A 52,758-nucleotide genomic window follows, 5' to 3' on the forward strand; every position below is an offset into this window, starting at 1 on the left:
TTCCGGATCTCCTCCTCCAGCTCGGTATCCCGGCCGGGGCTGTACTTCTCCCCCAGTGCCCGCAGTCCGGTGAGGATCTCTTCGGGGTCCTCCGCCACCCGGATGCGTCCGAAGGCAATGGCACTGCGGTAATGGGTGGTGAACTTCTCAGGGACGATCTTGTCCTGATCCACCACACAGAAGCTGGCCTTGGGACAGCGGGCAATGGCATCGATCTTGTGTCCGGTGCGGGCGGCATGGAAGTAGATCTTCCCCTCCCGGTAGGCATAGCTCATGGGCAGGGCATAGGGATAGCCCCCGTCTCCTGCCAGCGCCAGTACGCCGCAGGTTCCCCGCTCCAGGATCGCCCGGCTCTCGGACAGGCGCAGCTGCTGCCGGCTCCGGCGCATCTTCCGGAAGGCAAAGGGCGCCTCGGGCAGGATCTCCGCTCCGGTAAAGGCCGGGTCATCGGCTTCCAGCACAGTATAGCCATGCTTGATCGCCGGGAGAAGCTTGTCCACAAAGTCGGAGGTGGCAATGCGCACCAGCCGTCCGTCGGCATTGGGCGGGAAGCGTACAAACGGCCCGTCCAGCACGTCCCGGTCGATGAACAGTTCCAGTTTGCCCTCCATGTCATACATCAGTTCCATGGCGCCCACCGCTCCGGCATGGGTGTGCAGCAGATCTTCCAGCGCTGCCGCGTTCACCATCGAAAGCCGGGTGATGTTCCGGCTCTTTGCCAGGGCCTTGGCATCCAGGCGCTTTTCCCGGGGCAGCAGCAGGAACAGGGTCCGGGACCGGTTGCGGTTCTGGAAGATGAGGTTCTTGAGTCCCGGTACACCCAGGGCCTTGTCCACTTCTTCCGCCTCAGCGGTGGTCTCAGGCTGCCGGGAGAACTCCACCCATTCATAGGCGATTCCCAGCCGTTCCAGCAGTTCATAGCATTCCCGTTCCCGGTCACCGGTGAGGGCGGCGGGGCGTCCGGTCTGCCGTGCCGATACAGTAAATCCTTCGCTCATACAGATCTCCTCCTTGCCGGGACGGGAAAAAACGCCCGTCCCTCTCTGTAATCAGAATAGCACGGCAGCGGCCCGGGGTCAAGGAGGGTTCCGTTCCCCGGATATAAAAAACACCCGGCGGGGAATCCCGAATCCCGCCGGGTGCAAGGGAATATCAGAGGTTGTGAGGGTCGTCCGGGAAAGCCGCCCGGAACAGAGGGTCCTGTTCGGGGAAGTGGGTCACATAGCCCACCGGAATCCTGCCGCCGGTGGCTTCAATGACCTGCCGGGCTCCATCCGGACCAAAGGCGCCGCACAGTTCAATACAGCCGATCCCCTCTTCTGCCAGGGCTCTGGCTGCGGCACAGGCAGCGGGAAGGTCGGGCACACCGATCATCCGGGCGCTGCCGCCGCCAATGGAGGCGGTACGGTCCTGTTCCGGGGAGAAATCCCCGAGGATCAGAAAAGCAAAGGTCATGGAAAACACACTCCTGTCAGACTGAGGCTTACAGATTCTTCACAAAGAGAGCACGGATGGCGTTGAGTACTGCCAGGACCATGACGCCCACATCGGCGAAGATCGCCAGCCACATATTGGCAATGCCCAGAGCGCCCAGCAGCAGGCAGCCCAGCTTGACGCCGATGGCGAACCAGGTGTTCTGGTAGACGATGCGCAGGCATTTCCGGGAGATCTTGATGGCCTTGGCGATCTTGCGGGGGTCGTCGTCCATGAGGACCACATCAGCGGCCTCAATGGCGGCATCCGAGCCCATGGCGCCCATGGCGATGCCGATGTCCGCACGGGAGAGCACCGGAGCATCGTTGATGCCGTCGCCCACAAAGGCGAGCTTATCCCGGTCATTGGAACGCTCTGCCAGCAGTTCTTCCACCTTGGTGACCTTGTCCGCCGGGAGCAGTTCGCTGTAATACTCGTCGATTCCCAGTTCCTTTGCCACCTTTTCAGCTACCGAGCGATGGTCGCCGGTGAGCATGACCATCCGGCGCACACCGGCGCTCCGGAGCTGGGCAATGGCCTCGGCCGCACCGGGCTTGATGCGGTCGGCAATGAGAATCTGTCCGGCATAGACGCCGTCCACCGAGATGTGTACCACAGTACCGGGTTCATCGCTTTCCTGGAAAGCAACACCCAGCTGGTTCATCAGCTTGTCATTGCCCGCAGCCACCGATTTGCCGTCCACTTCAGCTACGACACCGGCGCCGCTGCGCTCCTCCACCTGACCCACACGGGAGCGGTCCAGTTCCTGTCCATAGGCCTTCTGGAGGCTCTTGCTGATGGGGTGGGAGGACGCGCTCTCTGCCAGGGCTGCCAGCTCCAGCAGGCGTCCTTCCTCAAAGCCCTCTGCCGGAGTGATGCGGGTCACTTCAAAGACGCCTTCGGTGAGGGTACCGGTCTTGTCAAAGACCAGGGTACGGGTCTGGGCGAGGGTTTCCAGGTAGTTGGAGCCCTTGACCAGCACACCCTGGTTGCTGGCGCCGCCGATGCCGGCGAAGAAGGAGAGCGGAATACTGATCACCAGCGCGCAGGGACAGCTGATAACCAGGAAGGTAAGGGCACGGTAGAACCAGTCAGCCCAGTCAGGGGTGAGCCCCATGAGGAACTGACGGGTCAGAGGCGGCAGCAGAGCCAGTGCCACGGCACTGTAACAGACTGCCGGGGTATAGACCTTGGCGAACTTGGAGATAAAGGCCTCCGACTTGGATTTGCGGGAGGAGGCATTCTCCACCAGGTCGAGGATCTTGGAAACGGTGGATTCGCCGAACTCCTTGGTGGTGCGGATCTTCAGCAGACCGGTGAGGTTGATGCAGCCGCTGATGATCTCGCCGCCTTCGGCCACTTCCCGGGGAACACTTTCGCCGGTGAGGGCAGCGGTGTTGAGGGTGGAACGGCCCTCTACGACAATGCCGTCGATGGGCACCTTTTCACCCGGCTGGACAATGATGATGGAGCCCACTTCCACTTCATCGGGGTCCACCTGTTCCAGCTGACCATCCACTTCGATGTTGGCATAGTCAGGACGGATGTCCATGAGTTCGCTGATGTTCTTGCGGCTCCGTCCCACGGCATAGCTCTGGAACAGTTCGCCGATCTGATAGAACAGCATAACGGCAATGGCTTCGGTATAGTCGCCGCTGTCGGTGAGGCCGATGACAATGGCACCCACGGTGGCAACAGCCATGAGGAAGTTCTCATCGAAGACCTGACGGTTCCAGATGCCCAGAACAGCCTTCCAGAGAATATCATAGCCCACGATGAAATAGGGCACCATGTAGAGGGCGAACCGGACAAGACCGGTGACCGGTACAAAGTGCAGCGCCACCATCAGCACGGCGGAAACAATGATCCGCCAGAGCATTTTTTTCTGCTTTTTGTTCATAGAGGAAATCCCTTCTTTGATCCGGTCGGAGCCGGGAGTTTTATAATTAAATAAATGCTTAATCGTTCATATATTACTGCTGCAAAAACACCCGGGCAATGCCGCAGGTGTTTTTTACCAGCAGTCGGAACCGGACGGACAAGCGTCCCGTGGGATCTTACAGGAAGATCTCGCAGTCGCTTTCCACCTTCTTGCAGTTCTTGAGAACCTCAGCCATGACGGCCTTGGGGTCCTGGCCCTCATCAAACTCCACAGCCATCTTCAGGGTCATGAAGTTCACAGTGGCGTCCTTGACGCCGGGGGTCTTGCGGGCGGCGTCCTCCATCTTGTTGGCGCAGTTGGCGCAGTCCACATCGATCTTATAGGTCTTTTTCATTGCTGTTTTCTCCTTTCCCGACAGAATTTCGGTTGTAAGATTAAATGCTTGTTTAATCTTTCATATCTATACTCTATGTCAAAGAGGGCCGGAAGTCAACGGGGGAACGGTGAATCGTTCCGTTTGGATTAAAAACAGTTCCGAATGGATTAAGCGAAAAAAGCCCAGACTCCGGATGCCCGCAAACCGCGTACAGATGCGATAAAATCGCCCTTGCGGGGAGCAGTTCTCTGGCGTCCCCGGAAAATTGGGTGGTATGCCTTTGTTTTTCGCCCTCGCCTGGCTTCGGGCGGAAAAAGAGAATAGTGAAGAGTGAATAGCGAATAGTTTTGGTGTGCCTGGCGGCACGGGGTCAGAAGAAATTTTCGTCCAACGGGTTTTGCTATGTGGGGGAAGAAAAACTTCCGCATGCCCTCCCAGCGGGCGGGGGACGCCAGGGAACCGCCCCACCGCAGGTGGCAAGGCCCCAGCGCCGCATTTTCCGCAGGTGGTTGACAGAGGGCGGGCGGGGATTTTACAATGGAGGAAACAAAGGCGAACAAAAGGAGAGTGGAGCCATGAAGCCGGAACAGACCGGACACGAACCCTGCGGCTGCGGCAGTGATCAGCTGCGGGAGAAACTCCCGTCCACCGGGGAGATCCAGTCGGTGGCGGATGCCATGCGGCAGCTGGGAGACAGCAGCCGGCTGCGGATCTTCTGGGTGCTGTGCCACTGTGAGGAATGCGTCATGGGGCTTTCGGCGCTGGTGGAGATGAGCAGTCCGGCGGTGAGCCATCATCTGCGGCTGCTCAAGAGTGCCGGACTGATCGTCAGCCGGCGGCAGGGCAAGGAGATGTACTACCGGGCAGCGGATACCGAAGCAGCCCGGGTGCTGCACCATACCATTGAACAGCTGGCAGCCCTCTCCTGTCCCGGAGAGGAGGAAGAGGCATGACCCTGTGGACCAAGGAGACAATCACCGGGGATCTCCGGAATCTGCCGGCAGGGGTACAGGAGATCCGTACCCCGGAGGGAGAACTCTGCCGGCTGCCGCTGCCTGAGAGCGGCGGACGGGGCCGGTCGGAGGAGATCCGGCTCTGTGACTGGGCGACCATGCGGCTGGAGTGGTATGAAGCCGAAGGATTTCATTCCCGGCATGGAGCCGAGCCGGGCTTTCTGGAGCTGAGCTTCTGTCTGAGCGGACGCATGGGCTGGCAGCTCCGGGACGGCAGCGGACTCTATCTCGGGCCGGGAGGGCTGGCCATCCGCCTGCGGGAGAGCTGCAGTGATTCCCGGCTCCAGTTCCCGCTGGGGTACTATGCGGGACTGGCCTTCTCGGTGGATACCCGGACACTGGATGCCCAGCTGCCTGTCCCCCTCGCACAGATGGGCGTCACTGGAGCGGGGCTGCTGGAGCGGTACTGTCCCGGCGGACGCAGCCTGGCTCTGGCGGCTCAGGCGGGAGTGGCGCCGCTGCTGGAACCGCTGGCTCGTCTGCCCCGGGAGGCCCGGCCTGCCTGGGGACTGCTGCGCATCCAGGAACTGCTGCTCCTGCTGGGGGCTCTGGAACAGCCCGAGCTGTCCTCTCCTGAGGGCTGGCCCCGGGATCAGCTGGCTGCGATCCAGGCAGTGCATGCCCGTCTGGTGGAGGATCTCTCCCGGCGGTATACCATTGAGGAGCTGTCCCGGGAGCACCTGCTCAATACCTCGGCGCTGAAAGCCGGGTTCAAGGCGGTGTACGGACAGCCGGTGGGCGCCTATATGCGGGAGCTGCGGATGCGGGAAGCCGCCCGTCTGCTCCGGGAGAGCGACCTGCCCATCGCCGGTGTGGCAGCCGCCGTGGGGTATGAGAACCAGGGCAAGTTCACCCGTGCCTTCAAGGAGGCCGTGGGACTGCTGCCCACCGAGTACCGCCGCCAGAACGGCCCCCTGCGGGGGAAGCAGTTCCCTGGCGTCCCCCGTCAGTAATGTAGAAATGCAAAACGCCCCTTCCAAATCCCGTGCCGCCAGGCACACCGAAACTCTTCGCTCTTCACTTTTCCCTATTCACTAAAAAACGCCGTCCCTGCAGTGAGCGAGGGCGGCGTTTTTTTATTGTTCTGAGGCAGAGGTTTCCGCTTCCTTGGCCTTTTCCGAGGCGAAGGTGCCGGTGAAGCTGTTCTCGGCGGTGATGACGCAGAGCCACAGGGGATTCTTCCGCTGGGCAGCTTCCTGCAGGGCATGCTTGAGTTCGGAGGTGCGGCTGTCCAGTTCCCGGGGCAGAACCAGATCGAAGATCACATTGGTATGGGTGGTGCCGGGCACCATGCGCAGGTCATGGATGGAGAGCCGGGGATCGAGCTTCTTTGCTTCGGCGGCAAAGAACTCCCGGGCCTCACCGGTTTCGGAATCATCGGTGACAATGGGGTCATAGTGGATCACCACATGCAGCCCCTCCTGCTCCAGGAAGTATTTCTCAATGCGGTCGATGGTGTCATGGCTTTCCAGCACATCGGCACCGGCAGCCATTTCGGCATGCAGACTGGCAAACTGCCGGCCCGGGCCATAGTCATGTACGATCATGTCATGGATGCCCAGTACACCGGGATAGGAAAGGGTCACATCGGCAATATGCCGTACCAGTTCGGGATCGGGGGTCTGTCCCAGCAGCGGGGCAATGGAATCCTTTACCAGACCCCAGCCGCTCCACAGGATAAAGGCAGCCACAGCCAGACCCATATAGCCATCCAGATTCCAGCCGAACTGCATCTGCAGCAGGGTGGCAATGAGGACAGCGCCGGTGCTGATGACATCGTTGCGGCTGTCAGCGGCGGTGGCTTCCAGGGTGGCGGAACGGATCAGCCGTCCCACATGGCGGTTGAAGGCCGCCATCCAGAACTTCACCAGAATGGAGGCCGCCAGGATCAGAATGGATACCATTCCGGTGGTGATGGGTTCCGGCGAGAGGATCTTCTGGATGCTGGTCTTTGCCAGTTCAGCGCCGATGAGCAGGATCATCACGCTCACAGCCAGTCCCGAGAGATATTCGGTGCGTCCGTGTCCATAGGGGTGTTCGTCATCGGCGGGACGGGCAGCCAGCCGGAATCCCAGCAGGGTGATGATGCTTGATGAGGCATCCGAGAGGTTGTTGACAGCGTCAGCGGAGATGGCAACGCTGCCGGTGAGCAGTCCTGCCAGGAATTTGCCGGCGGAGAGCAGAAGGTTGCAGCAGATGCCCACCAGACCGGCCAGATTGCCGCACCGGGCCCGGACCTGCGGGTCATTTACTTCGGGGTATCCTTTTACAAAACGCGAGAGCAGAAATTCAGTCATGCAGTAACACAGTCCTTTTTATCGAAATGGTTTCAGACAGGCTTGCGGGCCTTGACCAGCAGCATCATGGGACGGCGCATCTCATCCGCCATACCGGGCAGATCCAGCATGGACGGATCGGGCATAGCCTCTTCCACAGCCTCCAGTACAAAGCCGCACCGGATTAGACCCATCAGGATCTGGGTGAGGGTATGGTGCTGTTTTTTGACCTCCTGACCCAGGAAGAGAGTGGTGCGTTCCCCGGGATAATAGTAGTTGTCCACCGGCCAGCAGACCGGACGGCCCTCAGCGTCCCGGACCCAGTCCTCCCGTACACCGGCAGTAAAGACCGGGTGTTCGATATTGAACAGGAATACACCGCCGGCCCGGAGGGTGGAGAATACCTTCCGGTAGATGTCGTCCAGGTCGGCGAGGTAGTGCAGGGCCAGATTGGAAACCACCAGGTCATAGTATCCGGCGGGATAGCTGTATTCGGCAATGCCGCATACCTCATACCGGATGCGGGGGTCGGCATTGCGCGCCCGGGCTTCGGCGATCATCTTCTCACTGAGATCCAGTCCCAGGGCTTCCGCGGCGCCCTGTTCCACAGCGTATTTGCAGTGCCAGCCATAGCCGCAGCCCAGATCCAGTACCCGGCTGCCCTCCATGGCAGGGAACAGCGGCTGGAGCTGATGCCATTCCCCGGCAGCTTCCAGTCCGCCGGTGCTCCGGGCCATCCGGGAATAGGCGTCAAAAAATGCCTTGTCATCATAGATGTTGTTCATGGAAAAAATTCCTCCTTCTATGGATAAAAAAGGCGGTCAACTGCCATTTTATCACACCCGGTGCCGGCAGGCAACGGGGCAGAGGAAAGTTTTGGCTTCATCTGCAGTTTACACAGGGGACGAATCCCCGCAAAGCCGGGCCGGTATAATAAAACCGTACCGGAACAGCGGGAGGCAGTTCCTGCCGGCGGACGGCGGGAACCAAAACCCCCATGGCGCTTGCTGCCGCCTTGCCGCTGGAAGCAGCGGGCGCCTGAATGGAAAGGAGTGCCTGTCCATGCTTCCCTGTCAGAGCCGCTGTCCCCAGTATTATGAAGGCTGTCACAAGACCTGCGCCGCCTGGAAAAAGTACCGGGCTGCCAGTGCCGAGGATCACCGCCGCCGCCGTGCCTATCTTGACTATTACAGCCGGCTCTGTGCCGATGTGGAACGCCGGTGCTGGAAGGTGGACCCTCACTGGACTCTGCGGTAGCGGGCCCTGGATTCTGAACCGAGGTGGATTTTCTCATGGAACTTCTCCGGGCACTTTTCTGTGTGGGACTGGTCGCCGCCGGCTGGCGGGTCCTGGCGCCCCTCTGCCCCCGGCGCTGGCTCTGACCGGCTGTTTTCCCCCGAATAGAACCTGCTCCCTCTCCACGCCCGCAAGGGCGTTTTTTTCTGTTTGAATAGGTTGACAACTGTCTACCTTTCTGGTATGCTGATGTCAGGTAAACAACTGTCTACCATACGGAAGGAGGGAATGACGATGGCAAATATTCCGCTGTCGGACGGCGAATGGAAGCTGATGAACCAGCTCTGGGGCAAGTCCCCGGCGACCATTACCCAGCTCACCGAGCGGCTGGCGCCGGAGACGGGCTGGACCAAGCATACGATCATCACCATGCTCAGCCGTCTGGAGAAGAAGGGTGCGGTGGCTCACCGGGAAAACGGACGGGCCAAGGAATTCTGGCCGGTGCTGGATCAGGCGGATGCCTGCCGCCGGGAGACCCGGAGTTTTCTGGACCGGCTCTATGGCGGGAGCCTGGGGCTGATGGTGTCCACCCTGGTGGGGACAGAGGCCCTCACCCCGGACGATGTAGAGGAGCTGGAAGAACTGCTCCAGGGGGCAAAGGAGGCGAAACGCCATGATGAATCCCAGTGAACTGCTGCTCACCTCCTCGGTGCTGATCCTGGCGGTGCTGGCCCTGCGGCACTTCGGACGGGGACGGCTGAGCCGCCGGCTCTGCTATGGGCTGTGGCTGGTGGTGCTGCTCCGCTTGCTGGTGCCGGTGTCGCTGCCCTCGCCCACCAGTGTGCTGAATCTCCCGGCGGCCCAGTCGGCAGAGCGGTTCTTAGCCCAGCGGGTGGAGGTCATCACCCCCGATGGCGCCGCCTCTGCCCGACCGGAAACCGCTGAACCCGCCGCACCGGAGGAAACTGCCCCGGCGGCGGAGACCCTGCCGCAGTTTTCGCCCCTGGTTTTGATCTGGGCGGCGGGAGCGCTCGGTACCAGCGGGTGGTTTCTCTGGGTGAATGCCCGGTTTGCCCGGCAGCTCCGGCGCGCCCGGCGGGAACTCCCGGTTCCGGAGAGTCCGCTGCCGGTGTGGGTGGCGGAGGGGATTGGTTCCCCCTGCCTGTTCGGGCTGCTGCGTCCGGCGGTGTATCTCACCCCCGAGGCGGCGGCAGATCCGGTGCGCCGGCGGCATGTGCTCACCCATGAGCTCTGTCACTGGCGGCAGAAGGATCACATCTGGGCGGCAGCCCGGACCCTCTGCCTGATTCTCTACTGGTTCGATCCGCTGGTGTGGCTGGCGGCAGCGGCCTCCCGGGAGGACTGCGAGCTGGCCTGTGATGAGCGCACGGTGCGAACGCTGGGCGAAGAGGAAAACCTCGCCTATGGACAGACCCTGGTGGAACTGGTGCGCACCCGGCAGAATCCCGGGGAACTGGGCTCGCTGGCGACCACCATGTCGGTGGGACGCCGGGGCCTCAAGGAACGGGTACGGCTCATCATTGCCGCCCCGGTGACAAGGAAGTCGGCACTGGCAGGGCTGGTGCTGATGCTGGGCATTCTGGTGAGCTGTACCTTTACCGGCGGCATGAACCTCACCGGTACCGAGGCGCTGGAAGCCCTCACCGACAGCATTCAGTATGAGGACAGCAAGGTGTCCTTCACCATTCCCGAGGGGTATGCCCCGGCTTCCGACTGGGAGATCCGGGTCTATGGACGGGCTGCCATGGGCGACAGCTTCATGAGCGTTCATCTCTTTGAGGAGGAGAGCAGCGGTCATCTCTGGGAGGCGGGCAAGACCTATTCCATCGACCTTGCCGAAACCCAGTATGATGAGCTGTGGCTGGAGGCGACCCTCAAGGGCATCGACCAGGGGGTAGCCACCGATCTGCTGGAGGAAGCCGGCGGCGGCCCCACCGTGACAGCGCTGCCCGAGGGATACAAGCTGGTATCGGCAACCCTGCCCATGAGCCAGGCGGAGTATGCCCCGGCAGTGCCGGAATTTGAGCTGCGGCTGGCGGTTCCCGAGAGCTGGGAGGTGAGCACAGCCGGCACGGAGGACGGCCCCATCAACAACCTGGGCGCCGATCTGGTATTCCGGGACGGGGAGACCCTCATGGGCGTGCTGGGCTGCAGCGGGTACGAAGTCTACGACGGTGAGATCGCCCCGGAGGACGAGTACAAGAGCGTCTATTCCAGCCTGCGGCTTTCCAGTGCTGAGATCTGGGACCCCTACACCCCCATCCAGACCCTGGACTACGGTGAGACCGGACGCATGGAGGTGCAGTACAAGGACGCTGCCTGGGCGGAAGCCCATCCGGAGGTATCCAATGCCGGGGTGCCCTCCCTTGAGACCACCGGCCTGGTGAGCTTCAACCGGGAGCTGGGCGTGTATATTGCCCTGCGCTTCGAGCCGGGGGCGGAAATTTCCGATGATACCCTCGATACCATCGCCCGCACGGTGCGTCTCTCCCCGGCAGACGCCGACGAAGCTCAGTGGGACTATGGTCCCACCGGCAAGCGGTACCCGGGCAGTTTCTCCGACCGGTACGACTTTTCGGATACCGTGATCCTGGACGCCGATGGCAGCAATGTCACCGGGATTCTGCTGGATCTCTGGTACTGTGCCAGCGCCGCCTATGATGTGGACGACATGGTTCTGTTTCCATGGCAGGACACGACCACCTTTTCGGATGGCTCGGTGTATTATGACCTCCCCGACTATGACCGGGTGATCCGCAGCATCTTCACACCGGAGGCCATCGAAGCCTATGAGGCCAGCGATGTGGTGCGGATTCAGAAGACCGATGACGGCAGAGTCTGGCGGCTGGGCCCCTGGAAAACGGGCTATTCCTATGCCATGGCGCTGTCGGGGCTGCAGGCCGTGTCGGTGGAACCGGACCGCATGGTGATCCGGGCGGCCTATGAGACCATGGACGGCGGCATCGACCGGGACGAGGACCCCGCCTATGTACCCAGCTACCGCATCGTGGATTTCACCGTGGAAAAGACGGACGGCATCTGGTATGTGGCGGAGTATACCTATCCTGAGGAGGCATTCCGGCTTGAGCAGGAGGCTGCCGTTGCGGCGGTGGAAGCAGCGCTGGAGCGCCTGTATCCGGGAGCGTCGGTGGATACCATCGCCTATGAGAGCGACAGCACAGACGGCGTCGGTCAGACCATCCGGTTCCGGGTGGATTACTCGGTGGGGACTACCGGCTATCAGAATACCCTCTGGACAGCCACCTGTTCCGGTGAGGGCGAAGCCTGGCAGGTTGCCGAGACCCCGGCAGAGTGATCCTCCCCTTTCATTCCCTATTGCCGGAGAGCGGTACGGACTGTTCCTCCGCCCGCTTTCCCATAAAAACGCCCCGGAACTGCCACCCCCGGCAGCCCCGGGGCGTTCTGTTTTCCCCTTTCTCCCCGGGACGCTGTGGAAAACTCCCGGGCACAGATTCTGGTGCGTCCCTGCCCCGGAAACCCCATGGCTGTGTACCCGGACTCTGGACTGCTCCGGCTTTTCCACATTTTTCGCCGCCCTCTGTGGAAAACCCGGCGGTTTGATGCTACACTTATTATAAAAGGAGGGAGTACCATGAACCCAAAACTTCTGCTTCTGACCCTGCTGCTGTCCCTGACCCTGACGGCCTGCGCCCCGGCCCGCTCGGAGCCGGAGAGCGGCAGCGAGGCCTCTGCCCCTTCCTCCCAGGCGGAGGAACAGCCCTCTGAGCCGGCGTCGTCCGTGCAGGAGAGCAGCGCCGACCCCGCCGGGGAGGAGAGTTCCGCCCCGGAGAGCCAGCAGCCCCGGACCCTCCCGGACTGGGCCGATGAGTCGTTTTATACAGCGGTGGTGGACTGGGCCGGCGGCACCCGCACAGCCGATTCTCTTGTGGAGCGCTACGGGGATCTGATTGTCAGTGACCGGTATTTCCGGCTTGCCAATGAAGATGGGAGCCTGAGCGGCTGGATCGAACTGGGACGGGACGGAACTGTGCCCGAAACCGTGCCGGTGGAGGAGCTCTATCAGAACTCCGCCCGGCTGGAACAGTTCCGGGCGAACTGCAAGGCAGGCAAACCGGATCAGCTGGTATGGCTGAGCCGGGGCGATCCGCTTCTCTATGGGCTGCAGGTCTATACCTTTGACGGGGAAACCCTGTGGCGGGAGTTCCTCATGCCTGAGCGAAGCGACCTTCTCACCTCGGCGGATCTCAGCGAATCGGAGCTGGTGGAGGGGGACGGCTGGTGGCAGATCAATACAGTGGATGGCGTCCGGGGGATTCTTGTCCCGGAGGAGGCCCTGACCCGGTCGGTACTGGATCTGGAAGAAGTGCTCCGCCAGGCGGAGGAAGCCGGCTATACCATTGTGCAGGAGCCGGCAGACCGCAGCGGCATTCCCTGCACCTATTATCAGCTCTGGAACAGTGAAAAGACCGGTATGTATTACAGCTTTTATGCGGCGGAGGACGGCAGCTGCTGGTTCTACGGCGACGAGGTCAACGGCAGCATCCGGCTGGCGGTAGAAGCCGCCTCCCCCGCCTGATCCCCTTTCTCAGCGCAAAAAAACGGACGCTCCGTATGGAGCGTCCGTTTTTCGCGTATGCCGTGCGTTCACACGGGGGTTTCTGAATCTGGAAAGATGCCCTTACTTTACATACTGAACATCGAGGTCATTGGGGATCTCGATCTTATCCAGCTTGCCGGAGTTCGCCCAGGCGATGGAGGCGGCAAACAGGATTACGAAGCCGATCTTGGCAGCGGTGGGCAGGTCGATGATGAGCGATGCCGAGAAGATCGCGGACAGGATCATACTGCCGTAGCCCAGGATCTTGACGGTACCTTCGGAAACCTTCATCTCAGAGCGGGCAAAGGCTTCGGGATACTTCTTGGGCAGGTTCAGGAATGCGTAGGAGAACATCAGCTTGGAGAGCAGGGAGATCGCGGTACCCATCTTGGAGATGAGGGAGATATCCATGCCGGCCAGCAGTGGGATCAGACCAATGAAGAAGAAGGCGATGAGGATCTTATAGGGAACGCCGCGCTTGGAAACAGTACCCCAGGAGCGAGGCAGCATACCATCATCGCAGGCAATCAGAATGGGCTTGGGCGACCAGGACAGGGTAACATTCAGAGTCTTGGCAGTAGCGCCGGCGCCGGCAGCCAGGGTGAAGTAGGTAAAGGCCCAGCCGGGCATTACATCAGCGGCAACCAGCGAGAGGTTCTGATTGGAAACCACTTCCAGAGGCAGAACGCCCGATGCAACCATTGCCACCAGGGCATACATGATGCCGACTGTTACAGTGGAGATAATGATAACCTTGGGCATATTCTTCTGGGGGTCGATGATCTCACTTCCCATATTGCCGATAACCTGAGCGCCGCCGGTGGCAAAGGAGAGCAGCGCGATGGCGGAGAGCAGGTTGCCGGGGCCATGGGCCATCAGGTTGGAAGGATCGAATACATAGGCAATATCCGTCTTGGGAAGACCATAGAACAGGAAGAGTGCCATACCCAGGAGCAGCAGGGCAGTGATACCGGTGGTAACGAAAGCGGACTGCTTGGTGCCGAGCAGGTTGATGGCAAAGGCAGCAACCAGCAGGCAGATGGCGATGATCTGCTCACTGATGCCGGTGAGGAAGGCCACCAGATAGGAGGCACAGCTCAGGGCATACAGGGCGATGGTGAGCTTGGATACCACATAAGTAGCCAGATAGACAAAGCCCCACTTCTTGCCGCGCAGACGGCTGATATAGCGGTACTCACCGCCGGAGACGGGTACAGTGGCACCCAGGATGGCAGTGGGGAAGTTCTGGAAGGTGGTGCAGACAGCGGAGATGATATAAGCCAGTACAACGCCGGTACCGGTCATACCGATGGCGATACCGGTCTGGGTCATAATACCTGCGCCGATGATCTGACCATAGGCGATACCCATCAGAGGCCAGAACCCGATGTTGCGAATCAGCTTGGATTCCTGTCTTTCAGTTGACATAAGGGATTCCTCCTTACAGGTTGAAATGAGCGGAAGCGGCGGGCTTCCATTGGAACAGTAGAAAAAAGGACGATCGTCGTTCCCCGATCGGACCAGACCGGGGTGTTTCCAGTACAAAAATAACAAATTCACAGCCTGTTTACAAGTGTAAATAGGTAAAATCGTGAATATCCATGAGCATTCTATGAACGATTTGGATAAAAAATGAACGCAGCTGCCCAAAAACAATACACCTGTTGCAGGGCAATCCTGCATAAATGGGGATTGTGTATAGAAACTTCCGGTACAGCTTGGACAGTATGTCGTAAAGATGAACCGGTGAATTTTTGGTAAATCTGCGGCAATTAGTATTGACTAATTTACAGTTAATGGGTTACACTGATACCAATACGAAAAGGGAGTAGTTAAAAGCTGCACTGCCAACATCACGCCGGGAAACATGAGCCGGCTGGCAGCGCACGCCGATCGTTTCCGAAGGCAACAAGACTTTTCGAAATTCTGCCATTCTGCGCGGATTTCGGGAGGTCTTTTTCTTTTTCCCCCCGGAAGACCTTACCGCCCGGGAATGTGCCTGCTGAAAAAGGAGAGAAACAACAATGGATATGAATCGTCCGGATTACAATCTGTCCCAGAATGAGGTACTGGAACGCTATTCGACCTTCCGTACCGGCCTGTCGCCGGAGGAAGCCCGGAACCGTCTGGAACGCTACGGTGAGAACAAACTCGCCGAGGGACGCAAAAAAACCGCGCTGGAAGTGTTTATCGACCAGTTCAAGGATCTCATCGTCTGGATTCTGATCGCGGCAGCGGTGATCTCCATCCTGTCCGGTCAGGGGGAGAGCTCGCTGGTTATCTTTGCCGTGCTGATCCTCAATGCCGTACTGGGTACTGTGCAGTACCTCAAGGCGGAAAAATCCCTGGAATCCCTCAAGGCCATGAGCTCCCCGTCCGCCACCCTGCTCCGGGGCGGCATCAAGGTGCAGGTACCCTCGCCGGAAGTTGTGCCCGGTGATATTCTGCTCCTGGAAGCCGGCGACCTCATCACCGCCGATGCCCGTATCCTGGAGAGCTGGTCGGTGAAGATCAACGAGAGTTCCCTCACCGGCGAGAGCGAGGCGGTGGAAAAGACCGCCGATGTGATCCCCGAGGAAAATGTAGCGCTGGGTGACCGGAAGAACATGGTCTTTTCGGGATCGCTGGTGACCTATGGGCGTGCCACCGCTGTGGTGACTGCCACCGGCATGCAGACCGAGCTGGGACATATCGCCTCGCTGCTGGACAATACCCGTCAGCGCAAGACCCCGCTCCAGGAGAACCTCAACAAGTTCAGTGAGAAGCTGGCTATCGCCATCATCGCCATCTGCGGCGTGGTGTTCCTGCTCTCCTATTTCCGCAGCGGCATGGGACTGCTGGATTCGCTGATGTTTGCTGTGGCGCTGGCTGTGGCTGCCATTCCTGAGGCACTCAGCTCCATCGTCACCATCGTGCTCGCCATCGGCACCCAGAAGATGGCAAAGCAGAACGCCATCATCAAGGAGCTCAAGGCGGTGGAAAGCCTGGGCGCCGTATCGGTGATCTGCTCGGACAAGACCGGTACCCTGACCCAGAACCGCATGACAGTGGAAAAGATCTATGCCGACGGCAAGCTGTGCGACGGCTGTGATCTGGAGCTGGCAAATGATACCCAGCGTCTGCTGCTCAAGACCGCCCTGCTGGCAAGCGATGCCACCCATGACGCCGAGACCGGCACCTCCATCGGTGACCCCACCGAAGTGGCATTGGTGCTGCTGGGCGAAAACTTCGGCGTGGAGGAGAGCGCCTACCGCAGCCAGCATCAGCGGCTGGGCGAGCTGGCCTTTGATTCCGACCGCAAGCTGATGACCACCCTGCAGGAGATCGAAGGGGTGCCCACCCTGATGACCAAGGGCGCCATCGATGTGCTGCTGGCCCGTTCCGACCGTCTGATGACTTCGGAGGGGGTACGGGAGCTCACCGAGGCCGACCGGGAAGAGATCATGCGGGTGAACAACAGCCTTTCGGAAGAGGGCCTGCGTGTGCTGGCCTTTGGCTACCGGGAGCTGGACTGTGTACGGGAACTGTCGCTGGACGATGAACAGGGCTATGTATTCATCGGCCTGATCTCGATGATCGACCCGCCCCGTCCCGAATCGGTGGCAGCTGTTGCTGATGCCAAGCGTGCCGGCATCCGGACGGTGATGATCACCGGTGACCATAAGGTCACTGCCACTGCCATTGCCAAGCGCATCGGCATCTTCGGCGAAGGCGACCTGGCTGTATCCGGCCCCGAGCTGGAGCAGATGACCGATGAGGAACTGGACCGCAAGCTGACCCATATTTCGGTGTATGCCCGTGTATCGCCGGAGCATAAGATCCGCATTGTCACTGCCTGGCAGCGCCGTGGACAGATTGTCGCCATGACCGGTGACGGCGTCAACGACGCCCCGGCGCTCAAGAAGGCGGACATCGGTGTTGCCATGGGCATCACCGGTACCGAGGTGAGCAAGGACGCCGCCGCCATGATCCTGGCAGACGACAACTTCGCCACCATCGTGAACGCTGTCACCAACGGACGAGGCGTCTATGAGAACATCAAGAATGTCATCGGCTTCCTGCTGTCCGGCAATATGGCAGGTATCTTCTGTGTGCTGTATGCCTCGCTGATGGCACTGCCGGCTCCCTTTGCCGCTGTGCACCTGCTCTTTATCAACCTGCTCACCGACTCGCTGCCGGCGATTGCCATCGGCATGGAGCCCGCCAGCAGCGACCTGCTTAACCGCAAGCCCCGTGACCCCAAGGAACCGCTGCTCAGCGGCGATCTGGTCAAGCGCATCGGCCTGCAGGGTCTGCTCATCGCCGTCCCGGTTATGACTGCCTTCTATCTGGGCTGCCGGACCGGCACTGCCGAAGCCATGACTATGGCCTTTGCCACCCTGACCCTGGCCCGTCTGTTCCACGGCTTCAACTGCCGGGAGGACCGGAGCATCCTGCGCATGGGCCTCTCGGGCAACCCCGCTTCGCTGGCTGCCTTCGGCGTGGGCGTGCTGCTGCTCCTGGCTGTGCTGCTGATCCCCGCTCTGCATGGCCTGTTCCTGGTGGCAGATCTCACCCTGGCTCAGCTGGGCATGATCCTCGGCCTGGCTGTGCTGCCCACCCTGTGCATCCAGATCACACGGATCGCCCGGGGCAAGTAACACCCATATCCCGCATCCAGACAGCCTCCGGCCCCCGCCGGGGGCTGTTTTACGCCCGGGCGTGCCCTCTGCCCCACCGGGTGCCCAGTGTGATGCTTCCCGGCACCAGACACCCCCATTGCCTGCCGCTCTCCCATGGGCGCAGCCTGTGCACAGTCCCCGGCCTCCGCCGGGGCTGTTTTTGCGCCTGGGCGTGCCCTCTGCCCCGGCGGGCGCCCAGTGCGGTGCTTTCCCGGCACCAGCCCCCATTGCCCGCCCTTCCCCCATGGGCGCAGCCTGCGCACAGCTCCCGGCTTCCGCCGGGGGCTGTTTTTGCGCCCTCGTCCGGGCAGCTTTTGCCCGGCAGCTCCGCTTGACCTCCGCAGAGCGTCCCTGTGGGCGAAAATTGTTCCCGCACCGGGGACAGACTGCCCGCAGGCGGTCTTTTTTCCGGGGCGGCGGCATAGGCTGGTGACAGGGCGTTTCATCACTTTAACCGGCTGATTCTGTATGCCCGGAAACCCTGCATTCTAAGGACAGAACCGCAGGTTTTTGCTCATATTTACTGGAAAAATTACGGGTAATTATATTCCTCGGGATAAATCATAGTAGTTTTCTCGACTTTTTTCGGAAAAGTACTTCCAAAATGGCTTTGGCAGTGCTATAATCTTAAATTGTGCGAAAGTCCTTCAAGGACTCAGAAGTCCCGCAGCCCGGCATACCCCAAAATCTGTATGCGTCCTGTCTTCACCGGCTGCGGAACTCACCGAAGACGGGGCAAGGTGTATTAAGGAGGAAGAATTCTTTGAATCCCGAAGTTCTCTCACTCATCAAGCTGGCAGCAGTCTTTGCCATCATCATCGGCCTTCTGTCCATGAAGAAGCCGCTGAACCTGGTAATGTCCATCGCCAGCGTCGTGGTTGTAGTGCTCTACGCCATGCCTTCCGATCTGGTTCTGCCGGCTCTGAAGTCCGGTCTGATCGGTTCCAACACCATCAACGCTCTGCTGGTGCTGTACTGCATCACCTATCTGCAGCGTATGATGGAGTCCCGCAAGCAGCTGGCCGGCTGTGAAGAGGCTATGAATGGTCTGTTCAACAACCGCCGCATCAATGCTTCGGTAGTACCCTTCATGCTGGGCTGTCTGCCTGCCGCCAGCACCGTACTGATCTGCGGTCCTATCGTGCGCAGCGCCGTAGGCGACTCCCTGACCACCCCTGAAACTGCTGCGGCTACCAGCTACTTCCGTCACATTTCGGAAGCCTTCATGCCCACCTACAACACCATTCTCATCGCGATTACCCTGACCAACGGCCTGGTAACTCCTTCGAGCTTTGTACTGGGTATGCTGCCGGTTGTTGTGTGCCTGTTCATTTCGGGTTATGTCATCTACCTGCGCCGGATCCCCAAGGAGACCGGTCTGGTATACGATGAGCCCAAGAGCGTTTACTGGAAGCTGCTGGTCAAGAGCATCTGGCCCATCTTCCTGTCCATCGCCATGGTTCTGACCCTCAATACTCCTGTATGGGGTGCTGTTCTGGTGTGCATCGTACTGGAATTCTTCGTACAGAAGTTCTCTGTTTCGGAAGTTGTTCCCTTCTTCCGCACAGCCTTTGAATCCAAGCTCATGCTGAACACCCTGGCTGTAATGGTATTCGGTAACCTGCTGCGCTCCACCGGCGTTGTAGACCTGCTGCCTGTATACCTGTCCAAGCTGCCCATCCCCAACTTCCTGGTCTGGTCTCTGATCTTCGCCATCGGTACTCTGGTTGGCGGAAGCCTTACCATCTTCGTACTGGCTATCCCCATGCTGATGACTGTCTTCCCTGGCCCCGAGTTCTATCCCATGTTCCTGCTGGTAATGAGCGTCAGCTACATCGTAATGCAGATCAACCCCACCCACATCTGCCTGACCCTCTGCGCCGAGGACTTCAAGATCCCGCTGGGCTCTCTGATCGTCAAGGCTGTTCCGCTGGTTATTGTGGCCACAGCGCTCTGCTTCGGCTACTACTTCATTCTCACCGCATTCGTATTCTAACGCCTGCGTGCTGAACCGGAATGTATAAAAATCCCCCGCCTGTCCCAATGGACAGACGGGGGATTTTTTATGCGGAAAAGAGGGTTACTGCCGGGCCCGGAGCCACAGCCGCAGGATCTGTTCGGCGGCGGCAGCAATGTTCTGCCGGGCAGTTTCCGGGTCCATGGCATTGGCAAGGCCCATGGGAGCACGCAGTACCGGAAAGACGGCGTCGATCTCCCCCAGGGGCGCATCGGGCTGGACACTGCCTGCCAGGGCAATGACCGGGATCCCCTGTTCCCGGGCGAGCCGGGCCACCGCGGCGGGCGCCTTGCCCATGGAGGTCTGGAAGTCGAAGCGGCCCTCACCGGTGAAGCAGAGGTCGCTGCCGGGGAGCAGCCCGGTCAGTCCCGTCTCCTCCAGGACGATGGCGGCGCCGGGACGCAGCTGGGCTCCCAGGAAGGCGGCAAAGCCGAAGCCCAGCCCGCCGGCGGCACCGGAGCCGGGGACATCGGGGTCACAGCCGGGAAAGACCCGGGCAGCCGTATCAGCGAACCGCCGGAGAGCGGCGTCCAGCCGGGGGATCATCTCCGGGGAGGCGCCCTTCTGGGGGCCGTAGACCGCACTGGCGCCGGTGGGGCCGCAGAGGGGATTCTCCACATCACAGGCGATGCTAAAGCGGCAGTCCCGCAGTTCCGGACGGGCGGCAGAGGCATCGATGGAGCAGAGCTGTTCCAGCCCGGCAGCGCCGTCGGGAATGGGCGAGCCTGCGGCGTCCAGCAGCCGGAAGCCCAGGGCGGCGAGCATACCGGCGCCGCCGTCGTTGGTGGCAGAGCCGCCGATGCCGATGAGGAAGTTCCGGCAGCCCCGGTCCAGGGCGTCACAGAGGAGTTCCCCCACGCCCCGGGTGGTGGTGTACAGGGGGTTGCGGCGGTCGGGAGGCACCAGGGGCAGTCCTGCCGCCGAGGCCATCTCCAGCACAGCGGTGCCGGTGGCACGGCGGATGCCGTATTCAGCCCGGACCGGTTCGCCCAGCGGCCCGGTGACCGTACAGGGAATGCGTTCCTCGGGGGTGCAGAGGGCACAGGTGGTGCCTTCCCCGCCGTCCGCCAGCGGGGAGAGCCTTGCTTCCAGGTCCGGGCAGACCCGGCGCAGGCCGGTTTCGATGGAACGGGCGGCGTCCAGCGAGTCCAGACACCCCTTCCAGGAGTCGATGGCAATGGTGACGATCATGGGTAAAAACCCCTTTCGGCAGTGGATTTTTTGCGGATTGCGCCGGATGCGGCGGCTGTGCTACAATAGGAGCTGATCTTATTGTAGCATACCGGCGGGGACAGGAAAAGCCGCCGGTGAAAAAAGGAGGAACAGGCAATGGACGGACTGAAGGAGCGTCTGCGGGCCCTGCGGGAGAGCCGGGGCTATTCCCAGAAGGGGCTGGCAAAGCGGCTGGGGTGTTCGCCGTCGCTGATCTCGTCCTACGAAACCGGGGAGCGCAGCCCCAGCCTGCAGAATCTGGGAGAGCTGGCGGACTGCTTCGGAGTGACTGCCGACTATCTGCTGGGGCGCACTCCGCCGGAACCGGGACTGGATCTCACCGGGCTCACCGAGGAACAGCGGGCGGCGGTGGAGGTGATCGTCCGGGGCATGCGCCGGCAGAACGACGCGGATTTCCCCGGGAAATAAAAATCCCTCCCTGTCCCGGGCGGACAGAGAGGGAGAAAAAGCTGCGGAGCCGGAGTCAGCGCATATTGGGCAGATCCTTGCGCAGGAACAGCCAGGTGATGCCGGGGATCAGTACCGAGCCGATTGCCGAAGCACCCACCGAGAGCAGGATGCCGGTGCCGCCGGTGATGCCGCCGATGACGCCGGTGAGGAAGGACAGCAGGTAGCAGCCGCACAGCAGCCAGAAGCCGGCCTTCTTCTCCTTGACGAGCAGGACAACGAGGGCGGCGATCTCCACCAGGGCGAGGATCACCGAGGGGATGCGTCCCTCAGTGAAGTTGAGGACGGTAACACAGGCACAGAGCAGGATGGCAATGACGAGCCAGATCTTAGCGGACTTTCTCATGGTAAAAGGACTCCTTTCAGGAAACAACAAAAAACGGGACATACTGCCGCGTCATCAGAGCGATGCGGGTTTGATCATTCAGGCATCCGGCCCCGGAGGGCAGGAGGCCCATCGGGACGGTCCGGGATAGCCGGACTGTACCGGAGGTGGGGCAGCAGGGTCTGGAGCAGTTCCCGGAGCTGACGGCACTGGTCTTCGGGGATCTGTTCCAGCAGATAGGCGTCCCATTCGGCAAACATACCCCGGCTGGCTTCCATGGTCTGACGGCCCTTGTCGGTGAGTTCCAGTACACTGGCCCGCCGGTCGGTGGGATGGGCCTTGCGGATCACGAACCCGGTTTCTTCCAGCTTGTGGATGCTGCGGGTGGTGTGACCGCTGTCGGCATGGAGCGCCGCCGAAAGATCGGAGGGGGTACACCCCGGATGACGCCCGATATAGAGAACAAAGTAGAGAAGTCCCTGGGTGATGCCCAGTGCCTCCAGCTTGCGGGACGAGAATGCCACAAAGTCGGCTCTCAGCTGGCTGACGGCATAGGCCAGGGTTTGGTTGAGCGGTGTTTGCATGGATAACGAACCTCCCTGTCTTTGGAAATCTCAGCAGTCTGTCTGCTGTCTACAAGAGTTAGTATACTCATTTACCTGACTAAGTCAAGTATTTTTTGGGAATTTACATCCTGTTCACAATATTGGGAAAAATCCCCCGGAGATATTCACATTCTGTTCATTCCTCCAGCTTAACAGACTGTCCGGAATATGGTAAAATAATAATAGCGAGCGCGCATCGGTTTTTCCGGGAGAGGGCCGGGAAAACTGGTGCGCGAAATGATTTTTCTGGAGATGATATTCCTTGCAGCAAGACAGAACCCTGCTCTTTGAAGAGACCCCGATTCCCAAAGCAGTCGCCACGCTGGCAGTTCCCACCATTCTCAGCTCGCTGGTCATGGTGCTCTACAACCTGGCGGATACCTACTTTGTAGGTATGCTGAATGACCCCATCCAGAATGCCGCCGTTACCCTGGCAGCACCGGTGATGCTGGCCTTCAACGCCGTCAACAACCTGTTCGGCGTGGGCAGTTCCAGTATGATGAGCCGTGCCCTGGGCCGCCGGGACTATGATACCGTGGCGAAAAGCTCCACCTTCGGCTTCTGGTGCGCTATCCTCAGCGGACTGGCCTTCTCCCTGCTCTGCACCCTGTTCAAAAGCCCCCTGCTGGGCCTGCTGGGCGCGGATGCCACCACCCGGGCCGCCACCGAGGCCTATATGTTCTGGACTGTCATCTGCGGCGCTGCCCCGGCGATCCTCAATGTCGTTATGGCCTATATGGTGCGCTCCGAAGGGTCCGCCATGCACGCCAGCATCGGCACCATGAGCGGCTGCTTCCTCAATATTATCCTGGACCCCATCTTCATCATGCCCTGGGGCCTCAATATGGGCGCTGCGGGCGCCGGGCTGGCTACCTTCCTGTCCAACTGCTTCGCCTGCCTCTACTTCATGGTGCTGCTCTTTGTAAAGCGCGGACGCACCTATGTCTGCATCGATCCCCGCAAGCTCAGCTTTGAAAGCTCGATCGTGGGCGGTGTCTGTCTGGTGGGCATTCCTGCCGCTATCCAGAACCTGCTCAATGTCACCGGCATGACCATCCTCAACAACTTCACCTCGTCCTATGGCGCCAATGCCGTAGCTGCCATGGGTATTGCCCAGAAGATCAACCAGGTGCCCTTCTATATCGCGAATGGTCTTTCCCAGGGCATCATGCCGCTGATCAGCTACAACTACGCCAGCGACAATATCAAGCGCATGAAGCATACCCTCACCTTTGCGGCAAAGATCTCGGTCACCGGACTGGTGCTGGTATCCATTGCCTATTCCTTCTTTGCCGGCGACCTCATCACCATGTTCATGGACAACCCCGAGATCGTCGAGATGGGTTCCCGGTTCCTGCGGGGCTTCTGCCTGGGTCTGCCCTTCCTGTGCGTGGACTTCCTGGCAGTGGGTGTATTCCAGGCCTCCGGTCTGGGACGCAACGCCCTGGTCTTTGCCATCCTGCGCAAGATCGTCCTGGAGATCCCGGCCCTGTTTATCCTCAACCACTTCTTCCCGCTCTATGGTCTGGCCTATGCCCAGTTCACAGCCGAGCTGGTACTGTCCGTTGCGGCTGTGATCATTCTGGTGAAGCTGTTTGGCAAACTGGAGCTGGAAAAGGCCGATCGGGACGCCCAGAAAGCTCAGAAAGCATAAATCGGTATAAAACCTGTCCAAACCGGCAAAGAATCTCCTTGTGATATGGGAAAACTTTGTGGGAAAATCCTCTTGCGGTGAGGCTTTGGCTGTGGTATCCTATATCAGGATACTAAATAAGTATAGTTTCATTCCGCATCAAGCGGAAGCGATGATAAATTTATGGAAGGTGACGATAGAATGCAGAATATCCGCAACATCACAGACAAGATCCTCTGGGTTGGCGCCAGCGACCGCCGTCTGCACCTGTTTGAGAATATGTTCCCCGTTCCGGATGGCGTGGCTTACAATTCCTATGTGATCCTGGACGAGAAGACAGCCATCATGGACACTGCTGATTCCTCGGTGACCCGGCAGTATCTGGAGAATCTGACTGCTGCTCTGGGCGGCCGTCAGCCCGACTATCTGGTAGTCAACCACATGGAGCCCGACCACTGCGCTGACATTGCGGAGCTGGCACGGCTCTATCCCTCGATGCAGATTGTGGGCAACCAGAAGACCTTCGGCCTGATGAACCAGTTCTACAACATGGATCTGGAAGGCCGTACCGTTGTGGTCAAGGAAGGCGATGTACTGGATCTGGGCGAGCACAAGCTCACCTTTGTCATGGCTCCCATGGTACACTGGCCCGAGGCTATGATGTCCTATGAGTCCACCCACAAGATCCTGTTCTCGGCAGATGCCTTCGGCAGCTTCGGAGCCCTGGACGGCGCTGTATTCAACGATGAGAATCTGGACCCCCATGGCCTGCACAGCGAGCTGCGCCGCTATTACAGCAACATTGTGGGCAAGTATGGCATGCAGGTACAGGCAGTGCTGAAGAAGGCTGCCGGCCTGGAGATCTCGATGATCTGCCCGCTGCATGGTCCCATCTGGAGAGAGGACCTGGGCTGGCTGCTGGACAAGTACCAGAAGTGGAGCAGCTACACCCCTGAGGAGAACACCGTTGCCATCTTCTATGGTTCCATGTACGGCAATACTGCTGAGGCTGCGGACCTGCTGGCAGGCAAGCTGACTGCTGCCGGTGTGAAGGGCGTGACCGTTCGTGATGTATCCAAGACCGATGTATCCTATCTGATCTCGGATGTATTCCGTGCCAGCCATCTGGTGCTGGCAGCACCCACCTACAACAATGGCCTCTATCCCAAGATGGCAAACTTCATCGAGGATATGAAGGCTCTGAATGTACAGAACCGCACTGTATCCATCATTGAGAACGGTTCCTGGGCACCGCAGTCGGGCAAGATCATGCGGGCGATGCTGGGCGAAATGAAGGATATGACCGTCCTGGAGAAGAGCCTGACTGTACGTTCTGCACTGAAGGAAGACCAGCTTGCAGTCCTGGATGAGATGACCGCAGAAATTCTGGCGTCTTTGAACAAGTAAACCGCTGTATTTTTATACAGGATTTCCAGCCGCTTTTTCCAAATCGGAAAAAGCGGCTTTTCATATACAAAAAATTGTTTTGCATACAAACAATGTTTAGTTAATATGATATAAAAATTCGATTAAAGATTGGCGTCACTATCCCGGAATATCTATTGACAAAGGAAACACAGGAGCGTTATATTAGTATTGCACAGACTAATTGCAGATGTTAAAATGATTCTGTTCATTCTGTATATTAGGCCGAAAGGGACGGCAAGAAGGGGCCGGTTGTGCGAGGAAAAGAAAGGGTGATTGTTCTATGCAAAATTCCTCCGGAAAAAAACTGATGAACCTGTTTGACCTGACCTTCATGGCCATGGGCGGTATCATCGGTGCGGGAATCTTCTCATCTGTCGGTGAAGGTATCGGCGTAACCGGTCGAAGCATCACACTGGCGCTGATCGTCGGCATGGTGTTCCAGATGTCCCAGCAGGTCCGTTATGTATTTACCTCCTCGATGTTCAAGGTATCGGGCGGTATGTACTCACAGGATGCGCTGGTCCTGACCCCCTATCTCACCGGCGTTGCAGGTCTGATGCTCTTCATCAACGCTCTGAACTGGGCGGTATACGGCATCTCCATCGCCAGCTACATAGGTGACCTGTTCCCTGTTCTGAAGAACTTCCCGGAACTGACTGCTGCCGTTGCGCTTGCTATCTTCTTCGTCATCGGCTACATTGGCGTTTCCGCCTTCACCAAGGTTCTGAACGCCTTCGGTATTCTCAAGTTCGTGGCACTGGGCCTGTTCATCTTCTATGGTATTACCAAGGTTCAGGCCGGCGGCTTTGAGGGCGAGCCCTACTTCTACGGCGGTACTGCCGACTTCTTCACCGCAATTGCCCTGATGAGCTTTGCCTGCGGCGGCGCCACCAAGATCATGAACGTACAGGCTCTCTGTGAGAACCCCAAGCGGGATATCCCCAAGGCCTGGCTGATCTCCCAGCTGGTAGTCGTAGTGATCTATGCCCTGCTCGGCTATGTAGCTTCCGGCGTTGCCCCCTATGATCAGGTTGCCAACCAGAACCTCGGCGCCATCGGCGGCATGTTCATGCCCATTGCTGTTACCGGTTTCTTCGTAGTCGGCGGCGCGCTGCTGTCCATCTCCACCTCGCTGCTCAGCTCGATTCCCGGTACTCCCCTCACCGTTATGGGTATGGCTGATGACGGCTGGCTGCCCAAGATCTTCAAGAATCGTCTGTTTGTCTTCATTCTTCTCTACATCATCAACCTGATTCCGATCTTCCTGGGCTTCTCGCTGAGTGAGCTGATCTCGATGCTGCTCGTTCCCACTATGATCATCACCGCGATCAAGAACTACCGTGGTATGAAGATGCCTGAGATGTATCCTGAAGAGTGGGCGAACTGCTCCATCAAGTGCTCGATTGGTCTGTTCAAGGCCCTGCTGGCAATCTCTATCGTAACTTCTCTGATCACTTCCGCCTTCTCGCTGCGCAACCTGACCATGACCCAGGCTATCGGTACTGTTATCATGACCATCCTGGTATTCGTATATCCCAAGATCCGTATGGGCAGCGGCAAGGTTAAGATCGTTTCCACTACCGATATGGATAAGGAAGAAGCTGCAGCTAAGTAATCCACTTGCGGAATTATTAAAAAAGAGCGTCTCAGGACGCTCTTTTTTCTTTTGCGCAGATGTCCGGGAAGGCATGTTTTCTGTATTTCATAAAACGCCGGCACTCGGATGCTTTCACTGCCAGCGCAAAACGCCGATCCCGCCGCTCCCGCTGCCCCCCTGCCGGGGGCAGCGGGATTTTTTTGTATATCCCAGAAGAAATTTCGGCGTGATGTTAATATTTTTGGGCAAAGTGCAATAAAATGCAATGAAAAGATTGGGCCATGCAAAAATCGCCATTTCGTTGACAAAGTGGGGGGGTATAATTGCTATATTGAGTATTTTCGGTTCGAATGTGCAGGATCTTTTCTGTATCCTGCAAAAACAGCTGTTCCCGGACGGGACAGGGATAGAAAAGGGGGGCTGACAGCACAACTGGCAACTATGCAGAAAGGGTAAAATACAGAAAAGAAAGAGGCGATCCTGTTATGGAAAATCAAAAAAAGATGAGTCTGTTTGACCTGGTATTCATGTCCATCGGCGGCATCATCGGCGCTGGTATCTTTTCGATGGTGGGCACCGGTATTGCCACCACCGGCCGAAGCGTTGCCCTGGCACTGATCGTCGGCATGATCTTTACCATGTCCCAGCAGATCCGCTACATCTTTACAGCGTCCATGTTCCAGCTCTCGGGCGGTATGTATTCCCAGAATGCCCTGGTGCTCTCCCCCTTCCTGGCGGGTGTCAGCGCCGTTGTAACCCTGGTATCCTCGGTGAGCTATTCGGTATTCGGCATCTCGATGGCCCAGTACCTCGGGGACCTGTTCCCGGTTCTGGAGCCCTATCAGGTACCGGTTGCCTGTCTTGTACTGATCTTCTTCTTCATCATTGCTTCCACCGGCGCCCAGATCTTTGCCCGGGCCATCAATGCACTGGGTATCCTCAAGTTCATTGCCCTGGGCCTGTTCATCATCTTTGGCTTCACCAAGGTGCAGACCGGCGGCTTTGAAGGCGAACCCTACTTCATCAACGGCGGCGTGAGCTTCCTCACAGCCGTAGCCCTCATGTCCTTCACCTGCAATGGCGCTACCAACATCATCAATGTCCAGGCCATTGCTGAAAATCCCAAGAAGAATATCCCCAAGGCCTTCTTCATTGCCTCGATCCTGGTGGCAGGCGTTTACTTCCTGCTGGGCTATGTGGCTTCCGGCGTGGCACCTTACGATCAGGTTGCCGGTCAGAACCTGGGCTATATTGCCGGTCTGGTTCTGCCTGGCCCTCTGGCAGTCTTCTTCATCGTCGGCGGCGCTATGTGTTCGCTGAGCACCGCTCTGCTGGGCGGTATCAGCGGTATGCCGTTCATGATCATCGGTATCGCTGAGGACGGCTGGCTGCCCAAGTTCTTCACCAAGAAATTCAATGTAGTCGTTACTCTGGCAATCATCTCCATTCTGCCCATTATCGGCGGCTTCTCCCTGGACAACATCGTTTCGATGATGCTGGTACCCGGTATGGCAATCGGTGCCATCACCAACTTCCAGGCCATGAGCATGCCCGAACGCTTCCCGGAGGAGTGGGCCAACAGCGGTCTGAAGTGCTCGCCCACCCTGTACCGTATCCTGATGGTGATCTCCATCATCACTTCGCTGATGACCAGCTTCTTCTCGCTGACTTCGCTGACTCTGCCCATGGCAATCGGTACTGTTATTGCCACCATACTGATCTTTGTATGGACCTGGTACCGCATGAAGAAGGGCTATGTCAATATTACAAGTACAACTGATATGTCCGAAGAACCTGTGCAGGCAAAATAGGTTCCCCCTTCAGTGCGAAAAGTCCTCCCGGACCGGGGAGGACTTTTTGCTGTACCGGAATGATTGCGCCGGACCGGGCACTGTGCTACAATAAAAGAAAAAAGCGCCCTGATCCGGGCGTTATAAGGAGGCTATGCACAATGGGTGTACTGGAAAAATTCATTGACCTGGTAAAGATCGATTCTCCGTCTGATCCTGCCAGTCCGACCTGTCCGTCCACTGCCATGCAGCTGGATGTGGCAAACCATCTCGAACGGGTGATGAAGGAGATGGGTATATCCAATGTCCGTCAGCAGGACGGCTATGTCTATGGGGAAATCCCGGCCACTCCGGGTTATGAGGACAAGACCTCGGTGGGCTTTATTGCCCATATGGATACCGCTCCGGAGTTCAACGGCATCGGTGTGAAGCCTCAGGTCATCGAGAACTATGACGGCGGCGATGTCCTGCTCAAGGGCAGCGGGCATATCCTCTCGGCTGAGGAATACCCGGTGCTCCGCAGCTTCAAGGGCCATACCCTCATCACCACCGATGGCACCACCCTGCTGGGTTCGGACGACAAGGCCGGCATCGCTGAGATTCTGGAAGCAGCGGAAATCCTGCTTCAGGGCGGGATTCCCCATGGCAAGGTATGCCTGGGCTTTACTCCCGATGAGGAGATCGGACGCGGCCCGCTGAAGTTTGATGTAGCAGGGTTCGGCGCCAAGCTGGCCTATACTCTGGACGGCGGCGCAGCCGGTTCCATCGAGTATGAGAACTTCAATGCCGATCAGGCCGAGGTGACGGTCAAGGGCTATTCCATCCACCCGGGCTCTGCCAAGGACAAGATGAAGAACAGCCAGACCATCGCCATGGAGTTTGACCGTCTGCTGCCGGCAGCGGAGCGTCCCCAGTACACCGAGGGCTATGAGGGCTTCTACCACATGACCGATATTCACGGCGGCGTGGAGGAGACCCACTGCGCCTATATTCTCCGGGACCACGACAGCGACAAGCTGGCAGCCCGGGGCGAGACCATGCAGAAGGCTGCGGCCTTCCTCAATGAGCGGTACGGCGAAGGCACTGTCACTGTGGAGATCACCCACACCTACCGCAACATGAAGGAGAAGATCCTGCCGGTTTACGAGGTCATCACCGTAGCGGAAGAGGCGATCCGCACCGCTGGCCTGACCCCGGTGACCGTGCCCATCCGCGGCGGCACCGACGGCGCTACCCTGAGCTATATGGGTCTGCCCTGCCCGAACCTGGGCACCGGCGGCTGCAATGCCCACGGACGCTATGAGTGCAATACCAAGGAGAATATGGAGCAGTGCGTGCAGATCGTGCTGGAGATCGTCAAGGGCTACGCTGCCCTGTAAGCCTCAGGAGAAGTACCTCTCCCGGCAGCCAGCCGGACACAGATAGTATCTGCCTGTATAGAATCTGAGAATCATGCTAAAGGAGGGAATCTCCCCGGCGCTGTCTGCGCTCCGGGGGATTCCCGGAAAAGATGTCCACAAAAAAAGGAGCCGGCAACGGCTCCTTTTTTATTCTGATGCGGAGGGGGCTCAGGCTTCCAGGGCGGGGAAGAAGAGGGTGGCCTGTGCGGAATAGCTCACCGATGTGACAGGAGCCGCTTTTCCGGCCTCCCCGGCCCGGACCAGGGAATCGGGGACAGGTTCGCCGCCCAGGGCATAGCCCTCCCCATTCTCATCAACCCCGATCCAGTCGGTGCCGGTCCAGAGGGTATCCTCTTCCGACAGGCTGTTCCCGGATACGATGCAGGTAAAATTCCGGCCTGAGTAGAGGGCGGCAAAGACCTGGCCCTCAAAGGAGGAACCGTCCCCGGTCAGGGCCATGGGACTGCGCAGCGCCAGAATCGACCGGGGTACAGGTTCTCCGGGCGCATATTCCAGGGCCGCCAGCACCAGGCACCGCACCGGCAGATCCTCGGTGCCGTCGTAGTCCTCCACACGCAGCAGGCTGTACCGCACCGTCGCTCCCTCCGGGGCTTCCACCGGCTCTTCCGCATAGGCCAGCGCTTCGGCTTCGGTACAGCCCGCCCCGGTCAGACAGGCGATCAGTTCTTCATAGGTGTAATCACTTCCGGCAGCGACTGCCTCCACGGCGGAGGCCGGGTACTGCACCGCCGGGGCGGGTTCTGCCCAGGCGGCAGAGCCCAGTCCGGCGGTCATCAGGGCAGCCAGTACCAGTCCCAACATGGTTTTGCGCATGAAAATCCCCTCCTGATCGGATTCTCCTGCCCGGCGTGCGGCACCGGACAGGGCTTGGTATCTCTCTGTTAATCCTATCATAGCACATCGCTTTGCCCCAGGCAAATCCCTCCCCCTGGCACAAAAACCATAGGGCAAATCAGAAAAATTTTCCCGGGCTGATTGTGAATTATACCAAAATTCTACAGGAGAGGCGAAAACTGGGCACACATGATTGACAATGGTACAAAGGGCTTGTTAAAATTTTGATAAGCCCCTGTCAGGACGCTGCACAGGGAAAAACCACAGACACTCCCACAGAAAGAGAGCGATGGTATGAAACGAATTGTATCCGCACTGATTGTGGCAGCACTGCTCACCAGTCTGGCTGGCTGCTCCAGTTCCGAGACCCTCACCGGTACAGCCAAGGGCTTTGGCGGCACCGTGACTGTCACTGTGACCCGGGAAGGGGACAAGATCACCGATGTAAAGGTAGATGCCCCCAATGAGACCGCCGGCATCGGCGATAAGGCAGCCGCAGAGCTTCCGGCGAAGATTGTGGAAGCCAACTCCACCGATGTGGATGTAATTGCCGGCGCCACTATTACCAGTGAAGCTATTCTGTACGCCGTGAACAACGCGCTGGACCCCGAGACCTATCCCTCCACCGCTGAGAACGGCGAAGAAGAGGAGAAGGAACCCCAGCAGATTGCCGCATCGGATCTCTATATGGGACAGGGTGTGGTGAATACCAGCCGTATCGGCCCTGGCAGCGATGACACTGAAACCCCGGTTTACAGCTTCAACCAGGTCTATGCCAATGCGCTGTTTGATGCCGAGGGACGCATTCTCACCCTGAATGTGGACCAGCTGGAAGTATCCACCCCCAACTATGACGGTGCTTCGATGCCTCATTTCAGCGGCTTCCCGGGACAGGGCGGCTACAATCTGGATTCCGACCACGATGCCGTAGTAGACGGCAAGACCGAGGACACCGAGGAGAACTTCACTGCCGAGGTTGCCTCCTGGCAGACCAAGCGGGAGCGTGGTGCTGATTATGTGATGGGCACCGGCACCTGGGAAGAGCAGATGGACAAGTTCGAGGAGACCTTTGTGGGCATGACCGTGGACGAGGTGGAGGACTGGTTTGAAAAGTACTGTTCCGACCTCAACGGACGCCCGCTCAAGGACGGCAGCGACAAGGAAGAGGACAAGGCCAAGTATGACGCCCTCACTGAGGAGGAGAAGGCCATGCTTGCCGATGTGACCTCCACTGCCACCATGAGCCTCCAGGACAGCCACGGCGATATTCTGTCGGCGATCCGCAAGGCCTATGAGAACCGTGTGGCTCTCACCGATGTGAAGGCAGCTTCGGGCTTCGGTTTCGGCCTGTCCACCACCGCGCGCATGGGCCCTGGCAGCGATGATACCGATACCCCGGTTTACAGCTTCAATGAAGTCTATGCCACCACCCTGTTTGACAGCGAAGGCAGGATCGCAGCCATCTATGTGGATCAGCTGGAAGTGTCCACCCCCAACTATGACGGCGCTTCGATGCCTCACTTCAGCGGCTTCCCGGGACAGGGCGGCTACAATCTGGATTCCGACCACGATGCCAAGGTAGACGGCAAGACCGAGGACACCGAGGAGAACTTCACTGCCGAGGTTGCCTCCTGGCAGACCAAGCGGGAGCGCGGCGCTGATTATGTGATGGGCACCGGCACCTGGGAAGAGCAGATGGACAAGTTCCAGCAGCTCTTTGTGGGCAAGACAGTGGACGAGGTAGAGGAATGGTTTGAGAAATACTGTTCTGACCTCAACGGACGCCCGCTCAAGGACGGCAGCGACAAGGAAGAGGACAAGGCCAAGTATGACGCCCTCACTGAGGAAGAGAAGGCTATGCTTGCCGATGTGACCTCCACCGCCACCATGAGCCTCCAGGACAGCCATGGCGATATTCTGGCAGCCATCCGGGATTCGCTGAACAACCAGGTTGCCATCGAGCTCACAGTGGAATAATCCCCTGAACAATCCCTCCAAAAGCCTTCCCTCCGGGGGAGGCTTTTTTCTGCGGCGGCAGCGGACAGCACTTGTATTGGAGCCGGTGCTGTGATAAAATAAATACAAATCGGTACAATTGTCTTTATAAGGCCGGGGCAGACCCACTGTTCCGGCCTGGTTTTCAGCCAGGATAAAGACAAAATCTGAAAACAATCTTTATAGATGCTGTGAGGAGGACAAGGACAATGGGATTTTTCTCGAAGCTGTTCAAGGGCCCGGAGATCGACCTGGAAAAGAGTGCTGCCAATGCGGCCCGGATGCGGGAGCTGTTTGACGCTGTGGTGCCGGAGGGCAGCAAGTACCGCCTGATCTTCGGCTATACCGAAGATGTCAGCCGCTTTAACTATGGCTTTGTACATGGCAGCAAGACCAAAATCGGCAATCTGATTGTGGGCTGGGACGAGGCAGGGGAGACCATCGTGGCAGTGCCCACAGTGCCGGATCTGTCGGGCTGCGGCGAGCCCACCTTCTACCGCCGGTCGGAGATTCTCAAAGCCAGCCGGAACAAGTACCCCACCGATGCCTTTGTGATCTATCCGGACAAGAAGGGCTATCTTGCCATCAATGCCTATGACTGGCTGGAGGACGAGAGCCTCTATGTCTATGTGGAGCAGGAGAAGGAGCTGGCAGCCTTCACCGACTTCTTCCAGAACCACTTTGCCAAATAAAAAATCCTTCCGCTCAGGAGAGCCGCCCTGCGGGGCGGCTCTTTTTTCGGGTAGCTGCATCCGGGCAGAAAAAGTCCTTGCAAACCGGCAGTCAGACCGCTATAATTGTACCAATTACCATATCGGACTTGAGCGGAAAGGAGAGCAGAGAATGCTGTTTGAGAAGATCACACTGATCGATGGGAATTATGAGGAAAAACGGGATATGTACCTCGAGACGGAGGGAAACCGGATTGTCTATATCGGAACCGAACGCCCGGAGGGTTACACCGGGGAGACCTACGACGGACGGAACAAAGTGGCACTGCCGGGGTTTTACAATATCCACTGTCATATTCCCGATACCCTGCTCCGAGGGTATGGCGAGGGTCTGCCCCTGCACCGGTGGCTCACCGAGAAGATGTTCCCCTTTGAGGCGAAGCTCACCGAGGAAGATGTCTACTGGAGCTCGATGCTGGGTGCCTGTGAACTGATCCGCAGCGGTGCGGCTTCCTTCAATGATATGTTCTATAAGCTGGAGTGGATCGAGCGGGCCGTCCGGGACAGCGGTCTCAAGGCCAATCTCAGCTTTGGCGTATCGGCACTGCCGGGACTGGGCAGTTACCGGGAGTATGCCGCCTATGCGGAGACTGAAGCCCTGCGCCGGCGTCTGGCAGAGGCAGGGGACGACCGTGTCCGGGCGGATGTGGGACTCCATGCCGAGTACACCTCCCATGAGGGACTGATGCGGGACGTGGCGGACTATGCCCGGGAAGCGGGCCTGCGGGTGCACCTGCACCTCTCCGAGACCCGCAAGGAGCATGAGGAGTGCAAGACCCGGCATAACGGCCTGACCCCGGCGGCACTGTTCGAGCGGGTGGGGCTCTTTGATGTCCCGGCCATTGCCGCCCACTGTGTCTGGATCGAAGGGGAGGACTTTGATATTCTCCGGGATAAGGGCGTGACTGTGGCGCACAACCCCTCCAGCAATATGAAGCTGGGCAGCGGCTTTGCCCCGGTGAAGAAGATGCTGGAAGCGGGCATCCGGGTGGGCATCGGCACCGACGGCGCCGCCAGCAACAACAACCTCAATATGCTGGAGGAAGTCACCCTGGCTTCGATGATCGGCAAGGGCATCACCGGCGATCCCACCTTCCTGGGGCCGCGCCAGCTGCTGGAACTGAGCTGCCGCAACGGCGCCCTGGCCCAGGGCCGTACCGACTGCGGCGCCCTGGAGGTGGGCAGCCGGGCGGACATTGTGGTCTACGATCTGGACAAGCCCCATCTCCAGCCGGTGTATGAGGCGCTGCCCAATCTCTTCTATGCCGCCGATGCCTCGGACATCTGCCTCAATATGATCGATGGCGAAGTGGTTTACCGGGACGGTGTGCTCACCCGCATCGATGAGGAAAAGGTCATGGCGGAGGCCCGCAGCCGTTCCGCCCGGATTCTCTCGGAACTCTGATTGCAGCAAAATGAAATCCCTCTCCCGCGCCTGACCGGGAGGGGGATTTTTTGCCTGCGGAAGCCCGGCGGAGCGCCGAGTGTACCGCCCTGGCTTTCCCGGCACACGCCCCTCGCAGAACGCCCCTCCCACATCTGCCCGGAAGGGGTTAGCTTGCAGGGCTCTCAGCAGATCGCAGGCGCATTGCCCCGCCCCTCCGGCACACGCCCCCACAGCCTTTCCTCCACCTCTCCGGGCACTTCATGGAGAAATCCACCGGGGGATTTTTGTATAAAACCGGGATTGAAGCAGGCTCCGGCAGCTTTTATAATAGAGGAGGGAGCTCCCGCAAAAGCAGGGGCAGAAACCGGAAAACAGGGAGGGAAAACAGCAATGCATCGGATTCTGGAACAGGTCTGTGCCATCGCCGAACGGGAGCGGACAAAATGGCTGCCCGAGGTCACCCCGCGGCAGCTGGAACAGGACGGGGCAGTTTTTTATATGAACAGCCAGAACGGCACCGAATTTGACTGGTATGTCAATGACCGTCTGCCGTCCTTTATGGTGTTTTATAACGACAAGGCAAATCTCGGGGCAGTCAAGCTGCATCTCAACCGGAACGGCACGGTGTCGGTCTATCTCTACGGGGAACAAGGGGCCAGGCTGCAAAAGCAGGAGACACTCCCGGCAGAGTACACCGAGGAGGAGCTTCTCGGGCTGGCGGTGCAGCTGCGGCAGGCGGCGGATGACCAGCGGCGGTGGGACGCCGATATCCGGCTGCTGGCGGCGGATGGAGCTGTTCCGGAGGCCGAAGCGATTCAGCAGTTTCTAAGCCATGGCGAGAGCTATGCAGCCATGCGGCAGCGCCGGATGCTGCTGGCACAGAATGCCATTGTGTCCCGGAAGATCCTGGACGAGGGCTGGAAGGTGGGCTATATGGAGCGCACCGAAACCGACCGGGACGGGGACAGCGGATGGTTTTTCGCTTCGGGCACCGAGGAGCCGGGCTATCTGGACGACTATCATCATCTGGCACTTGTGCCGGTGGGGATTGTATGGCAGCAGTTTGACCCGGATATTTTCCGGTACCTGGACAGTCCCGCAGGCACCCGGCTGATGCGGGTCTCGGAGGATCGCTTTGAGCCGGATCAGCCGGACCGGGAGATCTGTGCTGTCCGGCGGTGAGCGGACTTTTCCAACGCTGCTCCGATGCATGGAGATAGAATACAGGAGGTATAGAATATGGCGCTTTTTCCCTGGAGTAAAAATAAAACCCCCGCCCTGCCGGGGCCATCGGCAGAACTGCCCTGGACTCTGACTGTGGGGGTAGACCCGGGCACCTGTTCTGATCCCACCTGGCAGCAGGTGGAGGAGGGGCTTTATGGCCTGAACCAGGAGCAGGACAGCTTTCTGATCCTGGAGCAGCAGGACCCGCAGAACCCCAATGCCTACTGGTTTATCCAGTGCGCGGTGGCACGGATGGGGCCGGATCAGGGCCGGTATTCGGTGGAGGTCGGCTTCCCGGGCGCCGGGGGCGGGGAACTGTGGGTGCATCTGGTGTCCGACGCCGGACAGGCAGCGGCCTATTTCTCCGCCGCTTATCAGCACAGGAAGATCGACTTCACCGGTTTTGAGAAAGAGGAACTCTGATCCCCGGGCCGCAGACAGGAGGAAACAGAATGGAACACAGCAGACATCTTCCGGACTGGGAGGAGTATAAGGCGATGTCCCGGGAGGAAAAGGCAGCCCTTGCCAAGACCATCGGGACAGAAACCGGCATGGACTATAAGGGAATTGTCCGTTACAGCCGGTGGGGCACGGAACTGGAAACAGCCCTCTATCAGAGGGAGGGGGCGGAGTTTGTGTTCCTGCCGGGCAAGCGGACCGAACTGGGCTGGAATGGCCTGCCGGAGCAGCCGGAGGAGATTCTGCTGCTGGGATAGCGGGAGAGCCGTCCCCATCTGGAGAAACAACAGCGCACAGCAAAGCCCCCTGGATAGAACCAAGTACGGTTCTGTTCCAGGGGGCTTTGCGTTTTGTTATGGGGTGTATCAGAAATCAGCCCGGGAAAGGGCTGCCTGATGCCAGGGGATTATTCGCTGTCCGGGCGGGTCAGCCAGCCGGTGAGGAGCGCAAGTCCTGCCACTGCCAGGGTCCAGGGAGAGGCGAGGACAAAGCCGTTCCAGCCGGTGGTGAGCAGGGCAACGCCCACGGCGCCTGCGGCGGTGAGCACAGCAGGCAGGCGGGACCTGCCCCGGTTCGGATGACGCAGGGCAGCCAGCAGGACAGCGACGGCGGCGCCCACAGCACTGAGCAGCACAAAGGGCTTCCCAGCCGGAATATCTGTGGTGCCGCTGGGTTCTGCCGGCTGTTCCGGAGCCGGCGATTCCGGCTCTTCCGGGGACTCAGGAGCGGCGGAGGTATCCGGTTCCGGTGCTGTCTCCGGAGCCGGGGTGACCGTATTCTCCGGCGGCAGTTCTGCGGGCTCCGATGGGTCGGTCACAGCCGGAGCCGGGGAGTCAGAACTGTCGTCTGAATCGCTGTCATCGCCGCCATGGTCCGGCTGGGCGTTGGAATAGAGCACCGCATAGTCTGAGAACCGCTTCGCAAAGATGGTGAGCACCGTCCGGTCCTCATTGAGGACGAAATATTCGCCCCACTGGTTCCCGGCGGCGGGGATCTCCTCGATCCCGCCGTCGTGCTCCCGCAGCACCCGGTACTCCCGGCAGTTCTGCAGTCCGCCGTCCAGAGGGATCACGATCTCCATGAGCAGATTGCTCTCGGAGATGGGTTCCGTTCCGCCCAGCGAAGCGCCGCTGGCTTCAAACCGGGATTTCTCCAGGGTGAGCGCCAGGGTGAGCCCCTCCCGGAAGCTGCCGGCATTCTGTACCGCCTCTTCCAGGGCGCTGCCCGGTGCCGGACTGGAATCCTGTACGGTCATGCAGATCTCCACCTTGCCGCCGCTTTCCACCAGGGTGCGGTCGGCTTCGGTGTAGACCTGGTCGGGCTGCTGGTCAAAGAGCCGGTCCAGATTGCCCACCACCACATCCGGTGCGCCGTCCAGGACTTTCAGCACCGAATTGGTCTTGCCCCGGGGCAGCCGGATGGTGCACTGGGCCGTTTCAGAGCCGGTGAGCAGGATTTTTTCGGTCTGGGTGATCTCGCCATAGGAGGCCACCAGGTTGTAGGCTCCGGGCGGAAGCTGCCGGAACGCAAAGCTGCCGTCCGCATCGGTGAGGACTTCGTCCAGTTTCTGATTGCCCCGCGTCAGGGTGATCAGGACCTGCCCCGCAGGCTGGGGGTCGGATTCATCGTCCCAGACCACCGAGCCGCCGATCTCGCCGGAGGCTTCGGTCCAGACAGCGGTGAAGGTCACCGCGGATGCCGGCATGGTAAAGCTGGCGCCGGGCTGATAGATCCTGCCGCCGGATTCCCAGCCGATAAACTGGTATCCGGTGCGTTCCAGAGTGCCGGAGCCGGGCAGGAACAGCAGGTTCCCGGCAAGGCTGTCCGGCAGGGAGGGCGGGGTTCCGGTGACCTCCTCAGCGCCGGGCAGGAAGGTGATGGGATAGACCGCCGGTGCGGCAGTCTGATAGATCTCCAGGATTCCCACCGGCTCGGGGGAGCCATCGGCGCTGCCGGTGTGGCGGTAGTTGGGGTCGGTGATCTCCGCCAGGATGGTATAGCGTCCCGGCTCGGTGGGGGCGTCGGTTGCCGGACCGTCTGTGCTCTGATAGCTGAGGGTGAACCGGTCAAACTCCTGTCCCAGGGCCTGGGCGGTGACCCGGGCGGTATGGGGCTGTCCGTCATAGGGGACGCTGTTTTCCGACGACTGGAAGAGAACCGCCGCCGGGCGGATCACAAAGGTGACCGTACCGTTTCCAAGGAGATAGTTGCGGCTTCTCTCGCCCGAAAGCCGGGCAGTGACGCCGGGATAACTGCCGGCGTCGGTCTGTTCGGTAGTCTGGGTCAGGACGGTGACCTTGCCCTGATCCGCCGGGACAACGCCCACCAGTCCGGCAATTTCCGGGGACTGGGGAAGCCCGTTGAAGACGGTGTCCAGCCCCTTCCAGGTGGCGGTGATCCGCCGCTGCGCCACAGTGAACGGCCCGGACTGTACGGTGACAGCCTCATAGTTTCCGGTGGCGGCGAAGGTCACAGCTGCCTGATAGCTTCCGGCTTCAGAGGGGAGGTCGGGTGAGTCATAGGCGGTGCCGTCAGAGAGGGCGCCGGTGTAGCGGAAGGTGAGCGATCCGGTGCCGTTGGTATCCGAAACCACCACCGGCTGGGAGGGGGTGTCCCCGTAGGTCCAGCCCGCTATGGTCACGGAACCGCTTCCCGCTGCCCTGGCAATGTCCACCGTGACATAGCCCGGCTGCGCCAGGGTGTAGTTGACGGCGTCCGCTCCGGTCAGGGCATAGCCGCTCACCGTTACCGGCAGAGCGGTTCCGGCGTCCGGCACGGCAATGCTGCCCCGGGCCCGGGTGCTGTCCAGCGCCGCATCGTCCGGAACCCCGTTCCGGATGACGATGGCGGATTCCTCCAGGCTGCCGCCGGTCAGGGTTACGGCAGTGCTGTCCGGGTCATAGACCCGGTTCTGGGCAGTGACGCCCGCAATGGTCAGCTCCCTGGGAGTCACCGCCACAGAAACGGTGTGCTCCACCGGGGCGTAATTGGAGTCGTCCGGGGTGAATACCACCGTACAGCCTGTGTTTTCCACCGTGGGAATGGCCTCGGGGGTTTTCCAGGCATAGGTGCCCTTCCCCTGCTGGTCGCCGCCGGTGAGGACGCTTTCCCGCAGGGTTTCGCCATAGGTGAGCGCCCCGGCTTCGGGCCAGGTCATGGTGTCGGCCTCGGGATAGGTCGTGCCGGTGATCTCCAGCGTACCGGCCTTCTGTTCCCGCAGACTGCCGTCCATGCCGTCAAACCGGAGGTTGTCATTTTCCAGCGTGAGTATAATGTCATAGCTGCCGGTGTTCACCGGGGTGACAGGCGTTCCGCCCTGCTCATAGCGGACGGTGTAGTCGCTCTCCCGGATGGTCAGCCCCGGGACAGCGGTGCTCACAGTCACCTGTGCCTGCTTCTCCCCGGCGTCATATTCGTGCCGGGTACCGCTCACGGTGCAGGTCACCGGAGCTCTGGCGATGACAGCGGTGACAGTGCCGTCCGCCCGGGCCGAAAGCCCGTAGCTGTCCACGGCTGTGACGGTGCAGGCGCAGGGATATTCCCCGGCACTGGCGGCAGGGAAGGTATGGACGGAGGTGTCCCCAAGGAGCTGCCCGCCCGCGTCGTACCACTGGTAGAAGAAGGTGACGCCGTCCGCGGTATGGGCGGCGCTGGCGGTGAGGGTCAGATCTCCGCCGTTGTAGACAAAGGGCGCTGATTCACTGCCGGGGTAGGCGGCAGATACCGAAACCGAGGGCGCCGACAGGGTCCAGCCGGCGGTGAGGGTGAAATCTCCGGTGACCGGCTGGGCAAAGTCCCAGACAGTGCCGTCCTTCTGCCAGCCGGTGAAGGTATAGCCGGTGCGGTGGGGATTGGCGGTCCGGGCGAGGGTGCCGCCCGAGAGCACCAGACGGTCGGGAAGCGGGTCAATGCCGTCCGACCGGAAGCTGACCCGGTGGAGGGTCACGGTGCGCACGGGGCTTTCGCTTCCGGCGCCGGTGACCGCCTTGAAGGAGTAGGTCCCCGTTTCGGTGAGGGTGAGGGTGTCCGAATCCAGCTGCTGATACCCGCCGCCGTTCTGAGCGTACCAGAGGGTGAGCCCCGAAGCCCCCGCCGTTCCGGCGGAGATGGTCAGGACAGCCTGCTCCTGCTGGTTTTCAAGCCCCTCGGCCTGGGTGACAGTGGGGATAGCCGGAACCGTGCCGTCGGCATGGATCTCCCCGGAGAAGCCCCGGGTGACATTGCCCGCCTGGTCGGTGACCTCATAGTAGAGGTAGCGGTCGCTGCTGCTGGCGGTGGAGACGGTCACCGATTCCGCGGCGGCATGTTCGGTGAGGCCGTCAGTGGGATAGGATGCGTTGTCGCTGGTGAAGCGGGTCCGGACGCTGCCGATGCCGCTGTCCTTGTCCGAGAGGGTGAGGGTGATCTCCGCCATCGGCTGCCAGCCGGAGGGCACTTCGGAGAGCTGTACTTCCGGCGGGGCAGTGTCGATCCCCGACACGGTGAAGCTCTGCCGGGTCTGGTTGCCGGCCTGATCGGTGAGGATCAGGATATAGCTGCCGTTTTCCGGGACGGCAAAGGTGCTGCCGGTGACAGGGATTTCGTCCTCGCTTCCCAGCTTCTTATAGTGCGCCGAAGCCACACCGCTGCCGCCGTAGCCGGTTACTTCCCCGGCTGTATTGTAGAGCGGGGTGAGGTCATCGGTGAGGCCCTGGAGGGTGACGGTCTTTTCGCCGTTGGTCCAGCCGGAGGGCACTGAAATGCCGGTGACCATCGGGCCCTGCCGGTCGATCCAGTTTACCAGCACCGAACTTTCGGCAGAGCGTCCCCGGTTATCCAGCACCGTGATGGTGTAGAGACCGTTCTGGTTCACCGCAAAGCTGCCGGAGAGGTCGCTGGTCTGGGTCTCTGCCGCCGTGGGCAGGCCGTAGAGGGTATAGGGGGTATCTCCGGTTGAGCCGGTGAGCCTCCACTCCAGGGTGACATCGCCGCTGGTCCAGGCAGTGGGCGCTCCGGAGAGGGCCAGGGTCAGGCTGCCGTCCGGGGCGGCCTGGACGGTATAGGCGCCGGAATCCCAGGTGAGGGTATTGCCTGCCCGGTCGGACGCCTTCAGGTGGAGGTAGACGGTTTCAGCATCGGGGTTCTGGCTCTGGTAGTCAAAGAGGTACCGTCCGCCGCTCTCGGCGGCAGTCTGCCAGCCGCCGGAGGGCGCTGAGGCCGAGCCGGTGAAGCAGTACTGCACCGACTGGACGCCCGAGAGGGCATCGCTGATCACGGCGCTGAATACCAGGCCTGCCGCCGGAGGTGTGGCCTGGTTGGGCTCACGCAGTTCCTCCAGAACGGGGGCAGCAGTGTCGATGCCGGTGATCTCCACCGCCTGGGTGAGGGTCTCCTCTCCATGGGTAAGGGTGAAGGAGTACCAGCCGTTCTCGATGACCGTCCGGCTGCCGGTGACAGGCTGTTCCTGTCCGTCCGGGCCGGTCATGGTGACAGCGGCGTCCGCCGGGGTATAGGCAAGGACAATGGTGCGCTCCCTTGCCCAGCCGGTATTGTCCGCCGAGGCGGAGAGGGTGGGCAGCACTGTGTCTGCCGGGAAGGTGAAGGAGGTATACGCATGGGCGGCGGCACCGGTGCCGTCATACTCCGCCAGGATATGCAGGTACCAGGTTTCGCCGCCGGCCTGCCGGGTGGAGAGGGTTTCGCCGCTCCGGAACTCCTGCCAGCCGTTCACCGGGAGGGTTTCGCTCCGGGTCCAGACAAACTTCTGCACGGTGGCGTTCTGTACACTGACAGCAGCGCTGGCGGTGCCGTCGGTCACGCCCTTGTTCTCGATGGAGATGACCGGCACTCTGGTGTCCACCGAGGTATCAATGGAACCGCCCCCCGAGGAGGTGCCGGTGCCGGAATCATCGCACATATCCTTGATGAAGTCCGTGCCTTCAATGGAATCAACCCGGAAGTCAGAGGCTGCGTTCTCCGGTACGGTGCCGGTGAAGTAGAGCACATTGGTGTTTGCGCCGCCGGCGTACTGGAAGCTGCCCCAGCTGGTGCGCAGGCTGACTTGATCCAGACTGCTGTTGATGCCGTTCACGATCTCATCAAAGATCAACGAGACGGTCACCTTGTCGCCGGGCTTATAGGTGGTCTCTGCCATGGGGGCAATGTCCAGAAGCTGGGGCTCCACGGCGTCATAGACCTGGATATGATGCTTTACCTCCTTGGTTACCCATTTGTCGCTGCCGGAGCCGCAGGCACTGAAGCCCACGGTAACCTGTTCGGTGTCCAGCGGCAGGAGGAGCGTATCACCCGACTGACCGCTGCGGTAGTGATAGTCGGTCATGGTGCTGTTGATGGAAAAGCCGCTGGCGGGGAAGCTGTAATCATACCAGTCGGTCTCTTTTTTGTTTTTTCCATGCTCGAACAGGGCGACATAGTACATGCCGGTCTGGTCGATGGAGGAGATGCCGCTGTTGTAGAGCAGCTTGCCTTTCTTATCTACCGCTTCCGGATAGATCCCGAGATCCAGCGCATCGCCGGGCAGGATCTGGATGGCCTGGTAGCCGGACTCCTCTTCCTTGGCCTGGAAGGTGACATAGTACCGCAGGCTCTGGGCGGTATGGGTCCAGTAGTCCGCTCCGTTACGGGTCACCGAGGCTGTCTCCCGGGCGGATGTGTCGTTGCCGACGCCATCCTTATACCAGCCCCACCCGTCTGTGTCCTTATCGCCCCGGGGCCGTTCCCACTGAGCGCCCTCTTTCGTGTATTCCTCGAACCACGCGGAGTCGGCTTTCCTGCCGGTGGGCAGGGTGCGCGCGGCAAAGCGGGTATCGCCCAGCGCGGCGCCGCCCTCCACCCGGAAGATCTCCACCTGGTAGGTGCGGTCGGCATTTGTGTATGCGGTAGCGGGCTCATCGGCGCTGTATGCGGTGTTGGCGCCCATTTCGTTGATGGTGATGACGGCGCTTGTCTGCCCCTCCTGAAGGGTGACAGTGCCGGACTGGTGCTCAAAGTGGGTGCCGCCCACGGCAGAGCCGTTCACCGTGCGGTACGAGACCGTCTGTACCCCGTCGGTGCCGTCCCGGGAGACGGTAAAGGTGTTGCCGCCGTTATTCTTGATGGTGACGGTGCCGTAGTTTTTGGCGCCGATGGAGAAGGTGATCTGCTGGCTGTAATAGGTGGTGCCGTCGGCGATGAGATAGGCCCGGGCATAGTAGGAAACCCCGTCCGCGATCTCAGCCCGGGCGGTGATGTTCTCCCCCTTGCCCGCCGGGGCAGAGGTATGGGAAGCGCCATTGTTGACGGTGAGGGTGGGGTTCTGCATGACGCCCCATACAAAGCCGGTTTCGGTCACAGTGAGGCCGCCGTCCGAAATGAGGACAGCGCTGAGGTCAAAGGTATTGCTCTCCCCCTGGCGCGCAGCCGAAGGAGTTCCCAGCTGCAATGGCTGGACGGCGGAGAGCAGCGTCACGGTTCTGGGTTCCGAGGTATTCCCGGCGTGGTCGGTGGCAGTGAGGGCGGCAGAGCTGCCGTCCGCTGCCAGTTCGCACTGGATTGCGGCAACACCGGCAAAGGCCTCATCTCCGCCTGGGGAGACGGTGTCGGAGGCGGAGGCCAGAGCCAGTACCTGTGCCCGGATCTCCTCCTGGGAGGCTCCTCCGGGGACTTTCAGCGTATTGGAGGAAACGGTTACCACCGGCGGTTCCCGGTCGATGTTGGAAACGCTGGCCTGTATGGGAATGGTGATGGTCTTTTCCACGCCGTCCAGGGTATAGGCAACGGTGATCTCCGCCGGTTGATCCGCAACATTTTCGGTGAGCGCCACCTCCGCCCGGTCGGTGCCGGAAGCCGGAGTATCGGTCAGCCCGCTGATGGTGAGGCTTTTGGCGGTCATGCCCTCGAGCATGGTGGCTTCAGCTGTGAAAGTGACTTCCTGAACGGCCTTGTTGGCGGGGGTGACGCCGTACTGGATCAGGGGATACTGTTCCGCCGCGGCGTCCGGGCCGGCATAGTACCAGGAAGCCTCGTCCCGGGCGAGGATCTGTTCGGTGACGGGGTCCTTGAGCAGGCCCACTACCCGGTAGGTGCCGCTTTCGGTGCCGGTGGGCAGGGTGAGCAGCGCCTGGTCGGTGAGGGCCCCGCTGCCGCTGGGACTGCCGAAGGCTGCTGCCAGTGAGTTGCCCTTCTGGTCAAGCAGGGTGTATTCAGTCTTGTAGTCCTGGTCGCCCTGGGCCTGGATCTGCAGGTAAACCGGCAGGCTTACATCCGGTTCATCGTCCGGCCCCCGGGCGATGATGGGGGTGCCCAGTTCCAGCGAAAAAGACTCCAGGGTATCCGGTTTTTCACCGCCGTCCAGCAGCAGCTGGAACCAGTCGATCTTCACCACCCAGCCCTCGCTGACGGTGATCTCCACATAGTTGCTGCCGCTTTGGATCAGGTCCACCGGCACTTCCAGCACAGTGGTGTTCCAGGAGGCATTGGTACCCGAGAGCTGCCCGATGGGAGTTCCATTCCAGGTGACAATGTCGGTTTCGCCGCCCTCCTCGTCCACATCGTAGGCCTTGATGGCAAGGTAGGCGTTTTCCTGGGGAAGTTTTTCAGCGGGCACCTCCAGACGCACTTCGATGGGGTGCTGGCTGTATTTCGGGCCGAGAATACGGTCCATGTCGTCATCCGGTTTGCCGCGGTGGGCGTTGTCCTCATTGTCCTCCCCCAGCAGGATGGTGCTGCCGCTGAGCCCCCGGGTGAGCAGCATGGCGCTCTGCAGCGAGGAATAGCCCTCGTCCACCAGCGTCTCCAGACTGAGCAGCTCCGGGTCGGGGTCGCTGGCAGCTGCCGGGTCGGATTCCATCTCCTCCGGAGAATCCAGTTCTGCCTCACCCTCTTCCCCGGGGACAGTCTCCCCATCCGGGAGCGGCTCTGTACCGGAGTCAGTCTCCCCGTCCGGAGCAGGGGTTTTCACAGGCGGTTTCTCCTGGGAGGTCAGACCGCCGCAGGATTCATCATGGACATGGGTGCATTCGGTCACGGCGGTATAGCAGCTTCCGGAATGGGTGTGTTCCCCGGATTCCTCCAGGGGGCAGGTCAGTTCCAGACGGGTGCAGTCCTCGCCGCAGATGTGGGTGCAGCCGCTGTCCGGGGTGTCAGACGGGAGTTCCCCGGTCTGTTCCGGCACAGCCCCGCCGGACAGTTCCGCATAACTGCCGGACTGGGCATACACACTGGGACAGCAGGAAGACCCTGCGATCACCGCCGCAAGCAAAACAGACAGGATTCGATGGCGCAACTTGTTCATAAAAGCCTCCTCGCAGATAAAAAAGGCAGCAGTCCTCTGCTTAAACTGAGAGGATCAGCTGCACTTGACGGCTTGTTAGCCTTATGCTATTTTAAGTTTAGCTTCAGGGTGAAAATTTTGTATGGTTTGTGCAAAATTGATCTGAATTTGCGTCATATTTGACGGTATGGAAGGAGGCAGCCGGCCCGATGAAAATAGCAGTCTGTGATGACCGCCCGGAACATCTCAAAAAAATCCGGGAACTTCTGGAAAAATATCAGCAGACCCATCCGGGACTGGAGAGCCAGGCAGAGTATTTTCTCAGCGGAGCAGAGCTTCTGGACCAGGCGGAGGAGCGGGGCGGATATGACCTCTATCTTCTGGATATTCTCATGCCGGGGGAGAATGGGATCTCGGTGGGGAAACGGCTGCGTCAGATGGGAAAGCAGGGAGAACTGATCTTCCTCACCAGTTCCAACGACTATGCCGCTGACAGTTATGAGGTCCGGGCCTTTTTCTATCTGCTCAAGCCGGTGGAGGAGGAAAAGCTGTTCCGGGTGCTGGATCAGGCGGTGGAAAAGCTGACCCAGCAGCAGAAAAAGACCATGCTGCTGGAGACCCGGGAGGGAACCCGATGTATTCCGCTGGGCCGGATTCTCTATGCGGAGCGGGCCGGACGGGTGATGCGCTGTCACTGCACCGATGGGGTTCTGGATTCCCAGACCCTGCGGATGCCCTTCCGGGAAGCCGCGGCGCCGCTGCTGGCAGACCCGCGGTTTTATCTGTGCGGTGCCAGTTTTGTGCTGAACTTCCGGCATGTCACCGGTATCAAGGGGCAGGAGGCGCTGCTGGACAATGGTGAGGCCCTGACCCTGCCCCGGACAGCGGCAGTGGAGTTCAAACGGGCCTGGGGAGACTATTGGCTGAAGGAGAATGCCAGATGGATCATGTGATGTTCCTGTTGTTCCGGGCTTATTTCATCACCCTGATGACAGTGGGAATGATGGCGAGTCTGACCGAGTTCCGTTTCGGGCGCCGGAAGCTGCTGGGAATTATGGCAGTGTACAGTGCCTGGGTGGTGGGTTCCAGCCTGGCGCTGCTGTATTTCGGGGGAGAACTGCTGCTGCTCCGGCTGTTTTTGATTACCATCTCGGCTCCGGCGACCTTCCTCACCTACTGGGCAGCCAATGATACCCCGTCCCAGGCGGTTTTCAACTATATGACCCAGATCCTGCTGTCGGTGCTGGCGGCATCGGTGATCCGTCATATCACCAGCGTACTGGGCCTGTCGGCGCTGATGAATATCCTGCTGATGGGAATATTCTATGGCACAGCCATCTATCTGGAATGGCGCTTCCTGCGCAAACCGTTCCGGGTGCTGATCCAGGCAATTCCCGCCCATTGGGGAATCCTGACCCTGATCCCCTGTGTATTCTGCGCCTATCTCATCTTTGTGGCGTCCTGGCCGGGCAGCTATCTGGACAACCCGGTGCAGATGATCTATGCCTATGCCGCGGTAGTTCCGCTGGTGGTTGTGTATATTGCGGTGTTCCGGAGCCTTCTGGGACAGTACCGCATCCAGATGGAACGGCAGAATGCGGCGCTGTTGACGGTGCAGATCTCAGCTCTCCGGGAGAAGCTGCATGAGATGGAAGAGGTGGAGGAGAGAATCCGGGTGCAGCGGCATGATCTGCGCCATCAGCTCCAGACCGCTGCCGAACTGCTGTCCCGGGGAGACCGGGAATCGGCGCTGAATTTCCTGGATACAGCCCGGAAGCGGCTGGACGAGCGCAGGGAGATCCACTGGTGCCGGTCGCCGGTGCTGGATGCTGTATTTTCCTCCTGTTTTGCCCAGGCACAGGGTCAGGGGGTTCTGGTGGAGGCAAAGATCTCCCTGCCGGAACAGCTGCCGGTGGACGAAGGAGAGCTTGCCATTGTGATCGCCAATGCCCTGGAGAATGCCCTCCATGCCAATCTGGCTCTGCCCCGGGAGAACCGCAGGATCTCCTGCCGGATGATCGGCTATCCCGACCTCATGCTGGAGATTGTCAACCCGTTCTGCACGGCGGTGCGGTTTGATGAGGAGGGCTTCCCTGTCTCCCCGAAGGAGGGGCATGGCCTGGGAACCCAGTCCATCCGGTACTTCTGCCGGAAGTATGGAGCCGTGTGCCATTGGGAGACAAAAGACGAGCAGTTTGTGTTCCGCCTGATTCTCTGAGCCAAAAACAGCGATAAAAAGGGCTCCGCAGGGATTTTCTGCGGGGCCTTTTTTGTGATGGAAGGGATCTCCTGCACGGACAGGGTAAAGCAATCGGTGAGCATCAGCGTCGGGATTTTCCGTAAATCCTGCCGCTGCGTGAGACAGTTTCCGGACGGCATTGCCGGTCTGCGGGCTGCGATGGGTTTCCCTGGCCCGGAATGATCCGGCGGCGTCTGCCTGTATTCCCTGCCTCCTGCCGTTGAAGTCCCCTGGGAAACTGCTATAATAGGGGGAGAGAAGCGCTGCCTGCACCATTTGGGAAGGAGAGGATCTTATGTGGAAAAATCGTCTGCTCTGTCTGGGACTGGTGCTTTGCCTGCTGCTTGCGGGCTGCTCCGCGCAGCGGGGAGAGTCTGAGTCGTCCCAATCTTCTGAGCCCGACTCCCAGTCTTCTGAATCCGGTTCCCAGACCTCCGAACCGGCGGAAGAGAAACCGGCTCTGCCCATCCAGGACAGCACCGGCTGGTCGGAGGGCATGGCTCAGATCATAGAAACTGCGGCGGAGTATTTCATCGAGCAGCGGGACGGGGTTTCGGACGGCGAACTGACCGAAGCGGATGTGACCCGGCTGTGGTACCTGGTCAATACCATCTATGATGCCGATGATGTGGCCTTTGCAGATGAGATGGCAGCACCGCCCGAAGGTGTTCCTGCCGGCATTCTGTCCAAGTTCGTGGATTTTGATGAAGCCACCCGGTATCTTTTCACCAGCCATGGCCTGGAGCAGCTGCTCTCGGCCGAGATGGCAGGAGAGCCCTATATCTATCAGGCGGAGAATGGAGAGGTCTATCACCGCGGGCCGTATAAGACCGGTTATTCCTATCAGAATACCATGACTGGCTATCGGGTTGTCAGCAGCAGTCCGGACAGCGCCCAGGTGGAGGTATCCTGGAGAATCGCAGCCCCACTGGACTGGGAAGGGGAGTGCCCCGAAGCCTTTACGACCCTGGTTCTGAAGCGGGAGGACAACCGCTGGAAGGTGGACAGTTATAACTTCCCGGAGGCGAGCTATCCTGAGGAGTTCACCATCACCGAGGAGATCCGGGTAAAGCTCACAGACGGAGTGCAGGAAACAACCCTTTCGGATGCCGCTGAAAAGGAACAGATTGTCGCCCGTCTGAGGGGACTGACCCTGGGAACCGTCGTCCAGGAGGCGCCGGCCCAGGACTGCATTGCCATAGAGGCAGTGGACAATGGCGCAGTTTATCACAGGTCGGTGGCGCCGGACGGTCGTGTATGGGATACCCTCTACGCCGACGGGGAGTGGGTTCTCTACCAGGCCGATTCCTCCTTCTATCAGGGGCTTCAGAGCCTTCTGGCATAAAATCCGTAAAAACCAGCCGGGATTTCCCCGGCTGGTTTTTTGCTGCGCAGAGCTGTCCGCCCCGGAGGAGCAAAGCCCCTGTTCCCAGACGCTTCCACACGGAAGTCAGCCCGGGCAAAAAGAAAAAGGCACCCGTCCGGATGCCTTTTGTCAGAAATATTCTTCTGTGGTTTTACAGGAAAAGGCTGTGCGTCTCGGTTTCGCCGGGAGCAGCTCTCCGGCTGTTTCACGCCAGTTCCAGATAGAGCGCCGCCAGATCCAGGGTGGCGTGCAGGGCATCCAGATGGGTGCGCTCCATGCCATGGGAGGCGTGTACGCCCGGGCCGATGAGAGCAGCCCGGCAGTCCATACCGGCGTGCCAGGCAGCACCGACATCCGAGCCATAGTGGGGGTAGATGTCCACCGAATAGTCCACCTGATGTTCCTTTGCCAGCTTTACCAGCCGGCTGACCATGTCATAGTCATAGGGGCCGCCATTGTCCTTGGCGCAGATGGAAACCTGATATTCGGTGCAGCCCAGATCCTCGCCGATGCAGCCCATATCCACTGCCAGCAGCTCGTCCACAACAGGCAGGGTGGCGCCGCCGTGTCCCACCTCCTCATGGACAGTAAAGGTGAGATAGGTTTCGTACCGGGGCAGGGTTCCGGTTTCACGCATCTGCCACAGCAGGGTCAGCAGACAGGCGGCACTGGCTTTGTCGTCCAGGAACCGGGACTTGACAAAGCCGCTCCCGGTGACAACCGTCTTGGGATCATAACAGACATAGTCGCCGGCGGCAATGCCCAGAGCCAGGACGTCCTCCTTGTTGTGTACCTTTTCATCGATGCGCACTGCCATATTCTTTTCGTCCCGGGGGCGGGTGGCGGCGTCGTCCTGCACATGAACCGACGGCGACAGGCTGAGCACAGTACCGGTATATACCTTGCCTTCCCGGGTGTAGATGCGGCAGTATTCACCGTCCAGGGTGGGCAGCAGCGGGCCGCCGACCTTGGTGACCATCAGCATGCCGTCCGCGGTGACCGAACGCACCATCAGGCCCAGGGTATCCACATGGGCGCAGAGCCCCACCTTGTGTCCGCTCTCCCGACCGGGCACTGTGATGACCAGATTGCCCTTGTTGGTGCGATGGGCGTCAAATCCCAGTTCCCGGGCGATCTCCTCTGCCACAGTCACGACCCGTTCAGTAAAGCCGGTGGGGCTGTCCTGTCCCAGCAGCTTCTGCAGCGTATCCACCAGAAAGGCCTGACGTGCCTCTCCCTGCATCTTTTCCTCTGTCATATCTAAGCCCTCTCTTCATGATAAAATATCCGGTTCCATCTTACAAAAAAAGTCGCTTGTTGGCAAGAGGCGGTTCGGGAGAAGCATGTCCGGGCCAGACAGAGGGGAGATCTCACAGGATCAGACGCAGCCGGAACCAGCCATCTGTCAGGTCGAACTGACAGACCGCTCCGTTTTTATGGCAAAACGCGGAGATGGACTGTACTCCCAGACCATGCCCCTTTCTCTGAGCGATGGGGAGGCCGTTGCTGTCAAAGACTACATCGTCAGCGCATGGATTGGAAAGCTCCAGCATAACGCCGGGAGTCCCCACCATCCTGCACCGGATCTTCCGCTGCTTCGTGGGCAGCAGGAGATTGGCATGGATGGCATTTTCCAGGGCGTTTGCCAGGACAATCGCAAGCTCTCCTTCGTCCACCGGAAGGGTGTCGGGCAGGGAAATATCTGCCTCCACCGGGATATCCTGATTCTGCGCCTGGTCAAAGTAGGAGGAAAACACAGCATTCAGAACAGGCGGACGGCACCATCGGATCAGTTTGTGTTCATCCAGCCGCCTCTGGGTGGCATCCAGGAAGTCCAGGGCGGATTTTTCTTCCCCCCGGGCTACCATCTCCATCACAGCCTGGATGCGATGGCGCAGGTCATGGCGCTCGGCGCGGATGATGTCCTCTGCGGCTTTTACCGCTTCCATCCGGCTCTGGAGCGCGGACAGCTGCAATGCGGCAAGCTGTGCGTTGTTCCGGGCTTCCGCCTCCTTGCGGATGCGGGAGAAGAAAAATAGCAGAATGGCATAGAATCCCACCATCAGCAGGGAGATCGCAGGCTTGAGAATGGTGCTGGTGAGCTCTGAACCGACATAGCCGGGGATCAGGTAGATCACGATCGTATAGTAACCAGCCATTACCAGACACATCAGCCACCAGCCGTGCTGCAGTTCCATCAGAATCTGGAAGAACAGGGGACGCAGTACCCGGATCAGGAGCAGCAGTACTCCGATGGTGAGAACCGCGCAGGACAGGATCAATACCAGGAGGTTCCGACCGGAGAAGTAGAAGGCGAGCGCAGAGCCATGCAGAATCACAGTACAGAACAGAATGGCAGAGAGCAGCTGGAAGATCAGCCGCCATCCCCGGAAGCGGCTGAGTACCAGAATGAGCAGCAGTGATGGCACATGGGCGAGCAGGGGATAGAGCCAGAGAGTGGCTTTCAGGCCGGCTGTCCGGTAGACAACCGCCACAGCAATCATGGCAGCGAACATGGTGCTGTAAACTGCCAGAACAGTCCGGCGTCGGGAGTACCGGCTGTCCAGAAACAGCAGGACCATGTTCATTCCCAGAACGGTCATATATTCCATCATGCCAAATTCAATCATTTCTGTCCCTTCCCCTGCTGGCAGTAAGCCGGATTTCCGGAAACTTCCGGCCTGTTGCTTTTAGAATACCAGAATGCAGAGGTCTGTACAATGGAAAACTTCCGCACCTGAACGGGCGGCCTTTGGATTGTGAACTGTGGTCTGCGGCATGGGAAGGCGTGCCGGCCATTCTTTCCGGCTCCCCTGTATGGGGCCTGGATTTGGGTCAGGAGCCGGGAAAACCGAAGTCCATTTTCCCTCTGAAAACAGACCATCCGAGAGCAGGAAAATTCCGGAAGCCGCATAGACTGGACATCAAGACGGTCTCGGGCATGCTGGGGCATTACAGCGCCGGCTTCACTCTGGACACCTACGCCCATGTGACCACCGCAGCCCAGCGGCAGGCAGCCGATGTGATGGGGAATGTCCTCTCGGGCGCTTTCTGAATCGCTCCGGATCTTTTCGCATCTGGGTCAGAATCTGGGTCAGAAGCGATTCCGGGCAAAAAGAAAAAACCGATGAAACCATGGTTTCATCGTTTTTTGTGTAAAGAAAACCACGCGATAGTCGCGTGGTTCAAAAGAGCTTAAGCGGTGAAAAAGATAAAAAAACTCCTAATGTGTTAAAGTAAAAGTGTGACCTGCCAGTTAC

38 protein-coding genes and 1 pseudogene (1 of these 39 running past the window's edge) are annotated in these 52,758 nt (G+C 59.7%); 24 read left to right on the top strand and 15 right to left on the bottom strand.

Annotation, left to right across the window (positions count from 1 at the left end; translation table 11 throughout):
* The 5 genes and pseudogenes from H9X81_RS12070 to H9X81_RS04470 all read right to left on the bottom strand — a co-directional run.
* Nucleotides 1–389, bottom strand: partial view of a pyridoxamine 5'-phosphate oxidase family protein gene (locus H9X81_RS12070; RefSeq protein WP_243424018.1) — the 5' portion only. The gene continues 112 nt to the left of window position 1, outside the view; 389 of the gene's 501 nt are visible here — the first part of the coding sequence; its start codon is at nucleotides 387–389; its stop codon lies beyond the left edge, outside the window.
* A gap of 117 nt (nucleotides 390–506) precedes the next feature.
* Nucleotides 507–998: pseudogene (locus H9X81_RS12075) on the bottom strand (YbaK/EbsC family protein); the annotation flags it as partial.
* 154 nt (nucleotides 999–1,152) lie between these two features.
* A complete protein-coding gene (locus H9X81_RS04460; protein ID WP_204720151.1) occupies nucleotides 1,153–1,455 on the bottom strand; it encodes a DUF6506 family protein in 303 nt (100 codons plus the stop codon).
* A gap of 28 nt (nucleotides 1,456–1,483) precedes the next feature.
* Complete coding sequence (locus H9X81_RS04465) at nucleotides 1,484–3,373, bottom strand: heavy metal translocating P-type ATPase (protein ID WP_204720153.1); 1,890 nt, start codon at nucleotides 3,371–3,373, stop codon at nucleotides 1,484–1,486.
* Between the two features lie 157 nt (nucleotides 3,374–3,530).
* On the bottom strand, nucleotides 3,531–3,749 hold the full coding sequence (locus tag H9X81_RS04470; RefSeq protein ID WP_204720155.1) for a cation transporter: 219 nt from the start codon (nucleotides 3,747–3,749) through the stop codon (nucleotides 3,531–3,533).
* A 557-nt stretch (nucleotides 3,750–4,306) separates the two neighbouring features.
* On the opposite strand from H9X81_RS04470, the gene H9X81_RS04475 reads away from it, so the two are divergent.
* The gene (locus tag H9X81_RS04475) at nucleotides 4,307–4,684 is read left to right on the top strand and encodes a metalloregulator ArsR/SmtB family transcription factor (RefSeq protein WP_191392881.1); all 378 of its coding nucleotides are present in this window, start codon (nucleotides 4,307–4,309) and stop codon (nucleotides 4,682–4,684) included.
* A complete protein-coding gene (locus H9X81_RS04480; RefSeq protein WP_204720157.1) occupies nucleotides 4,681–5,697 on the top strand; it encodes a helix-turn-helix domain-containing protein in 1,017 nt (338 codons plus the stop codon). The genes H9X81_RS04475 and H9X81_RS04480 overlap by 4 nt, the downstream gene beginning before the upstream one ends.
* A gap of 123 nt (nucleotides 5,698–5,820) precedes the next feature.
* On the opposite strand, the gene H9X81_RS04485 is transcribed toward H9X81_RS04480, so the two are convergent.
* Together H9X81_RS04485 and H9X81_RS04490 are read right to left on the bottom strand one after the other, a co-directional pair.
* Nucleotides 5,821–7,041 (bottom strand): cation diffusion facilitator family transporter, encoded by a 1,221-nt coding sequence (locus H9X81_RS04485; RefSeq protein WP_204720159.1) that lies wholly within the window; start codon nucleotides 7,039–7,041, stop codon nucleotides 5,821–5,823.
* A gap of 32 nt (nucleotides 7,042–7,073) precedes the next feature.
* The gene (locus H9X81_RS04490) at nucleotides 7,074–7,805 is read right to left on the bottom strand and encodes a class I SAM-dependent methyltransferase (RefSeq protein WP_204720161.1); all 732 of its coding nucleotides are present in this window, start codon (nucleotides 7,803–7,805) and stop codon (nucleotides 7,074–7,076) included.
* A 277-nt stretch (nucleotides 7,806–8,082) separates the two neighbouring features.
* On the opposite strand from H9X81_RS04490, the gene H9X81_RS04495 reads away from it, so the two are divergent.
* The 4 genes from H9X81_RS04495 to H9X81_RS04510 all read left to right on the top strand — a co-directional run bounded on the left by H9X81_RS04495 (nucleotide 8,083) and on the right by H9X81_RS04510 (nucleotide 12,835).
* The gene (locus H9X81_RS04495; protein ID WP_204720163.1) at nucleotides 8,083–8,277 is read left to right on the top strand and encodes a hypothetical protein; all 195 of its coding nucleotides are present in this window, start codon (nucleotides 8,083–8,085) and stop codon (nucleotides 8,275–8,277) included.
* Nucleotides 8,278–8,550: 273 nt separating this feature from the next.
* Nucleotides 8,551–8,946, top strand: coding sequence for a BlaI/MecI/CopY family transcriptional regulator (locus H9X81_RS04500; protein ID WP_204720165.1), 396 nt, complete (start codon nucleotides 8,551–8,553; stop codon nucleotides 8,944–8,946).
* The gene (locus tag H9X81_RS04505; RefSeq protein ID WP_204720167.1) at nucleotides 8,930–11,593 is read left to right on the top strand and encodes a M56 family metallopeptidase; all 2,664 of its coding nucleotides are present in this window, start codon (nucleotides 8,930–8,932) and stop codon (nucleotides 11,591–11,593) included. The genes H9X81_RS04500 and H9X81_RS04505 overlap by 17 nt, the downstream gene beginning before the upstream one ends.
* A 297-nt stretch (nucleotides 11,594–11,890) precedes the next feature.
* Nucleotides 11,891–12,835 carry a VOC family protein gene (locus tag H9X81_RS04510; protein WP_204720169.1) on the top strand — a complete coding sequence of 315 codons (945 nt, stop codon included), beginning with the start codon at nucleotides 11,891–11,893 and terminating at the stop codon, nucleotides 12,833–12,835.
* Nucleotides 12,836–12,937: 102 nt separating this feature from the next.
* Here the strand turns inward: H9X81_RS04510 and H9X81_RS04515 are convergent, their stop codons facing one another.
* Nucleotides 12,938–14,284 carry an APC family permease gene (locus H9X81_RS04515; RefSeq protein ID WP_204720171.1) on the bottom strand — a complete coding sequence of 449 codons (1,347 nt, stop codon included), beginning with the start codon at nucleotides 14,282–14,284 and terminating at the stop codon, nucleotides 12,938–12,940.
* Nucleotides 14,285–14,886: 602 nt separating this feature from the next.
* Here H9X81_RS04515 and H9X81_RS04520 point away from each other — a divergent pair.
* Nucleotides 14,887–17,496: a cation-translocating P-type ATPase gene (locus H9X81_RS04520; protein WP_204720218.1), complete on the top strand. Its 2,610-nt coding sequence runs from the start codon at nucleotides 14,887–14,889 to the stop codon at nucleotides 17,494–17,496.
* 784 nt (nucleotides 17,497–18,280) lie between these two features.
* Complete coding sequence (locus H9X81_RS04525) at nucleotides 18,281–19,513, top strand: DUF401 family protein (RefSeq protein ID WP_224762467.1); 1,233 nt, start codon at nucleotides 18,281–18,283, stop codon at nucleotides 19,511–19,513.
* Between the two features lie 84 nt (nucleotides 19,514–19,597).
* Here H9X81_RS04525 and H9X81_RS04530 read toward each other — a convergent pair whose 3' ends face one another.
* Nucleotides 19,598–20,725, bottom strand: coding sequence for a glycerate kinase family protein (locus H9X81_RS04530; protein WP_204720173.1), 1,128 nt, complete (start codon nucleotides 20,723–20,725; stop codon nucleotides 19,598–19,600).
* Nucleotides 20,726–20,863: 138 nt separating this feature from the next.
* Between H9X81_RS04530 and H9X81_RS04535 the strand changes: the two genes are divergently transcribed.
* Nucleotides 20,864–21,175 carry a helix-turn-helix domain-containing protein gene (locus tag H9X81_RS04535; protein WP_177502624.1) on the top strand — a complete coding sequence of 104 codons (312 nt, stop codon included), beginning with the start codon at nucleotides 20,864–20,866 and terminating at the stop codon, nucleotides 21,173–21,175.
* Between the two features lie 55 nt (nucleotides 21,176–21,230).
* Here H9X81_RS04535 and H9X81_RS04540 read toward each other — a convergent pair whose 3' ends face one another.
* On the bottom strand, nucleotides 21,231–21,560 hold the full coding sequence (locus H9X81_RS04540; RefSeq protein ID WP_177502623.1) for a hypothetical protein: 330 nt from the start codon (nucleotides 21,558–21,560) through the stop codon (nucleotides 21,231–21,233).
* A gap of 74 nt (nucleotides 21,561–21,634) precedes the next feature.
* The gene (gene bilQ / locus H9X81_RS04545; protein ID WP_204720175.1) at nucleotides 21,635–22,123 is read right to left on the bottom strand and encodes a bilirubin utilization transcriptional regulator BilQ; all 489 of its coding nucleotides are present in this window, start codon (nucleotides 22,121–22,123) and stop codon (nucleotides 21,635–21,637) included.
* A gap of 283 nt (nucleotides 22,124–22,406) precedes the next feature.
* Here bilQ and H9X81_RS04550 point away from each other — a divergent pair, with 283 nt between their 5' ends.
* The 5 genes from H9X81_RS04550 (at nucleotide 22,407) to pepT (ending at nucleotide 29,971) form a co-directional block, all read left to right on the top strand.
* Nucleotides 22,407–23,798: an MATE family efflux transporter gene (locus H9X81_RS04550; RefSeq protein ID WP_204720177.1), complete on the top strand. Its 1,392-nt coding sequence runs from the start codon at nucleotides 22,407–22,409 to the stop codon at nucleotides 23,796–23,798.
* A 180-nt stretch (nucleotides 23,799–23,978) separates the two neighbouring features.
* Nucleotides 23,979–25,184, top strand: coding sequence for an FprA family A-type flavoprotein (locus H9X81_RS04555; protein ID WP_204720220.1), 1,206 nt, complete (start codon nucleotides 23,979–23,981; stop codon nucleotides 25,182–25,184).
* A gap of 301 nt (nucleotides 25,185–25,485) precedes the next feature.
* A complete protein-coding gene (locus H9X81_RS04560; RefSeq protein WP_204720179.1) occupies nucleotides 25,486–26,820 on the top strand; it encodes an APC family permease in 1,335 nt (444 codons plus the stop codon).
* 467 nt (nucleotides 26,821–27,287) lie between these two features.
* Nucleotides 27,288–28,613, top strand: a complete 1,326-nt coding sequence (locus tag H9X81_RS04565) for an APC family permease (RefSeq protein ID WP_204720181.1) — start codon at nucleotides 27,288–27,290, stop codon at nucleotides 28,611–28,613.
* 140 nt (nucleotides 28,614–28,753) lie between these two features.
* Nucleotides 28,754–29,971: a peptidase T gene (gene pepT, locus H9X81_RS04570; protein ID WP_204720183.1), complete on the top strand. Its 1,218-nt coding sequence runs from the start codon at nucleotides 28,754–28,756 to the stop codon at nucleotides 29,969–29,971.
* A gap of 189 nt (nucleotides 29,972–30,160) precedes the next feature.
* Here the strand turns inward: pepT and H9X81_RS04575 are convergent, their stop codons facing one another.
* The gene (locus tag H9X81_RS04575) at nucleotides 30,161–30,826 is read right to left on the bottom strand and encodes a hypothetical protein (RefSeq protein ID WP_204720185.1); all 666 of its coding nucleotides are present in this window, start codon (nucleotides 30,824–30,826) and stop codon (nucleotides 30,161–30,163) included.
* Between the two features lie 315 nt (nucleotides 30,827–31,141).
* On the opposite strand from H9X81_RS04575, the gene H9X81_RS04580 reads away from it, so the two are divergent.
* From H9X81_RS04580 to H9X81_RS04605, 6 genes are all read left to right on the top strand, one after another.
* Nucleotides 31,142–32,824 carry an FMN-binding protein gene (locus H9X81_RS04580; RefSeq protein ID WP_204720187.1) on the top strand — a complete coding sequence of 561 codons (1,683 nt, stop codon included), beginning with the start codon at nucleotides 31,142–31,144 and terminating at the stop codon, nucleotides 32,822–32,824.
* A 227-nt stretch (nucleotides 32,825–33,051) separates the two neighbouring features.
* On the top strand, nucleotides 33,052–33,534 hold the full coding sequence (locus H9X81_RS04585; protein WP_204720189.1) for a hypothetical protein: 483 nt from the start codon (nucleotides 33,052–33,054) through the stop codon (nucleotides 33,532–33,534).
* A gap of 151 nt (nucleotides 33,535–33,685) precedes the next feature.
* Nucleotides 33,686–34,978 carry an amidohydrolase gene (locus H9X81_RS04590; RefSeq protein ID WP_204720191.1) on the top strand — a complete coding sequence of 431 codons (1,293 nt, stop codon included), beginning with the start codon at nucleotides 33,686–33,688 and terminating at the stop codon, nucleotides 34,976–34,978.
* 372 nt (nucleotides 34,979–35,350) lie between these two features.
* A complete protein-coding gene (locus H9X81_RS04595; RefSeq protein WP_204720193.1) occupies nucleotides 35,351–36,142 on the top strand; it encodes an immunity protein Imm33 domain-containing protein in 792 nt (263 codons plus the stop codon).
* A gap of 57 nt (nucleotides 36,143–36,199) precedes the next feature.
* Entirely contained in the window at nucleotides 36,200–36,607 is a 408-nt protein-coding gene (locus H9X81_RS04600) for a hypothetical protein (protein ID WP_191392903.1), read from the top strand.
* Nucleotides 36,608–36,636: 29 nt separating this feature from the next.
* Nucleotides 36,637–36,900: a hypothetical protein gene (locus H9X81_RS04605; protein WP_204720195.1), complete on the top strand. Its 264-nt coding sequence runs from the start codon at nucleotides 36,637–36,639 to the stop codon at nucleotides 36,898–36,900.
* Between the two features lie 149 nt (nucleotides 36,901–37,049).
* Here the strand turns inward: H9X81_RS04605 and H9X81_RS04610 are convergent, their stop codons facing one another.
* On the bottom strand, nucleotides 37,050–45,914 hold the full coding sequence (locus H9X81_RS04610; protein WP_204720198.1) for a YDG domain-containing protein: 8,865 nt from the start codon (nucleotides 45,912–45,914) through the stop codon (nucleotides 37,050–37,052).
* Between the two features lie 188 nt (nucleotides 45,915–46,102).
* Here H9X81_RS04610 and H9X81_RS04615 point away from each other — a divergent pair, with 188 nt between their 5' ends.
* The 3 genes from H9X81_RS04615 to H9X81_RS04625 all read left to right on the top strand — a co-directional run bounded on the left by H9X81_RS04615 (nucleotide 46,103) and on the right by H9X81_RS04625 (nucleotide 49,477).
* Complete coding sequence (locus H9X81_RS04615) at nucleotides 46,103–46,846, top strand: LytR/AlgR family response regulator transcription factor (protein WP_204720200.1); 744 nt, start codon at nucleotides 46,103–46,105, stop codon at nucleotides 46,844–46,846.
* Complete coding sequence (locus tag H9X81_RS04620; protein ID WP_204720202.1) at nucleotides 46,834–48,111, top strand: sensor histidine kinase; 1,278 nt, start codon at nucleotides 46,834–46,836, stop codon at nucleotides 48,109–48,111. Before H9X81_RS04615 ends, H9X81_RS04620 begins: the two co-directional genes overlap by 13 nt.
* Nucleotides 48,112–48,427: 316 nt before the next feature.
* Complete coding sequence (locus H9X81_RS04625) at nucleotides 48,428–49,477, top strand: hypothetical protein (protein WP_204720204.1); 1,050 nt, start codon at nucleotides 48,428–48,430, stop codon at nucleotides 49,475–49,477.
* Between the two features lie 226 nt (nucleotides 49,478–49,703).
* On the opposite strand, the gene H9X81_RS04630 is transcribed toward H9X81_RS04625, so the two are convergent.
* Both H9X81_RS04630 and H9X81_RS04635 read right to left on the bottom strand, forming a co-directional pair.
* Nucleotides 49,704–50,756, bottom strand: coding sequence for a M42 family metallopeptidase (locus H9X81_RS04630; RefSeq protein WP_243424007.1), 1,053 nt, complete (start codon nucleotides 50,754–50,756; stop codon nucleotides 49,704–49,706).
* 112 nt (nucleotides 50,757–50,868) lie between these two features.
* On the bottom strand, nucleotides 50,869–52,128 hold the full coding sequence (locus H9X81_RS04635) for a sensor histidine kinase (RefSeq protein WP_204720206.1): 1,260 nt from the start codon (nucleotides 52,126–52,128) through the stop codon (nucleotides 50,869–50,871).
* A 200-nt stretch (nucleotides 52,129–52,328) separates the two neighbouring features.
* On the opposite strand from H9X81_RS04635, the gene H9X81_RS11790 reads away from it, so the two are divergent.
* On the top strand, nucleotides 52,329–52,553 hold the full coding sequence (locus H9X81_RS11790; RefSeq protein WP_243424008.1) for a hypothetical protein: 225 nt from the start codon (nucleotides 52,329–52,331) through the stop codon (nucleotides 52,551–52,553).
* Nucleotides 52,554–52,758 lie beyond the last annotated feature (205 nt).

The sequence above is a fragment of the Hydrogenoanaerobacterium saccharovorans genome (assembly GCF_016901815.1).
GTDB lineage: Bacteria > Bacillota > Clostridia > Oscillospirales > Ruminococcaceae > Avimicrobium > Avimicrobium caecorum.

Excerpts from the sequence above, each read along its gene's own strand:
- bilQ (WP_204720175.1), bottom strand. The coding sequence starts at position 22,123 with ATGCAAACACCGCTCAACCAAACCCTGGCCTATGCCGTCAGCCAGCTG.
- H9X81_RS04530 (WP_204720173.1), bottom strand. The coding sequence starts at position 20,725 with ATGATCGTCACCATTGCCATCGACTCCTGGAAGGGGTGTCTGGACTCG.
- H9X81_RS04590 (WP_204720191.1), top strand. The coding sequence starts at position 33,686 with ATGCTGTTTGAGAAGATCACACTGATCGATGGGAATTATGAGGAAAAA.
- H9X81_RS04510 (WP_204720169.1), top strand. The coding sequence starts at position 11,891 with ATGAACCCAAAACTTCTGCTTCTGACCCTGCTGCTGTCCCTGACCCTG.
- H9X81_RS04515 (WP_204720171.1), bottom strand. The coding sequence starts at position 14,284 with ATGTCAACTGAAAGACAGGAATCCAAGCTGATTCGCAACATCGGGTTC.
- H9X81_RS04600 (WP_191392903.1), top strand. The coding sequence starts at position 36,200 with ATGGCGCTTTTTCCCTGGAGTAAAAATAAAACCCCCGCCCTGCCGGGG.
- H9X81_RS04535 (WP_177502624.1), top strand. The coding sequence starts at position 20,864 with ATGGACGGACTGAAGGAGCGTCTGCGGGCCCTGCGGGAGAGCCGGGGC.
- H9X81_RS04625 (WP_204720204.1), top strand. The coding sequence starts at position 48,428 with ATGTGGAAAAATCGTCTGCTCTGTCTGGGACTGGTGCTTTGCCTGCTG.
- H9X81_RS04500 (WP_204720165.1), top strand. The coding sequence starts at position 8,551 with ATGGCAAATATTCCGCTGTCGGACGGCGAATGGAAGCTGATGAACCAG.
- H9X81_RS04540 (WP_177502623.1), bottom strand. The coding sequence starts at position 21,560 with ATGAGAAAGTCCGCTAAGATCTGGCTCGTCATTGCCATCCTGCTCTGT.
- H9X81_RS04620 (WP_204720202.1), top strand. The coding sequence starts at position 46,834 with ATGGATCATGTGATGTTCCTGTTGTTCCGGGCTTATTTCATCACCCTG.
- H9X81_RS04565 (WP_204720181.1), top strand. The coding sequence starts at position 27,288 with ATGGAAAATCAAAAAAAGATGAGTCTGTTTGACCTGGTATTCATGTCC.
- H9X81_RS04585 (WP_204720189.1), top strand. The coding sequence starts at position 33,052 with ATGGGATTTTTCTCGAAGCTGTTCAAGGGCCCGGAGATCGACCTGGAA.
- H9X81_RS04490 (WP_204720161.1), bottom strand. The coding sequence starts at position 7,805 with ATGAACAACATCTATGATGACAAGGCATTTTTTGACGCCTATTCCCGG.
- H9X81_RS04580 (WP_204720187.1), top strand. The coding sequence starts at position 31,142 with ATGAAACGAATTGTATCCGCACTGATTGTGGCAGCACTGCTCACCAGT.
- H9X81_RS04465 (WP_204720153.1), bottom strand. The coding sequence starts at position 3,373 with ATGAACAAAAAGCAGAAAAAAATGCTCTGGCGGATCATTGTTTCCGCC.
- H9X81_RS04610 (WP_204720198.1), bottom strand. The coding sequence starts at position 45,914 with ATGAACAAGTTGCGCCATCGAATCCTGTCTGTTTTGCTTGCGGCGGTG.
- pepT (WP_204720183.1), top strand. The coding sequence starts at position 28,754 with ATGGGTGTACTGGAAAAATTCATTGACCTGGTAAAGATCGATTCTCCG.
- H9X81_RS04555 (WP_204720220.1), top strand. The coding sequence starts at position 23,979 with ATGCAGAATATCCGCAACATCACAGACAAGATCCTCTGGGTTGGCGCC.
- H9X81_RS04635 (WP_204720206.1), bottom strand. The coding sequence starts at position 52,128 with ATGATTGAATTTGGCATGATGGAATATATGACCGTTCTGGGAATGAAC.
- H9X81_RS04615 (WP_204720200.1), top strand. The coding sequence starts at position 46,103 with ATGAAAATAGCAGTCTGTGATGACCGCCCGGAACATCTCAAAAAAATC.
- H9X81_RS04520 (WP_204720218.1), top strand. The coding sequence starts at position 14,887 with ATGAATCGTCCGGATTACAATCTGTCCCAGAATGAGGTACTGGAACGC.
- H9X81_RS04485 (WP_204720159.1), bottom strand. The coding sequence starts at position 7,041 with ATGACTGAATTTCTGCTCTCGCGTTTTGTAAAAGGATACCCCGAAGTA.
- H9X81_RS04630 (WP_243424007.1), bottom strand. The coding sequence starts at position 50,756 with ATGACAGAGGAAAAGATGCAGGGAGAGGCACGTCAGGCCTTTCTGGTG.
- H9X81_RS04595 (WP_204720193.1), top strand. The coding sequence starts at position 35,351 with ATGCATCGGATTCTGGAACAGGTCTGTGCCATCGCCGAACGGGAGCGG.
- H9X81_RS04575 (WP_204720185.1), bottom strand. The coding sequence starts at position 30,826 with ATGCGCAAAACCATGTTGGGACTGGTACTGGCTGCCCTGATGACCGCC.
- H9X81_RS04475 (WP_191392881.1), top strand. The coding sequence starts at position 4,307 with ATGAAGCCGGAACAGACCGGACACGAACCCTGCGGCTGCGGCAGTGAT.
- H9X81_RS04495 (WP_204720163.1), top strand. The coding sequence starts at position 8,083 with ATGCTTCCCTGTCAGAGCCGCTGTCCCCAGTATTATGAAGGCTGTCAC.
- H9X81_RS04605 (WP_204720195.1), top strand. The coding sequence starts at position 36,637 with ATGGAACACAGCAGACATCTTCCGGACTGGGAGGAGTATAAGGCGATG.
- H9X81_RS04460 (WP_204720151.1), bottom strand. The coding sequence starts at position 1,455 with ATGACCTTTGCTTTTCTGATCCTCGGGGATTTCTCCCCGGAACAGGAC.
- H9X81_RS04480 (WP_204720157.1), top strand. The coding sequence starts at position 4,681 with ATGACCCTGTGGACCAAGGAGACAATCACCGGGGATCTCCGGAATCTG.
- H9X81_RS04505 (WP_204720167.1), top strand. The coding sequence starts at position 8,930 with ATGATGAATCCCAGTGAACTGCTGCTCACCTCCTCGGTGCTGATCCTG.
- H9X81_RS04560 (WP_204720179.1), top strand. The coding sequence starts at position 25,486 with ATGCAAAATTCCTCCGGAAAAAAACTGATGAACCTGTTTGACCTGACC.
- H9X81_RS04470 (WP_204720155.1), bottom strand. The coding sequence starts at position 3,749 with ATGAAAAAGACCTATAAGATCGATGTGGACTGCGCCAACTGCGCCAAC.